General features: G+C 71.7%; 47 protein-coding genes and 1 pseudogene. 35 read left to right on the forward strand and 13 right to left on the reverse strand.

Annotated features, from left to right (window positions below):
• Both ACFHW1_RS26205 and ACFHW1_RS26210 read left to right on the forward strand, forming a co-directional pair.
• Positions 1-2,246 (forward strand): ATP-binding protein (locus tag ACFHW1_RS26205; protein WP_416616343.1); only part of this gene is annotated, 2,246 nt, incomplete at its 5' end.
• Positions 2,243-2,791 (forward strand): response regulator, encoded by a 549-nt coding sequence (locus tag ACFHW1_RS26210; protein WP_416550664.1) that lies wholly within the window; start codon positions 2,243-2,245, stop codon positions 2,789-2,791. The genes ACFHW1_RS26205 and ACFHW1_RS26210, both read left to right, overlap by 4 nt.
• Before the next feature lie 58 nt (positions 2,792-2,849).
• On the opposite strand, the gene ACFHW1_RS26215 is transcribed toward ACFHW1_RS26210, so the two are convergent.
• A complete protein-coding gene (locus ACFHW1_RS26215) occupies positions 2,850-3,179 on the reverse strand; it encodes an STAS domain-containing protein (RefSeq protein ID WP_281552162.1) in 330 nt (109 codons plus the stop codon).
• 117 nt (positions 3,180-3,296) lie between these two features.
• Between ACFHW1_RS26215 and hemL the strand changes: the two genes are divergently transcribed.
• The 8 genes from hemL to mqnP all read left to right on the forward strand — a co-directional run bounded on the left by hemL (position 3,297) and on the right by mqnP (position 11,843).
• Positions 3,297-4,664 (forward strand): glutamate-1-semialdehyde 2,1-aminomutase, encoded by a 1,368-nt coding sequence (gene hemL, locus ACFHW1_RS26220; RefSeq protein ID WP_416616344.1) that lies wholly within the window; start codon positions 3,297-3,299, stop codon positions 4,662-4,664.
• Complete coding sequence (locus ACFHW1_RS26225; RefSeq protein ID WP_123607031.1) at positions 4,661-5,308, forward strand: histidine phosphatase family protein; 648 nt, start codon at positions 4,661-4,663, stop codon at positions 5,306-5,308. The genes hemL and ACFHW1_RS26225 overlap by 4 nt, the downstream gene beginning before the upstream one ends.
• 1 nt (position 5,309) lies before the next feature.
• Positions 5,310-5,999, forward strand: coding sequence for a TlpA family protein disulfide reductase (locus tag ACFHW1_RS26230; protein ID WP_416616347.1), 690 nt, complete (start codon positions 5,310-5,312; stop codon positions 5,997-5,999).
• Complete coding sequence (locus tag ACFHW1_RS26235; RefSeq protein WP_416616349.1) at positions 5,992-6,783, forward strand: cytochrome c biogenesis CcdA family protein; 792 nt, start codon at positions 5,992-5,994, stop codon at positions 6,781-6,783. Before ACFHW1_RS26230 ends, ACFHW1_RS26235 begins: the two co-directional genes overlap by 8 nt.
• Positions 6,783-8,372 (forward strand): cytochrome c biogenesis protein ResB, encoded by a 1,590-nt coding sequence (resB, locus tag ACFHW1_RS26240; RefSeq protein WP_416550671.1) that lies wholly within the window; start codon positions 6,783-6,785, stop codon positions 8,370-8,372. The genes ACFHW1_RS26235 and resB overlap by 1 nt, the downstream gene beginning before the upstream one ends.
• Positions 8,372-9,373, forward strand: a complete 1,002-nt coding sequence (gene ccsB, locus ACFHW1_RS26245) for a c-type cytochrome biogenesis protein CcsB (protein WP_416616350.1) — start codon at positions 8,372-8,374, stop codon at positions 9,371-9,373. The genes resB and ccsB overlap by 1 nt, the downstream gene beginning before the upstream one ends.
• Positions 9,374-9,456: 83 nt before the next feature.
• Positions 9,457-10,920 carry a menaquinone biosynthesis decarboxylase gene (locus ACFHW1_RS26250; protein WP_416550675.1) on the forward strand — a complete coding sequence of 488 codons (1,464 nt, stop codon included), beginning with the start codon at positions 9,457-9,459 and terminating at the stop codon, positions 10,918-10,920.
• Positions 10,917-11,843 (forward strand): menaquinone biosynthesis prenyltransferase MqnP, encoded by a 927-nt coding sequence (gene mqnP, locus ACFHW1_RS26255; RefSeq protein WP_416550677.1) that lies wholly within the window; start codon positions 10,917-10,919, stop codon positions 11,841-11,843. The genes ACFHW1_RS26250 and mqnP overlap by 4 nt, the downstream gene beginning before the upstream one ends.
• A gap of 19 nt (positions 11,844-11,862) precedes the next feature.
• On the opposite strand, the gene ACFHW1_RS26260 is transcribed toward mqnP, so the two are convergent.
• The gene (locus ACFHW1_RS26260) at positions 11,863-12,927 is read right to left on the reverse strand and encodes a terpene synthase family protein (protein ID WP_416550679.1); all 1,065 of its coding nucleotides are present in this window, start codon (positions 12,925-12,927) and stop codon (positions 11,863-11,865) included.
• 111 nt (positions 12,928-13,038) lie between these two features.
• On the opposite strand from ACFHW1_RS26260, the gene ACFHW1_RS26265 reads away from it, so the two are divergent.
• Entirely contained in the window at positions 13,039-13,668 is a 630-nt protein-coding gene (locus tag ACFHW1_RS26265; RefSeq protein ID WP_416550681.1) for a UbiX family flavin prenyltransferase, read from the forward strand.
• A gap of 23 nt (positions 13,669-13,691) precedes the next feature.
• Here the strand turns inward: ACFHW1_RS26265 and ACFHW1_RS26270 are convergent, their stop codons facing one another.
• The gene (locus ACFHW1_RS26270) at positions 13,692-13,952 is read right to left on the reverse strand and encodes a BldC family transcriptional regulator (protein WP_347403703.1); all 261 of its coding nucleotides are present in this window, start codon (positions 13,950-13,952) and stop codon (positions 13,692-13,694) included.
• A 247-nt stretch (positions 13,953-14,199) separates the two neighbouring features.
• On the opposite strand from ACFHW1_RS26270, the gene ACFHW1_RS26275 reads away from it, so the two are divergent.
• The gene (locus ACFHW1_RS26275; RefSeq protein WP_416550684.1) at positions 14,200-14,649 is read left to right on the forward strand and encodes an Lrp/AsnC family transcriptional regulator; all 450 of its coding nucleotides are present in this window, start codon (positions 14,200-14,202) and stop codon (positions 14,647-14,649) included.
• A gap of 30 nt (positions 14,650-14,679) precedes the next feature.
• Complete coding sequence (locus ACFHW1_RS26280) at positions 14,680-15,780, forward strand: PLP-dependent cysteine synthase family protein (protein ID WP_416550686.1); 1,101 nt, start codon at positions 14,680-14,682, stop codon at positions 15,778-15,780.
• Between the two features lie 6 nt (positions 15,781-15,786).
• On the opposite strand, the gene ACFHW1_RS26285 is transcribed toward ACFHW1_RS26280, so the two are convergent.
• The 3 genes from ACFHW1_RS26285 to ACFHW1_RS26295 all read right to left on the reverse strand — a co-directional run bounded on the left by ACFHW1_RS26285 (position 15,787) and on the right by ACFHW1_RS26295 (position 18,487).
• Positions 15,787-16,407, reverse strand: a complete 621-nt coding sequence (locus tag ACFHW1_RS26285; protein ID WP_416550688.1) for a putative glycolipid-binding domain-containing protein — start codon at positions 16,405-16,407, stop codon at positions 15,787-15,789.
• 67 nt (positions 16,408-16,474) lie between these two features.
• The gene (locus ACFHW1_RS26290; RefSeq protein ID WP_416551080.1) at positions 16,475-17,911 is read right to left on the reverse strand and encodes a DEAD/DEAH box helicase; all 1,437 of its coding nucleotides are present in this window, start codon (positions 17,909-17,911) and stop codon (positions 16,475-16,477) included.
• 306 nt (positions 17,912-18,217) lie between these two features.
• Positions 18,218-18,487 carry a hypothetical protein gene (locus ACFHW1_RS26295; protein WP_416616352.1) on the reverse strand — a complete coding sequence of 90 codons (270 nt, stop codon included), beginning with the start codon at positions 18,485-18,487 and terminating at the stop codon, positions 18,218-18,220.
• Between the two features lie 79 nt (positions 18,488-18,566).
• Between ACFHW1_RS26295 and ACFHW1_RS26300 the strand changes: the two genes are divergently transcribed.
• Both ACFHW1_RS26300 and ACFHW1_RS26305 read left to right on the forward strand, forming a co-directional pair.
• Positions 18,567-18,758: a hypothetical protein gene (locus ACFHW1_RS26300; RefSeq protein WP_416616354.1), complete on the forward strand. Its 192-nt coding sequence runs from the start codon at positions 18,567-18,569 to the stop codon at positions 18,756-18,758.
• Positions 18,759-19,112: 354 nt separating this feature from the next.
• Positions 19,113-19,562 carry a hypothetical protein gene (locus ACFHW1_RS26305; RefSeq protein WP_416616357.1) on the forward strand — a complete coding sequence of 150 codons (450 nt, stop codon included), beginning with the start codon at positions 19,113-19,115 and terminating at the stop codon, positions 19,560-19,562.
• Between the two features lie 209 nt (positions 19,563-19,771).
• Here the strand turns inward: ACFHW1_RS26305 and ACFHW1_RS26310 are convergent, their stop codons facing one another.
• Positions 19,772-21,412: a C40 family peptidase gene (locus ACFHW1_RS26310; protein WP_416616360.1), complete on the reverse strand. Its 1,641-nt coding sequence runs from the start codon at positions 21,410-21,412 to the stop codon at positions 19,772-19,774.
• Positions 21,413-21,709: 297 nt separating this feature from the next.
• On the opposite strand from ACFHW1_RS26310, the gene mqnE reads away from it, so the two are divergent.
• The 3 genes from mqnE to ACFHW1_RS26325 all read left to right on the forward strand — a co-directional run bounded on the left by mqnE (position 21,710) and on the right by ACFHW1_RS26325 (position 24,043).
• Positions 21,710-22,879, forward strand: coding sequence for an aminofutalosine synthase MqnE (mqnE, locus tag ACFHW1_RS26315; RefSeq protein WP_416551081.1), 1,170 nt, complete (start codon positions 21,710-21,712; stop codon positions 22,877-22,879).
• A gap of 91 nt (positions 22,880-22,970) precedes the next feature.
• Positions 22,971-23,594, forward strand: coding sequence for a DUF2254 family protein (locus ACFHW1_RS26320; protein ID WP_416616362.1), 624 nt, complete (start codon positions 22,971-22,973; stop codon positions 23,592-23,594).
• The gene (locus ACFHW1_RS26325; RefSeq protein WP_416616363.1) at positions 23,591-24,043 is read left to right on the forward strand and encodes a DUF2254 family protein; all 453 of its coding nucleotides are present in this window, start codon (positions 23,591-23,593) and stop codon (positions 24,041-24,043) included. The genes ACFHW1_RS26320 and ACFHW1_RS26325 overlap by 4 nt, the downstream gene beginning before the upstream one ends.
• 100 nt (positions 24,044-24,143) lie before the next feature.
• Here the strand turns inward: ACFHW1_RS26325 and ACFHW1_RS26330 are convergent, their stop codons facing one another.
• Complete coding sequence (locus ACFHW1_RS26330; RefSeq protein ID WP_416550698.1) at positions 24,144-24,476, reverse strand: hypothetical protein; 333 nt, start codon at positions 24,474-24,476, stop codon at positions 24,144-24,146.
• Between the two features lie 529 nt (positions 24,477-25,005).
• Here ACFHW1_RS26330 and ACFHW1_RS26335 point away from each other — a divergent pair.
• Together ACFHW1_RS26335 and ACFHW1_RS26340 are read left to right on the forward strand one after the other, a co-directional pair.
• Entirely contained in the window at positions 25,006-25,422 is a 417-nt protein-coding gene (locus ACFHW1_RS26335) for a hypothetical protein (protein WP_416551082.1), read from the forward strand.
• A gap of 8 nt (positions 25,423-25,430) precedes the next feature.
• Positions 25,431-25,715 (forward strand): DUF4229 domain-containing protein, encoded by a 285-nt coding sequence (locus ACFHW1_RS26340; protein WP_416550702.1) that lies wholly within the window; start codon positions 25,431-25,433, stop codon positions 25,713-25,715.
• Positions 25,716-25,843: 128 nt separating this feature from the next.
• On the opposite strand, the gene ACFHW1_RS26345 is transcribed toward ACFHW1_RS26340, so the two are convergent.
• The 4 genes and pseudogenes from ACFHW1_RS26345 to ACFHW1_RS26360 form a co-directional block, all read right to left on the reverse strand.
• Positions 25,844-26,332 (reverse strand): glutathione peroxidase, encoded by a 489-nt coding sequence (locus ACFHW1_RS26345; RefSeq protein WP_416550704.1) that lies wholly within the window; start codon positions 26,330-26,332, stop codon positions 25,844-25,846.
• Positions 26,333-26,538: 206 nt separating this feature from the next.
• Positions 26,539-27,773: pseudogene (locus ACFHW1_RS26350) on the reverse strand (ricin-type beta-trefoil lectin domain protein); the annotation flags it as partial.
• A 297-nt stretch (positions 27,774-28,070) separates the two neighbouring features.
• Positions 28,071-28,340: a hypothetical protein gene (locus ACFHW1_RS26355; protein ID WP_416550706.1), complete on the reverse strand. Its 270-nt coding sequence runs from the start codon at positions 28,338-28,340 to the stop codon at positions 28,071-28,073.
• A 13-nt stretch (positions 28,341-28,353) separates the two neighbouring features.
• Positions 28,354-28,581 carry a hypothetical protein gene (locus tag ACFHW1_RS26360; RefSeq protein ID WP_416616366.1) on the reverse strand — a complete coding sequence of 76 codons (228 nt, stop codon included), beginning with the start codon at positions 28,579-28,581 and terminating at the stop codon, positions 28,354-28,356.
• 614 nt (positions 28,582-29,195) lie between these two features.
• Here ACFHW1_RS26360 and ACFHW1_RS26365 point away from each other — a divergent pair.
• The 14 genes from ACFHW1_RS26365 to ACFHW1_RS26430 all read left to right on the forward strand — a co-directional run bounded on the left by ACFHW1_RS26365 (position 29,196) and on the right by ACFHW1_RS26430 (position 43,116).
• Positions 29,196-30,035: a helix-turn-helix domain-containing protein gene (locus ACFHW1_RS26365; RefSeq protein WP_416616368.1), complete on the forward strand. Its 840-nt coding sequence runs from the start codon at positions 29,196-29,198 to the stop codon at positions 30,033-30,035.
• A complete protein-coding gene (locus ACFHW1_RS26370; RefSeq protein WP_416550714.1) occupies positions 30,032-30,226 on the forward strand; it encodes a DUF397 domain-containing protein in 195 nt (64 codons plus the stop codon). Before ACFHW1_RS26365 ends, ACFHW1_RS26370 begins: the two co-directional genes overlap by 4 nt.
• Positions 30,227-30,324: 98 nt before the next feature.
• Complete coding sequence (locus ACFHW1_RS26375; protein ID WP_416550716.1) at positions 30,325-31,089, forward strand: hypothetical protein; 765 nt, start codon at positions 30,325-30,327, stop codon at positions 31,087-31,089.
• A 118-nt stretch (positions 31,090-31,207) separates the two neighbouring features.
• Complete coding sequence (locus ACFHW1_RS26380) at positions 31,208-32,518, forward strand: ATP-grasp domain-containing protein (RefSeq protein WP_416550718.1); 1,311 nt, start codon at positions 31,208-31,210, stop codon at positions 32,516-32,518.
• Entirely contained in the window at positions 32,515-33,396 is an 882-nt protein-coding gene (locus ACFHW1_RS26385) for a Rossmann-like domain-containing protein (RefSeq protein WP_416550720.1), read from the forward strand. Before ACFHW1_RS26380 ends, ACFHW1_RS26385 begins: the two co-directional genes overlap by 4 nt.
• On the forward strand, positions 33,393-34,445 hold the full coding sequence (locus ACFHW1_RS26390; RefSeq protein ID WP_416550722.1) for a PLP-dependent cysteine synthase family protein: 1,053 nt from the start codon (positions 33,393-33,395) through the stop codon (positions 34,443-34,445). Before ACFHW1_RS26385 ends, ACFHW1_RS26390 begins: the two co-directional genes overlap by 4 nt.
• Positions 34,442-35,461, forward strand: coding sequence for a dipeptide epimerase (locus ACFHW1_RS26395; RefSeq protein WP_416591856.1), 1,020 nt, complete (start codon positions 34,442-34,444; stop codon positions 35,459-35,461). The genes ACFHW1_RS26390 and ACFHW1_RS26395 overlap by 4 nt, the downstream gene beginning before the upstream one ends.
• Positions 35,458-36,720 (forward strand): MFS transporter, encoded by a 1,263-nt coding sequence (locus ACFHW1_RS26400; protein WP_416550726.1) that lies wholly within the window; start codon positions 35,458-35,460, stop codon positions 36,718-36,720. The genes ACFHW1_RS26395 and ACFHW1_RS26400 overlap by 4 nt, the downstream gene beginning before the upstream one ends.
• Positions 36,721-36,749: 29 nt before the next feature.
• Complete coding sequence (locus ACFHW1_RS26405) at positions 36,750-37,586, forward strand: class I SAM-dependent methyltransferase (protein ID WP_416550728.1); 837 nt, start codon at positions 36,750-36,752, stop codon at positions 37,584-37,586.
• Positions 37,587-37,624: 38 nt separating this feature from the next.
• Positions 37,625-39,187, forward strand: a complete 1,563-nt coding sequence (locus ACFHW1_RS26410; RefSeq protein WP_416550730.1) for an ABC transporter substrate-binding protein — start codon at positions 37,625-37,627, stop codon at positions 39,185-39,187.
• Positions 39,184-40,134, forward strand: a complete 951-nt coding sequence (locus ACFHW1_RS26415; RefSeq protein ID WP_416550732.1) for an ABC transporter permease — start codon at positions 39,184-39,186, stop codon at positions 40,132-40,134. Before ACFHW1_RS26410 ends, ACFHW1_RS26415 begins: the two co-directional genes overlap by 4 nt.
• Entirely contained in the window at positions 40,131-40,976 is an 846-nt protein-coding gene (locus tag ACFHW1_RS26420) for an ABC transporter permease subunit (protein WP_416616370.1), read from the forward strand. Before ACFHW1_RS26415 ends, ACFHW1_RS26420 begins: the two co-directional genes overlap by 4 nt.
• The gene (locus ACFHW1_RS26425) at positions 40,973-42,556 is read left to right on the forward strand and encodes an ABC transporter ATP-binding protein (RefSeq protein ID WP_416550736.1); all 1,584 of its coding nucleotides are present in this window, start codon (positions 40,973-40,975) and stop codon (positions 42,554-42,556) included. The genes ACFHW1_RS26420 and ACFHW1_RS26425 overlap by 4 nt, the downstream gene beginning before the upstream one ends.
• Positions 42,553-43,116 carry a GNAT family N-acetyltransferase gene (locus ACFHW1_RS26430; protein WP_416550738.1) on the forward strand — a complete coding sequence of 188 codons (564 nt, stop codon included), beginning with the start codon at positions 42,553-42,555 and terminating at the stop codon, positions 43,114-43,116. The genes ACFHW1_RS26425 and ACFHW1_RS26430 overlap by 4 nt, the downstream gene beginning before the upstream one ends.
• Before the next feature lie 302 nt (positions 43,117-43,418).
• Here the strand turns inward: ACFHW1_RS26430 and ACFHW1_RS26435 are convergent, their stop codons facing one another.
• Positions 43,419-43,799 (reverse strand): ADP-dependent glucokinase/phosphofructokinase, encoded by a 381-nt coding sequence (locus ACFHW1_RS26435; protein WP_416550740.1) that lies wholly within the window; start codon positions 43,797-43,799, stop codon positions 43,419-43,421.
• Positions 43,800-44,118: 319 nt separating this feature from the next.
• Here ACFHW1_RS26435 and ACFHW1_RS26440 point away from each other — a divergent pair, with 319 nt between their 5' ends.
• Entirely contained in the window at positions 44,119-44,925 is an 807-nt protein-coding gene (locus ACFHW1_RS26440; protein WP_416550742.1) for an SAM-dependent methyltransferase, read from the forward strand.
• Positions 44,926-45,000 lie beyond the last annotated feature (75 nt).

Here is a 45,000-nt window from a genome sequence, read left to right on the forward strand (position 1 = left end):
TCGACCAGCTCTCCTCCTTCGCCGACGAGGTCACCCGGGTCGCCCGCGAAGTCGGCACCGAGGGGGAGCTCGGCGGTCAGGCACAGGTCAAGGGCGTCTCCGGCACCTGGCGCGACCTCACCGAGAACGTCAACCAGCTGGCGTCCACCCTGACCACCCAGCTGCGGGCGATCGCGCAGGTCTCCACCTCGGTGACCCGTGGCGACATGACCCAGCACATCACCGTGCAGGCGCAGGGCGAGGTCGCCGAGCTGAAGGACAACATCAACCAGATGATCGTCACCCTGCGGGACACCACCAAGAAGAACGCCGAGCAGGGCTGGCTGGACTCGAACCTGGCGCGGATCGGTGGTCTGCTGCAGGGGCAGCGGGACCTCGGCGAGGTCTGTCGCATGATCATGAATGAGGTGACGCCGCTGGTCGACGCGCAGCTCGGCGCGTTCTTCCTCGCCGACGCCGACGACGGGGTGACCCGCCTCGGGCTCACCGCCGCGTACGGCTACGTGGCCCGGGACCACAAGATCATCTTTGGGCCGGGTGAAGGGCTGGTCGGCCAGGCCGCCGTCTCCCGCCGGACCATCCGGGTGGGCGCCGGCGCCACCGGCGCGCTCACCCTGCGGTCCGGGCTGCTCAGCATCCCGCCCCGGGACCATGTGGTGCTGCCAGTGCTGTTCGAAGGCGAGATGCTGGGGGTGATCGAGTTCGCCTCCGTCGCCGCCTTCTCCGAGCTGCACCTGGCGTTCCTGGAGCGGCTGGTCGCCACGATCGGCATCGCGGTCAACACCATCCAGGCGAACAAGCGCACCGAGGAGCTGCTCGCCCAGTCGCAGCGGCTGGCCAACGAGATGCAGGCCCAGTCGGCCGAACTGCAGCGCACCAACGCCGAACTGGAGGACAAGGCCCGCCTGCTGTCCGAACAGAAGGGCAACATCGAGACCAAGAACCGGGAGATCGAACTGGCCCGGATCGGTCTGGAGGAGAAGGCCCAGCAGCTGTCCCGGGCCTCGGCGTACAAGTCGGAGTTCCTGGCCAACATGAGCCACGAGCTGCGTACCCCGCTGAACTCGCTGCTCCTGCTGGCCCGGTTGCTGGCCGACAATCCGGACGACAACCTCACCGGCAAGCAGATCGAGTTCGCCAAGACCATCCACAGTGCCGGCTCCGATCTGCTGTCACTCATCGACGACATCCTCGACCTGTCGAAGATCGAGGCCGGCCGGATGGACGTGCAGCCGGCCGAGGTGCCGTTCGGCGAGATCCGGTCGTACGTCGAGCAGGCGTTCGCGCCGCAGGTCGACGAGAAAGGGCTGGAACTGCGCGTCGAGGTGGCACCGGACCTGCCGCCGGCGGTCGTCACCGACGCGCAGCGGCTGCAGCAGATCCTGCGCAACCTGCTCTCCAACGCGGTGAAGTTCACCGATGCCGGGTCGGTGACGCTGCAGATCGCCTCCGCCCCGCCGGACCTGACCTTCGAACAACCCGCACTGTCCACCGCCGACCAGGTAGTCGCCTTCACGGTGATCGACACCGGAATCGGCATCTCCGACGACAAGCTCTCGCTGATCTTCGAGGCGTTCCAGCAGGCGGACGGAACGACCAGCAGACGCTACGGCGGCACCGGCCTCGGCCTGTCGATCAGTCGCGACCTGGCCCGGCTGATCGGCGGCGCGATCTCCGTCTCGTCGGTGCCGGGCGAAGGATCCACCTTCACGCTGTACGTTCCCGACGTGCTCAACACCGACGCGGTGCTGCCGCCGGCACCGTTGCCGGCCGCGGCGCCGATCCGCACCGCGCTGCCACCGCTGACCCGGCCGATCGAGGTGGACCGCCCCGAACCGCCGACCACCCGGCGGCTGGACGGGGCCACCGTACTGATCATCGACGACGACGTTCGCAACGTCTTCGCGCTGACCAGCGCGCTGGAGCTGCACGGGATGACCGTGATCTACGCGGACAACGGGGTCGACGGCGTACGTAAACTCGCCGAACGCCCCGAAGTGAACATCGTGCTGATGGACGCGATGATGCCGGACCAGGACGGTTACGAGACGACCCGGATCATCCGCCGCAATGAACGCTTCGCGGACCTGCCGGTGGTCTTCCTGACCGCCAAGGCGATGCCGGGTGACCGGGAGTCCGCGCTGCAGGCCGGGGCGACGGACTACATCACCAAACCGGTCGACCTGGACGAACTGATCACCCTGATGGTGACCTGGATCAACGCGGCTGAGGAGTTGAACTCGTGACTGCCGGATCGGCGAAGGTACTGCTGGTGGACGACCGGCGGGACAACCTGCTCGCCCTGGAGGCGATCCTGCAGGGGATGCCGGTGCAGGCCGTGGCTGTGGAGAGCGGCGAGGACGCGCTGAAGAAGCTGCTGGTGGACGACTTCGCGGTGATCCTGCTGGACGCGCAGATGCCGGAGATGGACGGATTCGAGACGGCCAACCACATCAAGCGTCGCGAACGCACCCGGCACGTACCGATCCTGTTCCTGACCGCCGCGGACCGCGATGCCCAACTCGCCCTGCGCGGGTACGCCGTCGGCGCGGTCGACTACCTGATCAAGCCCTTCGACCCATGGGTGCTGCGGGCCAAGGTCGGCGTCTTCGTCGACCTCTGGGTGAAGAACCGCCAACTCGCCACCCAGGCGGACCTGGTCCGGCAGCGGGACGAACAGGTACGGCAACTGCGTGCGGCGATCGACCGGGCAGCCGCCCGGCTGCGCGACGACGAGGTGAATCCGGCCGAGGTCGCCGACGAGTTGGAGACGGCCCGCTGGGGCGGCTGACCGCAGCGCCGGGCTGGCCGCCCCCGGCTGACCGCGACGCCGGGTCAGCCGGCCCGAGTCAGCCGGCGCCGTTACGGATGGTGAGCGCCGACCGCAGCCCGGTGATGTTCAACACCCGGTGCAGGAACTCGCCGACGTTGGTGAGCAGCAGCAGACTCTGCGCGTGGCTGGCCTTGCGGGTGAGCACCACCAGGGTGCCCAGCCCCTGCGAGTCGCAGAAGGTGACACCGGCCATGTCCAGCACGATCCGGGCCGGCGCGTCACCGAGCAGATCGTTGACGGTGGTGGACAACTGGGCGGCGGTGAGCATGTCGATCTCACCGACGAGGCGTAGTACAGCCTCGTCGGGAGTGCGCCGCAACGCGATCGACAACTCCGCCCGTTCCACCCGGCCAGCGTATCGCGACAGCGCGAACCCGGCCCTGGTACGGCGGTCGCCGCAACCCGGCCGCTGGGCAGGGTCGGATGTGCGGTCGCCTGGTGACGCTGCCACAATGGCAGGGCCGTGACTGCCACCGAAACTGCCGACGCCTGCCCGTACCCGGCGCACGCGCCCGCATCCCAGGCCCTGTTCGACCGCGCCACCAAGATCATCCCTGGCGGGGTCAACTCGCCCGTGCGCGCCTTCCGGGCGGTCGGCGGGACACCCAGATTCATGGCCCGGGGGTCCGGCCCGTGGCTGTTCGACGCCGACGACCGACGTTACCTCGACCTGGTCTGCTCCTGGGGACCGCTGATCCTCGGCCACGCCCACCCCGAGGTGGTCGCCGCGCTCAGCGCAGCCGCCGCGCACGGCACCAGCTTCGGTACGCCGACGCCCGGCGAGGTGGAGCTGGCCGCCGAGATCGTCGACCGTACCCCGGTCGACCAGCTCCGGCTGGTCAACTCCGGCACCGAGGCGACGATGTCGACGATCCGGCTGGCCCGGGGGCACACCGGTCGGCCCCGGATCGTCAAGTTCGCCGGCTGCTACCACGGCCACGTCGACGCACTGCTCGCCGCCGCCGGTAGCGGGGTGGCCACCCTCGGGCTGCCCGACTCGCCCGGGGTGACCGGTGCCGCCGCCAGCGAGACGATCGTGCTGCCCTACAACGACGTGGCGGCGGTGGAGGCGACCTTCGCCGAGCACGGCGACCAGATCGCCGCGATCATCACCGAAGCGGCCGCCGGCAACATGGGTGTGGTGCCGCCGGCCCCCGGCTTCAACGCCGCGCTGGCCCGGATCGCCCACGCGCACGGCGCGCTACTGATCGTCGACGAGGTGATGACCGGGTTCCGGGTCGCCCGGGGCGGCTGGGCCGAGCTGGAGCCGGTCGACGCCGACCTCTACACGTACGGCAAGGTGATGGGTGGCGGTCTGCCGGCCGCAGCGTTCGGTGGCCGGGCCGAGATCATGCGGCAGTTGGCCCCGGCCGGCCCGGTCTACCAGGCCGGCACGCTCTCCGGGAACCCACTGGCCTGCGCCGCCGGGCTGGCCACGCTCCGGCTGGCCGACACCGACCTGTACCGGCGGCTGGCCGACACCGCGACCCGGGTCGCCGAGCTGGCCACCGGGGCGCTCACCGCCGCCGGAGTGCCGCACCGGCTCTCCACCGCCGGCACCATGTTCTCCATCTTCTTCACCGACGCCGAGGTCACCGACTACGCTGGCGCCCGCCGGCAGGACGTCGACGCGTACCGCGCCTTCTTCCACGCGATGCTCGCGCACGGCGTCTACCTGCCCCCCAGTGCGTTCGAGGCATGGTTCGTCTCGGCGGCGATCGACGACGCCGCCCTGGAGCAGCTCGCGGCGGCGCTGCCGGCCGGGGCCGCAGCAGCGGCTGCGGCGGAGGACGGCGCGCTGCGGGCACCGACGCTGGGGGACAACGGATGAAACGGACGGTCGTCCACGTACTGCGGCACGGCGAGGTCCACAACCCGGAGAAGATTCTGTACGGCCGACTGCCCGGTTTCCGGCTCTCCGAACTCGGCGTGCAGATGGCCAAGGCGGCCAGCCAGGCCCTCGCCGACCGGGACGTGGTGCACGTGGTCGCCAGTCCGTTGGAACGCGCCCAGGAGACCGCCGAGCCGATCGCGGCCCAGTTCCGGTTGCCGGTCTCGGTCGACGAACGGCTGATCGAGTCGGCAAACTGGTTCGAGGGCCGGCGGGTCTCCCCCGGCGACGGGTCGTTCCGTGACCCGCGTAACTGGTGGGTGCTGCGCGATCCGGTCACCCCGTCGTGGGGCGAGGCCTACACCGCTATCGCCGAGCGGATGTTCGCTGCGGTGCACGCCGCCCGGGTCGCCGCCGAGGGCCACGAGGCGGTCTGCGTCTCCCACCAGCTGCCGATCTGGACGCTGCGCCGCTACCTGGAACGCAAGCGGCTCTGGCACGACCCGCGCCGCCGGCAGTGCGGCCTGGCCAGCCTGACCGCGATCCACTTCGAGGACGCGAAGGTGGTCGGCATCGGCTACTCCGAGCCGGCCGCCCACCTGATCGCCATGTCGCCGTCGGCGCGGACGGCCAAGGGGGCCTGAGATGCGGTCGGCACGTCGTGGGCTGATCGCGCCTGGCTGTCGGCCTGCCGCCCGGCTCGCCCGGTCTGCCGTGCTTCTCGCCGGTACGCTGGCCGCCGCGCTCGTTCTGACCGGCTGTGCGGCCAGCGACTGGGCGACCGACTGCGAGACCGACCCGCAGGGCGTGATCCGGTGCACCGGTGACGACCGGCCGGCAGCGCCGGAGCTGGACGCCGAGCTGCTCGACGGCTCCGCGTTCGATCCGGCGGCGTACCGGGGCCAGGTCGTGGTGGTCAACTTCTGGGGCTCCTGGTGCCCGCCCTGCCGGGCCGAGGCCGCCGACCTGGAGGCCACCTACCAGGCGACCCGGGACCGGGGGGTGCGGTTCCTCGGCATCAACGTCCGCGACGAACGGGACAAGGCCCGCGCCTTCGAGGCGGGCCGGGTGACGTACCCGAGCCTGTTCGACCCGGCCAGCCGGCTCGCCCTGGACTTCAACATCCCGCCGAACAGCATCCCCGCGACGATGATCATCGACCGGAGCGGCCGGATCGCCACCGTCGTCCGCGCCGAGATCCGCCAGGACAACCTGCAGCCGCTGGTCGAACAGGTCGCCGCCGAGGCGACCGGCGACGATGCCGAGGCGACCGGCGACGATGCCGAGGCGACCGGCGGCGGCGCCGGCGCCGAGCCGGACCCGGCCGATGGGTGAGACGTTCGCCGAGATCGCCCGGGGCGGTCCGGTGCTGCTGGCTCTCGGCCTGGCCGCGCTGGCCGGGCTGGTCAGTTTCCTCTCCCCGTGCATCCTGCCGCTTGCCCCCGGCTACCTGTCGTACGTCACCGGACTGGCCGGCTCCGACCTCGACGCCACCGGCGGCCGCAGCGGCAGCGCTGCCAGCGCGAGTGCTGGCAGTTCCTTCGGCGGCCGGGTGCTGGCCGGGACCCTGCTGTTCATCAGTGGCTTCACCGTGGTCTTCACCCTCACCGCGATCCTGATGGCCAGCGTCGGCCGCCACCTGTTCGTCTACCAGCGGCCGGTGGAGATCGGCGTCGGGCTGCTGATCGTCCTGTTCGGGCTGGCCTTCCTCGGTCTGGTGCCCGGCCTGCAACGCGAGGTGCGGGTACGCCGGCTGCCGGAGGCCGGCCTGGTCGGCGCCCCGGTGTTCGGCGCGGTCTTCGCGCTGTCCTGGACGCCGTGCGTCGGCCCCACCCTCGGCGCGGTGATGGGGATGGCGACGGTCAGTGGCCAGACCGATCGGGCGGTCGCGCTCGCCGTGGCGTACTGCCTCGGGCTCGGTCTGCCGTTCGTCGTCTTCGGTCTGGCGTTCCGCCGGCTGCTCGGCGTGTTCACGGTGATCCGGCGCAACAGCCGCTGGGTCACCCGGGTCGGCGGGGCGATGCTGATCCTGGTCGGGTCGGCGCTGGTCACCGGCGCCTGGACCGACTTCGTCATCTGGTTCCAGGCCACCGTGGGGGCCGGCGAGGTCGGCATCTGATGTCCCGGCCGAATCCGGCGCTGGCCCTGCTGCGCAACTCGTGGCGGCAGCTGACCAGCATGCGGACCGCGTTGATCCTGCTCTTCCTGCTGGCGGTGGCGGCGATCCCCGGCTCGCTGCTGCCGCAACGCGACGTCAACATCGAAAACGTCGACGCGTACTTCGCGGCGAACCCGCGGCTGGCCCCGGTGCTGGACCGGCTCGGCATGTTCGACGTGTTCGCCTCGACCTGGTTCGCGGCGATCTACCTGCTGCTGTTCACCTCCCTGGTCGGCTGCATCGTGCCCCGGCTGCGCGAGCATGTACGGGCGTTGCGGGCCGCGCCGCCGGCCGCCCCGCGCCGGCTCGACCGGTTACCGCAGCACGCCCGCTGGACCACCGCCGGCGACACCACGGCCGGCGACGCACCCGCCGCCGCGCGGGACGCGATCGCCACCGAACTGCGCCGCCGCCGCTGGCGGGTCACCGTCACCGACGACAGTGTCGCCGCCGAGAAGGGCCACCTGAAGGAAACCGGCAACCTGGTCTTCCACCTGTCGCTGATCGGCATCCTGCTCGGGGTCGCCGTCGGGAGCTGGTTCGGCTGGAACGGCAACCGGCTGCTGGTCGCCGGGCCGGACACCGCGTTCTGCAACACCGTGCAGCAGTACGACGAGTACCGACTCGGCCCCCGGATCTCCGACGGTGACCTGCCCCGGTTCTGTCTGGAGCTGACCGACTTCACCGCCACCTTCCTGGAGACCGGACAGCCGGACAGCTACTCCGCCGAGGTAGAGGTCGACGCCGACGGCGGGGCCGCCCGGACCGAGGCGTTCTCGGTGAACTCCCCGCTGCGCCTCGACGGCGCCAACGTCTACCTGCTCGGGCACGGCTACGTGCCGGTGCTGCGCTACACCGACCGCTACGGACAATCGCAGACCGTCTCCGCGCCGTTCCTGGCCGTCGACGGGATGCTGACCAGCGAAGGCGTCGCCAGCTTCCCGGACGCCAACGTCGACCCGGCGAACGGCGAACGGGATCCGCAGCTGCAGGTGGCCTTCGAAGGGCTCTTCCTGCCGTCCGCCCCGCAGCAGCCGCCGTACGTCCGCTCCACTCACCCGGAGCTGCGCGACCCGGCGGTGATGCTGTGGGCGTACCGGGGCAACCTCGGCCTGGACGCCGGCATCCCCGGCTCGGTCTACCAGATCGACCAGCGGCAGGTGGAGGCCGGCAGGCTGCTACCGGTCGGTGATCCGCAGCTGCTGCGGGTCGGCGAGACCATGACCCTGGACGACGGCACCACCATCGAGTTTCTCGACATTTCGCAGTACGTGACCCTGTCGGTCCGGCACGATCCCGGCAGCGGCCTGCTGCTGGCCAGCTCGACGGCGCTGCTGCTCGGGCTGATGCCGGCACTGTTCGGCCGGCGACGCCGGGTGTGGTTCCGGGTCACACCGACCGGCCCCGACGCAGCGTCAACGACGCCCGGTAGTAGCTTGATCGAGGCCGGTGGGCTGCCGCGCACCGACCACCCCGGGTTCGGCGACGAGTTCCGGGAGCTCATCCGGGCACTCGGCGGCGACGCCGGGCCACGGGAAGGACGGCACTGATGTCAGCACTGTCGGATCAACTCCTGGTGGTGGCGATCTTCGCGTATCTGCTCGCGATGATCTGCCACGCGGTCGAAGCCGGGTTCGGCACCCGGCGTACCGCCGCCGCGACGGTGCCCGACCGCGAGCTCGCCGCCGTCGCGGCCGCCGGGACCGGCGGCGGACCCACTCAGCCGACGCCTGGATCCGACCTGACCGGTCCGGCCGTCTACAAGACCACGGGTACGGGCGGCGAGCGGACCGGCTGGCCGGCGGTCGGACTCGCCGGCTGGTTCGCCGTCGGCGCCACCGTGCTGGGTGCCCTGTTCCACCTGGCCTGTCTGGTCACCCGGGGGGTCGCCGCCGAGCGGCTGCCGTGGGGCAACATGTACGAGTACGTGCTGGCGATCACCTTCGTCGGGGTGGCCGCCTGGCTGGTGCTGGTCCACCGCCGGCCGTCGCTGCGGCTGCTCGGCCTGTTCGTCGCGCTCGTCATGGTCGCCCTGCTCGGCCTGGCCGGCCTGGTGTTCTACACCCCGATCACACCGCTGGTGCCGGCCCTGCAGTCCTACTGGTACGCCATCCACGTCTCCACGATCATGGCGTCGTCCGGACTGCTGCTGCTCGGGTCGATCCCGGCCGCCATGTTCCTGCTCCGGTCCGGCTACGAGCAGGGGCGGCGAGGCTTCCCCTACCTGCTGGCCAAGCGGGTGCCGGCGGCGGTGTCGCTGGAACGGCTCACCTTCGGGCTGCACGCCATCGGCTTCCCAGTGTTCACCTTCGCGGTGATCGCCGGGGCGATCTGGGCCGAACACGCCTGGAGCCGGGCCTGGGCCTGGGACCCGAAGGAAACCTGGGCGTTCATCTCCTGGGTGATCTACGCCGGCTACCTGCACGCCCGGGCGACCCCGAGCGTACAGCGGACCACGGTCACCTGGATCGCGATCCTCGGCTTCCTCACCATGCTGATGAACCTGTTCGGGGTCAACTACTTCTTCGAGAGCCTGCACTCCTACGCCTGACCGGCACCGGCCGAGTCCGGACGCGGCGCGAATCACCGCCCCGGGTGGTGGCAGCGGCCACCGGGTAGGCCAGACTTGGCGGCATGGCGGCTCCAGGTTTCCCGTACCAGGATCTGAAGGACTTCGTCGCGGCGCTGGAGACGGCCGGCGAGCTGCGGCGGGTCGACGTACCGGTGGATCCGACGCTGGAGATCAGCGAAGTCGTCACCCGGACCGTGCGGGCCGGCGGCCCGGCGCTGCTGTTCGACCGGCCCACCCGGGGCGAGATGCCGGTGGCGATCAACCTGTTCGGCACCGAACGGCGCACCGCGATGGCGCTCGGCGTCGAGAACCTGAACGAGATCGGCGACCGGATCGGTGCGATGATCAAGCCCGACCTACCGGTCGGCTGGTCGGGCATCCGCGACGGACTCGGCAAGGTCATGCAGCTCACCTCGCTGCCGCCGCGCAAGGTCAGGACCGCGCCCTGCCAGGAGGTCGTCTACACCGGCGCGGACGTCGACCTGAACCGGCTGCCCGGGCTGCAGGTCTGGCCCGGCGACGGCGGCATCTTCCACAACTACGGGCTGACCCACACCAAGCACCCGGAGACCGGCAAGCGCAACCTGGGCCTCTACCGGCTGCAGCAGCACTCGCCGACCACGCTCGGCATGCACTGGCAGATCCACAAGGACTCCACCGCCCATCACGCGGTCGCCGAGCGGCGCGGCGAGCGGCTTCCGGTGGCGGTGGCGATCGGCTGCGACCCGGTGGTCAGCTACTCGGCGTCAGCGCCACTGCCCGGCGACATCGACGAATACCTGTTCGCCGGATTCCTGCGCGGCCAGCGGGTCGAGATGGTCGACTGCAGGACCGTACCGTTGCAGGTGCCGGCGCACGCCCAGATCGTGCTGGAGGGCTACCTGGAGCCGGGCGAGCGGCTGCCGGAGGGCCCGTTCGGCGACCACACCGGCTTCTACACCCCGGTCGAACCGTTCCCGGTGCTGCACATCGAATGCATGACCACCCAGCGGGACCCGCTCTACCACTCGATCATCACCTCGAAGCCGCCGCAGGAGGACCACGGGCTCGGCAAGGCCACCGAACGGATCTTCCTGCCGCTGCTGCGGATGCTGATCCCGGACATCGTCGACTACGACCTGCCGGCCGCCGGGGTGTTCCACAACTGCGTGATCGTGTCGATCCGCAAGCGCTACCCGAAGCACGCCCAGAAGATCATGTCGGCGATCTGGGGGGCCCACCTGCTGTCGCTGTCGAAGCTGATCGTCGTGGTCGACGACGACTGCGACGTGCACGACTACCACGAGGTCGCGTTCCGCGCCTTCGGCAACGTCGACTACGCCCGCGACCTGCTGCTCACCGAAGGTCCGGTGGACCACCTCGACCACTCGTCGTACCAGCAGTTCTGGGGTGGCAAGGCCGGCGTCGACGCGACCCGCAAACTGCCCACTGAGGGCTACACCCGGGGCTGGCCGCAGGAGATGACCATGTCACCGGAGATCGTCTCGCTGGTGGACAAGCGCTGGCGGGAGTACGGGATCTCGTGAGCGCCGCAGCCACCGCCGGGCCGACCGGCGCGCCCGCCGCCCCGGTCGGCAAGATCCGAGCCTTCCTGCGGCTCGTCGCGATCGAGCACTCCGTCTTCGCGCTGCCGTTCGCGTACCTGTCCGCGCTGACCGTGATGGCCCGCCTGGACGGCGGCGTCCGCTGGCTCGACCTGCTGCTGATCACCGTCGCGATGGTCGGGGCCCGGACGTTCGCCATGGCCGCGAACCGGATCATCGACCGGCACATCGACGCGCGCAATCCGCGTACCGCGGGGCGGGAACTGGTGAGCGGGGCGGTGAGCGTCCGGACGGCCTGGACCGGCGCGGTGGTCGCGCTGGTGGTCTTCCTCGGCGCCGCCGCCGCGCTGAACCCGCTCTGCCTCGCGCTCGCCCCGCTGGCGGCGGTCCCACTGGTGGTCTACCCGTACGCCAAGCGGTTCACCGACTGGCCGCACGCGGTGCTCGGGCTGGCCCAGCTGATCGGCCCGGTCGGTGCCTGGCTGGCGGTCACCGGCACCTTCGCCGGTGCCGGGCCGGCGATCCTGCTCGGCGCGGCGGTCGGGCTGTGGATCGGCGGGTTCGACCTGATCTACGCCTGCCAGGACGCCGAGGTCGACCGTGAGATCGGGGTACGCAGCGTGCCCGCCCGGTACGGTCGACGCTTCGCGCTGCACGCCTCGACGGTGGCGCACCTGGTGACGTTCGCCCTGTTCGGGTGGTTCGGCGTGCTGGTCGGCTTCGGCTGGCCGTGGTGGATCGGGCTGGCGTTGACCGCGGTGGCGTTCGGCTACCAGCATCTGGTGGTGACGCCGACCGACCTGTCCCGGGTCAACCGGGCGTTCTTCACCGCCAACGGCTTCGTCGGCATCGCGTTGTTCGCGTTCGCCCTGGTCGACCTGGTGGTACGGCTCGGCCTGCGCTGACCGTTGACCGCCCCGGCCGTCAGCGCCGCTGCCGGTAGCGGGCGCTCTCGAACGACCAGTCGATGGTGCCGCGCACGGCGTACCCGACCCCGGCCAGCAGGCCGTGCGCCGCCCGGTCGTGGTCCGGCCCGAACGGCGGCACCTCGGCTTGGCGTGCGCCGAACGCCGCCATCTCGGCCCGCCACCGGTGCGCGACGATGACCAGCGCGTCGCCGATCGGCACCCGCCGCGTCTCGGCGACCGCCACCACCAGGTTGTGACCGCCGGCGGTGGTCAGGTCGCGGGACAGTGAGAAGAGGTCGTTGTACCAGGAGAGCAAATCGTTGCCGGCGACTCGGACATCGCGCACCCGGGGGTGGTGGAAGACGGCGTCCGGCACCAGGTCGCCGGTCGCGTACTCGATCAAGGTGTACGCCACGTGCGCCGCCGATGTCGCCCGACGCAGCTCGATGTACTCGTCCAGGCCGGGCCGGTGACCAGTTGCCTTGTTCACCGCCTCGCGTACCGCTCCGTCGAGGTGCTCCGCCACCGCCTCGATGAACCGCCGGCACCACCAGTCGGGCATCGACTGACGCACGACCCGCCATGGACCGACCAGCATTCGGCGCAGCGGCCCGGCAAACGCCTGATCGGGACGCGGCTCGGGGTCGAGACGCGGCTCGGGGTTCGCGCCCAGCACCGCCAGCACCTCGTCGGCGAGTCGGCGCAACCTCCCCTCCTGCGGCTCCGCGACCCCGTCGAACTCGTCGTCGAGCAGGAAGAACCAGGCGAACATGGCGGCCAGCACACGCAGCCGGCCCACCGGCACGCTCGGATAGAGCCGGGCGGCGTACCGCCCGATTCGGGCCCCGGCGAGCCGACGATGGGTGGCGGTGCCCGGCGGCAGGCCGCACCGCTGCAGCCAGCCGGGCAGCCAGGAGTCGGCCTGCGCCGCGTACGGGGACAGCACTGTGGGCAGCGGGCACGCGGCGCGCAGCTCCACGAGCAGCTCGCCGAGCAGTTCGGCGGCCGGCTCGTCGAGGCAGGAAGAGCCGTACGGGATGTCGGGGCGGGGCGGCGACGGGGTGAATTTGCGGGAGTCCATGGGCTGCCTGCGAAGTTGCTGCCAATGTGTCCGTAAGGCGGGTCGTCTTACCCTATGGGGTGACCGGGCACCGGCGACAGCCCGCGACCAGCCACGCGAACAGGGATCTCGATGAGAAGACCATGGGTGATCGGCGTCTCCGGGGCGTCCGGTACGCCGTACCCGGCCGCGGTGCTCCGCGCACTGCTCGACGCCGGCCATCCGGTCGACCTGGTGGTGTCCCGCGCGGCCCGGCTCACCCTGCTCGACGAGACGGGCGCGCCGCTGCGGGACAGCCACTGGCGCGCCGACCTGGCCCGCTGGCTCGGCCGTGGGCTGGACGACGCGGACGTACGGTTCTGGCCGGCGGGTGATCTCGCCGCCGGGCCGAGCAGCGGCTCGTACCAGGCGCGCGGCATGGTGGTCGTGCCGGCCAGCACGGCGGCCTGCGCCGGCATCGCCATCGGGCTGTCAAAGGATCTGTTGCAGCGGGCCGCCGAGGTCAACCTCAAGGAACGGCGGCCGGTCGTGCTGGTCCCCCGGGAGACCCCGGTGACCCGCAGTCACCTGGAGCACCTGCTCGCCCTGCATGATGCGGGGGCGGTGGTGCTGCCGGCCAGTCCCGGCTTCTATGGTGCGGGTGCCGACGCCACCGCCGCCCAGTTGGTCGATTTCGTCGCCGGCAAGGTGCTGGACGCGCTCGGCGTACCGCATGACCTGTTCCGGCGGTGGTCCGGCGAGTTGGGCGCGGACCGGCCGTGACCACCGGCTCAGTACGGCCGGCGTCAGTACGGCCCGGCTGCTCCTGATCCGTTCTCGGTGTGCCGGGGCCGAGTGGTCTCCGCGCTTTCCGCCTGCATCTCCTCCAGCACGCCTTCGCCTTCGAGTAGCGCACGCACCTCGGACTCCCGGAACCGACGATGGCCTCCGGGAGTTCGGATACTGCCGATCCGGCCGGCCGCTGCCCATCGTGTGACGGTCTTCGGGTCGACACGGAACAGCGCGGCCACCTCGCCCGGCGTCAGCAGACGATCTCCAGTGTCCACGGTCCCCTCCTCGCGTCCACGACGGCTCTGGCGTGGCCAGTCAGCCCCCCGATGGACCGTGTGCCAGATGCCGTAGTGCCAGACGTACGGCCATTAGAGCACCGGCCGACCGCCGTGTCCGGGAAATGAGCAGAGCTACCCGACTGGGCAGTTGCCCGGTAGGATTAGCGCCCTATATTGTAATTCACCCCAGCTCGTCGACCAGCGGGCCACCCGGGCGGGCGACAGGCACTAGGGTCTACATCCCGTGGACGCCATCGACCTCCGGCTCGTCGATTTGCTGCGCGGCAACGCGCGGCTCTCCTACGCCGAACTCGCCCGCCAGGTCGGACTCTCCGCCCCCGCCGTACACGAACGGATCGGCAAGCTCGAAACCTCCGGCGTGCTGCGCGGCTACCGGGCCGACGCACAGCCGGAATCGGTCGGGCTCGGCGTCACCGCCCTGATCGGACTGGTCGAAGACTCAGGTGCCGACACCGAGGCGGTGCTCGACGCGCTGCGCAACATGCCGGAGATCGAATCCTGCTACTTCATGGCCGGCACCGAGTCGTTTCTCTGCCTCGCCCGGGTCGGCACCATCGCCGAGCTGGAACAGCTCATCATGCGGCTGAACCGGACACCGGGCATCGCCAACACCCGGACCAGCGTCACGCTGTCCACCAAATGGGAGAACCGGCCCCGCCCCCTGACCGGGTGATTCGACAACATCACTTGTTACCGTCTGCGAATGAACGAACTGGACCGGTACGACGACGCCGGCCGGGCCTGGGTGACCGACGCGATCGCCAAGGTCGAGGCGGACGCCAACCGGTCCGCCGACACCCACCTGCTGCCGTTCCCACTCCCCCCGTCCTGGGGCATCGACCTCTACCTCAAGGACGAGTCGGTGCACCCGACCGGCTCGCTCAAGCACCGGCTGGCCCGCTCGTTGTTCCTCTACGGCCTGTGCAACGGGTGGATCGGTCCGCAGACCACGATCGTCGAGGCGTCGTCCGGCTCCACCGCCATCTCCGAGGCGTACTTCGCCCGGATGCTCGGCCTGCCGTTCGTCGCGGTGATGCCCGCCGGCACCTCGGCCGAGAAGATCGCCCAGATCGAGTTCCACGGTGCCCGCCCCCACCTGGTCCGCGACCCGGCCGCTGTAGTGATCGAGGCACGGTGGCTCGCCGAAGACCTCGGCGGGCACTTCATGGACCAGTTCACCTACGCCGAACGGGCCACCGACTGGCGGGGCAACAACAACATCGCCGAGTCGATCTTCGCCCAGCTCGCGCTGGAACGGCACCCGGTCCCGCACTGGATCGTGGTCGGTGCCGGCACCGGCGGCACCAGCGCCACCGTCGGCCGGTACGTCCGCTACCAGCGGCACCGCACCAAGATCTGCGTCGTCGACCCGGAAAACTCCGCTTTCTACCCGGCATGGTGCAGCGGTGACTGGTCGACCTCGACCGGCCGGGGGTCGATGATCGAGGGGATCGGTCGGCCGACCGTCGAAGCGTCCTTCCAGCCGTCCGTGGTGGACCGGATGATCCAGGTCCCGGACGCCGCCTCACTGGCCGCCATGCGTATCGCCAGCGACCTGCTGGGTCGGCGGGTCGGCGGGTCGACCGGCACCAACCTGTGGGGCGCGTTCGCGCTGATCGCGCAGATGCGGGCCGCCGGCGAGCAGGGCTCGGTGGTGACGCTGCTGTGCGACAGCGGCGAACGGTACGCCGCAAGCTACTACTCGGCCGACTGGCTGACCCGGCACGGGCTCGATCTGACCCCGTACCAAGCCGTGGCCGAACACTTCCTGCGTACCGGCGAATGGCCGACCGACGTGTGTTGATCGGGATCAGGCGCGCTGCGCGAGCCCCGGGTAGTGCAGCACGAACCCGTCCGGATCCACCGTCACGTCGGCAGTGAAGCTGTCGCTGCGGTACCGGACCCGGTCAGCGCCGAGCACCGTGTAGGTCTGCTCCATCGGCATCACCTCCAGGCTCGGCACCCGGACCCAGGCCGCGACCAGCCGGTGCTCCTGCCCGGCCGGCTGCTCCGACAACCGCAACCGGCGGATCGGCAGGGTGTTGAACAGCGGCGCCGCGTCCAGATCGACGTCGAGGGCCGCGTCGAGCCGGCCCGGTTCCTCGGTGCCGGGCAGGCCGACCGGGCTGCGCCCGGCCGCCCGCAAAGCACGGTCCAGGTCACCCTGTTCGGCGGTGCTCACCCGCCACCGGCCAAGCGCCCGTTCCATCCGTACGGTCCGCAGCCAGCCGGCACCCTCGACAGTGACGGTGAGCCGGACGGCGGCCCACTGTTCGTCGGTGGCGAGTTCGTAGTGGCAGCTGTACGGCAGCGGCGCCGCCGCCACCGCCACCCCGCGAGCGGTCAGCCCGCGCTGGTCGTCGAAGAGGACCTGATCGGCACCGCCGGTGTCCGTCCGCGTCCAGACGATCGATTTCGGCAACGTCGGCATGTTCCCGACCGTACCGGCCCGACGAGCCGCTGCGGAGCGGGTCGCCGGCGCCGGTCACGCACGCGGGTCAGTAGCTGCGGCTCGGCCGCCGGTCGGTGAAGCGCCGGTCACCACCGCCGCGCCGTCGGTCACCACCGGCCCGGTCGGCACCGCCCCGGGCACCCCGCTCGCCGTCGCCTCGGAAGCGGTCAGCCCCGTCCGCCCGGGAGCGGTCGCCCCGCCCCCGGAAGCGGTCGGGGCGGTCCGGCCGGAACCGGTCCCCCCGCGCGCGAGACTGCCGGGGCGGCTCCGGCTCGTTCACGATCGGTACGCCGCTCGGCTCGGTTGCTCCGGTCAGCTCGGACAACGCGGCGTCGCCGCGGCGTACCCGGGTCTGGGCCGGCTCCACCCCGGCCTTTTCCAGCATGGCCAGGGTGCTGCGCCGCTGCTTCGGCAGCACCAGGGTGGCGACCGCGCCGGACTCGCCGGCCCGCGCGGTCCGCCCCGCCCGGTGCAGGTAGTCCTTGGGGTCCTTCGGCGGGTCGACGTGCACCACCAGCGAGACCCCGTCGACGTGGATGCCCCGGGCAGCCACGTCCGTGGCGACCAGGACGTTCGTCCGCCCTTCCTTGAACTCGGCGAGGGTACGGGTGCGTACCCGCTGGGTCTTGCCGCCGTGCAGGGCACCGGCCCGCACCCCAACCGACGCCAGCTGGTCCACCAGCCGGTCCACGCCCAGCTGGGTACGGGCGAACATCATGGTCCGTCCGGAGCGCGCGGCGATCGAAGCGGCCACGGCGAACTTGTCGCTCGGCGGGATCAGCAGCAGATGATGGTCCATGGTGGTCACGGCGGCGGTGGCCGGCGCGGTGGAATGGGTGACCGGATCGGTCATGAACCGCTGGACCAGTGTGTCGACGTCGTTGTCCAAGGTGGCCGAGAAGAGCAGCCGCTGAGCATCCGCCGGAGTCTTGGCCAACAGCTCGGTGACCTCCGGCAGGAAGCCCATGTCGGCCATCTGGTCCGCCTCGTCCAGGACGGTGATCTCGATGTCGTCCAGCTGGCAGACGCCGCGCTGGATCAGGTCACCGAGCCGCCCCGGGGTGGCCACGATGATCTCCACACCGCGACGCAGCGAATCGATCTGCCGGTCGTACGGGACGCCGCCGACCGCCGTCTTGAGGAAGACCCCGACCGCCCGGCCCAGCGGGAACAACGCGTCGTTGACCTGCATCGCCAGCTCGCGGGTGGGGACCAGAATCAGGGCTCGGGGCCGCAGTGGGCGGGCCCGGCGGCCGTCGGCGATCCGAGCCAGCAACGGCAGGCCGAACGCGAGGGTCTTGCCGGAGCCGGTCTGGCCCCGGCCGAGCACGTCCCGGCCGGCCAACGCGTCGGGCACGGTGGCGCGCTGGATCTCGAACGGAGTGGTGATGCCCTCCCGGGCGAGTGTCCGGACCAGTTGCCGGGGCAGCCCGAGCGCCGCGAAGTCAGGCTCCTCGGCCGCCGGCCCGGCGGCCGTGACCACGACGACCGGATCAGCGGTCTGGCTGGTCGCCGGCTCCGCCGGCAGGCCAGCGGCTTCGGGCACGGTGTCGAGAACGGAGGGGAACGTGCTGGGATCAGCGAAGGTGGTCAAGAAAACCTCTCAGAGCGGGGCGGATCTTCGCGAATGGCCCGTTCCGGTGTGCACCGTTGAATCGCCCGCAAGATCGCCCATGAGCACGCGGTAGCGCGCCGGGTTGATGATCGAGTGACAAGTGTACGGGTTTGCCGCGCTGCTGCCACCTGACCCGTCCGACCGGTGGGCCGACTCACCTCAGCCGATCCGGCGTCAACCGCCCAGCAGCCCGTCGAAGATGTTGGTGAAGATGTTACCCACGACGAGCACCGCGATGATGCCGATCACCACCATCACGGTCAGACCGACCACCATGGCCAGCACCACCTTGGTGGTACTGCGGTCCTCCCGCTCGGGCAGGTCCGCCCAGCCCTGGGCCAGGATGTGGCCGGTCAGCGAGCCGGAGTTCTCCACGGCGGGGTTGAACACCACGCCGCCGGGTGCGCCGGACATGCCGCCGGGTGCCCCCATCGGCAGACCCATCGTCGGATTGGCCGCTGGCCGGTTGGCAGCACCGGGTTGGGAAGGTACGCCGGGAGCACCGGCCGGGGGAGGTCCGGGCGTGTCGCTGTCGGGCCGGCGGGCCCCGTACACCCGCCCGGCGGTCGGGGCCGGGGTGCTGCGTGCCCACTGCCCGTATGCCGGCGGAGGCTCCGGCGGCGCCACCGGTTCCGGCGGCACCGGTGGCTGGTGCCAGGGCGTCGGCGGTGACTCACGCCACGGCGTCGGTGGAACCGCCGGTGGGATCGTGTAACCGCCGGCCGCCTGGGTCATCTGGTACGCGGTCCTGGCTGGCGGCGGGAACGGCGGCGGAGTCGGGCCCGGTGGGTTCGGACCCGGGCCCGGTGGGTACGGGCCTGGCACCGGATCGGGTGAGGTCGGCCGTGGCGGCAACGGCGGAGCCGGGGCCGGGGCGGGTTCCGGCTCGGGTGAGGTCGACCCGGACGGCGGTTCCGCAGGTGCGGGCGGCTGCACTGGGTCGGGGGGTAGGGCCGGATCGCTGGGCGAGGGCTCCTCGGTACGACGCGCACCGTAGACCCGGGTCCCGCCGGTCGGCACCCGGAGCGCCCCGACGTCGCTGGCGGAGAACCGTTGCGCTCCGGCCACCGTGGCGCGGGCACGGGCCGACGCAGCCTCCCCGCCGGCCGCCGGAGGCGACGACACCGCGGCGGGTGGCTCGGTCGCGGCGGCTGCGGACGCCGACGCGGCATGGTCGGCCGGCGGCTGGTCAGTTGCGGCCGGCGGCTGGTCGGTCGTGGCCGGCGGCTGGTCGGTCGTGGCCGGCGGCTGGTCAGTCGTGGCCGGCGGCTGCCAGGGCAAGGCAAACGCCGACCATGCGGACGCCGGCGACGCGGACGCGGACGGCCCGGCCGCCGACGACGACGGGGAAGACGTACCAGGCACGACCGGGACGTCGGCACTGGAGCCGGTGCCGACCGACGACGCCCACAGCGCCCCGGCCGGTGGTGGCGGTGGCGGACTGAACGGAGCCGGCAACTCCTCTGCCGGTGGCGGCGCCGATCCGGACCGGTCGACCTGGTCGGGCACCCGCCGCTGACCACCGTCGACCTGGTCCACCGACGACCAGGGCCGAGCTTCGTCCATCACTGCCTCCCGTGCCAGCTCACCGGAACACCTCCGGCCGGTGAGGAGTCCGCCGGTTTACCGTGCCATACCGATGCACCTCGGCGCAGCCGGAGTATCGGCGTACCGACCGTGGCCGTCTGTCCGGTCCTGGGCGCAACGGTCCGACCGGAGGACGTACGGTCAGCCTTCCAGCGGGCCTGCGCTCGGCGTGCCGGCCGACGTAGCCGACGCGCTCGGGCCGGCCGAAGCGGGACTCGACTCGCTCGGGGTACTGGTCGGCGTCCCGGAGCCGCTCGCGTCCGGATCCGGGGTTCCGGAGCCGCTCGCGTCCGGATCCGGAGTCCCAGAGCCGGTCGGCGACGGGCTGGGGTCACTCGGCGTCGGCATCGGACCGGGCGTGGACGGGCTGGTCGACGGTGACGGGGAAGGCGACGGCGAATCCGTGGGGTCCGGCGACGGCGAATCCGTGGGGTCCGGCGACGGCGAGTCGGACGGGTCGGGCGACGGGTCCGGCGATGGCGTGGGCGTCGGAGTCGGGGTGGGCGACGGGTCCGGCGATGGCGTGGGCGTCGGAGTCGGGGTGGGCGACGGGGTCGGTGCGACCTCGCGGATCACCCGGGTCGCGGCGTAGAACCGGGACCACCAGACGGTGGAGACCTTGACCACGTCTCCGGTGGTCGGCGCGTGCACCATCTTGCCGTTGCCGACGTACATCCCGACGTGGTGCACCGTCGTCCAACTGGACCCGGAGGCGAAGAAAATCAGGTCACCGGGTAGCAGTGCCGACCGGTCCACCTTGTTGTGCCGGGTCGCGTAGTACTGGTCCTTGGCCACCCGGGGCAGGCTGAAGTAGTCGGCGCCGGGCGACCGGTACGCCGCCCACATCAGGCCGGAACAGTCGTAGCGGTGCGGCCCCTCGGCCCCCCACAGGTACGGCTTGCCGAGCTGCTTGAGGGCGAACTCCAGGGCGGCGACGGCACGGGGGTGGGCGGCGGCACCGTCGATCCCGTCGATGCCCTGCCCGATCTCCTGCTCGGCGGCCTCCCGCTGGCGTTCGATCGCCACCAGCTGCTCGGTGTTCTGCTCTTTCAACGCGAGCAGCGCGGTCTCCCGTTGCTTGAACGTGCCCTCGGTGCTGCCGAACTCGCTGCGCAGCGCGTCGACCAGGGCCAGCGCCGCCGTGTAGGTCTGGTACGCCTCCTGCTCGGCGGCTGCGGCGAGCGAGACGTCCCGGTTGGCGGCGTCGGTGCCGACGCCGGGCTGCTGGCCCCGTTGCAGCCGGGACAGGGCACCGAGTCCGTGCAGGTCACCGCGGTACTCGCCGGGCGGCATCGCGGCGGCGTCCTTCAGCGCGTACGACGCCGCGATGTCCGCGTCCCGCTGCGCCTCGATCAGCGCGGTTCGCGCCTCGCGCAGCGACTGCTCGGCGGCGGCCAGTGCGGTCTCCGCCGCGGTCTGCTCCTGTTCGAGCTCGAGCAACTGCTGACCGAGCAGCGCGACCTCGGTCTCACCGGCGTAGATCTGCGCGGCGAGCGGGCCCTCCACCGGGGTGGGTGTGATGGCCGGCGCGTTGGTCGTCGGGCCGGTGCCGGGCAGCTGCAGGCCGCCGGCGGGCACCGGCCGGCTGCCGGTGTCCGGCACGGTCGCCGGCTGGGCGTACACCGGGGAGGCGAGGGCGACTGCGGTGACGGCACCGAGCAGGCCGGCCCACAGGGCCGGACTCAGCCGGACCGGAACGGCACCGACCATCACGAACCGGCGTTGCCGTCGTGCTCCGTCGCGCCGCTGGCCCACCGCCGCGCCCCTGCTTCTTCGTGCCATGCCTGCCCGCTCGCTCCCGTACGGCGCGTTTGTCCGGTGCTGATGCGCCGGAACCGAGTCGCGTCGCCTGGTGTCGCCTGTCCCACATCGGTCTTACCGCACGGGGCTGCTGATGTCGATGAGTCGTGAGGTAACGAGAAGCTGAGAGGTTGCCGGCCTGGGCATGACGCAGGTCGCTGTGCCGCCGGGCGACGAGCCGACCGACGGTCCCGGGACGTACCCTCGAACGCGGATCACGACTGATGGTCGTCGACGGCGGGTCGTCGGCGTGGCCGGCCGGGAAGGGGCGTGGCGGACGTGGACGCTGGTCGCAAGCGTGAGCTCGAAGAGAAGGTGTACGCCGGGGAGCGGCTGGACCACACCGACGGGGTGGACCTGTACGCCAGCGACGACCTGGCCTGGCTGGGCCGGCTGGCGCACCACCGGCGGACCGAGCTCAACGGCGACCGGGTGATGTTCAACGTCAACCGGCACCTCAACCTGACCAACGTGTGCAGCGCCTCCTGCGCATACTGCTCGTTCCAGCGCAAGCCGGGCGAGAAGGACGCGTACACGATGCGCATCGACGAGGCCGTTCGTAAGGCCAAGGAGATGGAGGACGAGCAGCTCACCGAGCTGCACATCGTCAACGGCCTGCACCCGACCCTGCCCTGGCGGTACTACCCGAAGGTGCTGCGCGAGCTGAAGGCGGCGTTGCCGAACGTCAAGCTCAAGGCGTTCACCGCGACCGAGGTGCAGTGGTTTGAAAAGATCAGCGGGCTGCCGGCGGACGAGATCCTCGACGAGCTGATGGACGCCGGTCTGGAGTCGCTGACCGGTGGCGGCGCGGAGATCTTCGACTGGGAGGTCCGCCAGCACATCGTCGACCACGCCTGCCACTGGGAGGACTGGTCACGGATTCACCGGCTGGCGCACAGCAAGGGGCTGCGGACGCCGTCAACGATGTTGTACGGGCACATCGAGGAACCCCGGCACCGGGTGGACCACGTGCTGCGGCTGCGCGAGTTGCAGGACGAGACCGGCGGTTTCACCGTCTTCATCCCGCTGCGCTACCAGCACGACTTTGTCGACTCGGCGGACGGCAAGATCCGGAACCGGATCCAGGAGCGCACCACGATGGCGGCACCGGCCGAGTCGTTGAAGACCTTTGCGGTGTCCCGGCTGCTGTTCGACAACGTGCCGCACGTCAAGTGTTTTTGGGTGATGCACGGGCTGTCCGTGGCGCAGTTGTCGCTCAACTTCGGCGTCGACGACCTGGACGGGTCGGTGGTCGAGTACAAGATCACCCACGACGCGGACTCCTACGGCACACCGAACACCATGCACCGCGAGGACCTGCTGCACCTGATCTGGGACGCCGGCTTCCAGCCGGTCGAGCGGGACACCCGCTACCAGGTGGTACGCGAGTACGACCGGCCGCCGGCGCTGGCCGAACGGCGGGCCGAGCCGCAGCAGATCTGGGCCTGACTGGACTCGTTCAGCAAGGCGCGGAGGCAGCCGGACCGGTCTGACTCCGCCGACAGGTGTCGACCCGCCCCGGCGCGGGTAGGACACTGCGGTGAGTCAGCCGCGTGGCATCCTGCCCCGCCTCCGTGGCGTGTGGGGCAGCTTCTGGGCGGTGCCGGCGGCGATCGCGACCGGCGCGGTGCTCGGCGCGATCCTGCTCACCGCCCTGGATCTGCGGCTGCGGCTGGACGGCTTTCTGCCGAGCGGGCCGGAGGGCGCGAGATCGCTGCTGTCCTCGGTGATCACCGCGATGATCTCGTTCACCGCGCTGGTGTTCTCCATCACGGTGGTCGCGGTCCAGCTGGCTTCCAGCCAGTACTCACCCCGGGTGCTGCGGACGTTCCTGCGCGACCGGGTCACCCAGGCCACCCTCGGCACCTTCGTCGCGACGTTCCTGTTCGCGATGGTGGTCCTCGCCGCGCTACCGGGCCGTTCCGAGGCCCGGTTGCCGGCGCTGTCGCTGGCCGTGTCGATGGCCCTGGTGCTGGGCAGCACCGGGATGTTCATCTACTACCTGCACCACATGACCGCGCTGATGCGGGTCTCGCACATGATGCGGCGATCGGGGTACAGAGCAGGCGCAGCATCGACCGGTGGGCGCCCCGGCCGACCGATCCGGACGGTTCCCCGGACGGACCGATCGTCGACGTGCTGGCGGCACCGGATACCGGGGTGATCGTCGAAGTCGACACCACAATGCTGGCGCGGCTCGCCCGCCGATACGGCTGCGCTTTCACGGTCGAGCGGATCCCCGGTGACTTCGTCGTGGCCGGCATGCCGCTGGTCGCCGTACACGCCGTCGGTGACACCCCGCCGGGCCCGGTCGACGCGAAGCTGGCCGAGCAGGCCGTCGAGGTCGGCGTCGAACGGATCCCCGGCCAGGACGTCGGCTTCGGGCTCCGGCAGCTCGCCGACATCGCCGAACGAGCGCTCTCGCCCGGCATCAACGACGCCACCACCGCCGTCCGGGCCCTGCAGGAGGCGCACGACCTGCTGCGCCGGCTGGCCGACCGGCCGGACCGGCCGAGGATCGTCCAGGACGACGACGGGACGGTCCGGGTCCACGTCCGCCGGCAGTCGTTCGCCAGCCACCTCGATCACCGACGTCCGACAGGCAGCCACTGACCAGCCGAGGGTCATCGAGCTGATCGACAGCATTCTCGCCGACCTGACCACGGCGGCCCGGCCCGAACACCGGCCGGACATCCAGCGGTGCCAGGCGGCGTCACCGGCCGCCGACGCCCCGGGAAGTCGCTGAGGAGTACCAGCGGCGACCGGCGGTGGCGGTCACCCCGTGCACCAGGGTGCTGGCCGCGATTACCAGCGTCCCGGCCGTCCACAGCCGGAAATCCGTCGCCCCCTCGGCGAAGCTGTAGGTCAGGTAGAACAACGCGGACACGCCGATCGGGCCGAACCAGCCGAGAAACACCGTGTCCCGCCACGACACGCCCAGCGCCCAGCGCCGGGCGCAGGGCCAGCACCACCGGCAGCCGGCGAGGCAGCCGACCGCCACGCCGACCAGGACCGCACCGCCGACGCCCCAGGCCGCCTCGGCCACCTGCTGTCCGGCCGGCCGGCGGCGGCCAGGCCAGACCGGCGCTGACCACCGCCATCCCGGCCATGCCCAGGGTCAGCAGCACCCCGACCGGGCGGGTCACCGTCAGGTACCCGGTGGCGGGAAACCGCAGCGCCACCGCCATTAGCGACACGGCCAGCAGGATCCGGCTGGCCTCCCGGAGCAGGCCGATGGTGTCGTGGTGGGACGGATCGATCAGCCCGGACACCGGGCCGACCAGGACGCCGAGCAGCAACGCGAGCAGCGGTTCGCTGACCGGTGCGCGGCGGATGGCGCTCGACCAGAAGGCCAGCAGTACGGCGAGCACGCCGACCAGGGCATAGCTCAGGTGCAGCGGATGCATCCGGACACCTTCACCGCAGCGGTAGGCGGCTCAAACCTGGCGGCGTCGACCCTTGGTGCCCCGTACCACCGGGGGTCGGCTGCCATCTTGGCCGGCTATCCGGGTGGCGGCCCGGCAAACCTGGTCCGGGTGCGGCACCGGCCCAGGCGTACCCTCGTCCTGGTCATGATGGAATCGAAGAGCGACAGTCTTCCGCGCCGGGACGCCGCGGGTCGGGTGGTCGCGTTGCCGGATCTGCTCGGCGTGGTCGGCGCCGGCCTGGTGATCGGCCTGGTCGTGCTGCTGCTGTTCGACGGCGTGTTCACGCTGATCGGCGACGGTCGGCTCGGCCAGTCGAACGGCTGGTTGGCGGTGATCCTGCCGGCGTGGCTGTTCGCCGACGACTTTCGGGCCTGGGCCGGCGGCTCCGTCCGGTTCGTCGCCGCCGCCGTGGCGACCGGGGTCGGGGTCGCCTCCGGGCTGCTCGCCGCCGGGATCGCGGCCGACCTGCCGCCGACGGCCGGCGGCGGGATCGGGGCAGCGGTCTTCGCCCTGGTGTACGCGGCGGTCTGGTTCCATGGCGTCCGGTGGCTGGACGGCCGGTGAGGAGAGGCATGAGCCCTGCGGTGAAGTACACGCTCGGCCGGATCGGGCTGTTCGTGATCGTCGTGCTGGCCCTCTGGCCGGTCGACATCAACGTCTTTCTGAAACTTATGATCGCGGTCATTTTCTCGGCCGCGTTGTCCTGGTTTCTGATGCGCGGTTGGCGGGACGAGATGGCGCAGCAGATCGCCGAGTCCGCCGAGCGTCGCCGGTCTGAGAAGGAACGGCTGCGGTCCGCTCTGGCCGGCGAGGACCAGACCGACGGTACGGCCGGCAAGCCCCAGGAGGATTCCTAGCATTCGCCCACCGGCCCCGGTAGATCTGGCACTGCGTGGGTCACTCAAAGCAGACCTTCAACCAACGGGTGACCGTACGGCCGGCCCCAGCCCAGGGCCGGTCGCCCGCGAGACAGTCGGGTAGCTCCCTAGCCGGGCAGTTGTGCTTCGATCGCGGCGACCACCGCGTCGTCGGTCGGCTCGACCCGGGGCCGGAACCGGCCGACCACCCGGCCGACCGGCGCGATCAGGAACTTCTCGAAGTTCCACTGGATGTCACCGGCCGCACCGTCGGCATCGGCGGTTTCGGTCAACTCGGCGTAGACCGGGTGCCGGCCGGGCCCGTTGACCTCGATTTTGGCGAACATCGGGAACGTCACCCCGTACGTCGCCGAGCAGAACTCCTGGATCTCCTCGGCGCTGCCCGGCTCCTGGCCACCGAACTGGTTGCACGGGAAGCCGACCACCGAGAAGCCCCGGTCGGCGTACCGCTCGTGCAGTTGTTCCAGGCCGGCGTACTGCGGGGTCAGCCCGCACTTCGACGCCACGTTGACCACCAACAGTGCCTTGCCGGCGAAGTCCCGCAACGAGCCGGGCTGCCCGGCCAGGGTGGTGAGCGGAATGTCGTAGATCCCCACGTCTCGATCCTCTCTCCCGCCCAGTGCGCTCGCACCGGCCGGCCGTCGTACAGGTAGGCGACGTGTCCGTGATCGGCCGCCGCGAGTGCACACCGCACCCGCCTGCCAACATAAGCTGCGGCCGCCCTCCGACCGCCTCGGGGCAGACGAGCCCGCGCCCGGTTCCGGCGCGGTGGACTGCCGGGAAATCGGCAGCGACGCGACGGTCAGCCGCGCCGCCACTTCTGGTTGGCCCCGCCGTGGCACTCGTAGATGATCAGGCGAGCACCGTCGGCGGTGTTCCAGTCGACCACGTCGACGCACTTGTTGGCCTGCGGGTTGACCAGGTCACCGGCGCTGGAGAGCACCCACTGCTGGGCCGGGTTGCCGCTGCAGGTCGCGAGCTGCACCACGGCACCGTTGGCGGTCGAGCCCCAGGCGACGTCCATGCAGAGGCCCAGTGCCCGGATGGTGCCGTCGCCGGGGAAGGTCCAGTTCTGCGCGTTGGTGCCGTTGCACCGGTACAACTGCAGGTGCTGGCCGTCGACTCCGTTGGAGTTCGGTACGTCGATGCACTTGCCGGCGAGCCCGATGATCCGGCTGGTCTGGCCGCCACCGGTGGTGGTCAACGACAGCCGTAGCGGGACAGGATCTCGTTGACCGGCTGGTAGACGGTGGTGCCGCCGGAGCTGCAGGTGCCACCGGCGCCGGAGGTGACGCCCTGCGCCTGGGTGCCGGCGAGGAACGAGCCGCCGGAGTCACCGGGCTGCGCGCAGGCGCTGCTGGAGACCAGTCCGTAGACGAGCTGGCCCGAGTAGTTGACGGTGACGTTCTTGGCGGTGATGGTGCCGCACCGCCAGCCGGTGGTCCGGCCGGACCGGCAGACGGCGGCACCGACGGCCGCCTCCTGGGAGCCGGTGACGTTGACCGTGCCGCCGCCGTAGTTGTTCACCCACGGCCGGGGCACCCAGTTGGCGTTGGTCTGCACCCAGGCCAGGTCGTCGCCGGGGAACGACGACCCCCGGAAGGTGCCCTGCGCGACCCCGCTGCCGGCGGTGGAGGCACCGACGCCGCCGCAGTGGCTGGCGGTGACGAATCCACCGGCGACGGCGAAGCCGACCGAGCAGAGCACGCTGTTGTTGATCACGTACTGGTCACCGCCCCGGATGTCGTACACCGGGCGGTAGGCGTCGTCGCTGCCTACCACTGAGGTGGCGGTGGTGGGCAGCCCGGCGGCGTGGGCGAAGCTGGCGGCCGCCGCGACGTCGGCGGCCTCGATAGTCACCGTATTGGTGACCGGGTCGACGTACCAGGAGTGCACCGCGGAGTCGGCGCTGGCGGCCCGCCGGTCGAGTCCGGCGGCGAGCCGGTCCAGCTCGGCGAGGCTGCGGGTGACGGTCCGAGGCTCGGCACCGGCCGCGCGGACCCGGGCGGCCTGCGCCGGATCGGCGGCGTGCACCAGGGCAACCACGGCCGGGCACGCGCTACACGCTGCCGGGCACCCCGTGCTGCGCCGGCCCGACTCCGGTCGTCGCGGTCAGCCACGCGGTCGTCGACGCACTCGGGAACGCGCTAGCTAGCTGGGAAATGTGCGCCAGTGAGGTGTTACGGAGCCGACGGCACAGATCCTCCTCCCCGGCAAGTGGATCACCGACGCCACGATGTGAGGCTGAGATACCTCATCCGCCGGCCGAAAGGTATCTCAGCCTCACATGATCTTGATGATCCCCGGCTTGGTGGGTGTAGGGGGCGGGGCCGGTCAGGGTGAGCCGTGCGGGACGACCCGGTAGCCGAGTTGCTGGCCGTAGGTCATCAGTGGGCGCAGGGTCGGGACCAGTTCGGTGGCCTGCGTGGACCAGTGGTGTCCCCGGTTGCTGTCGAGTCGGCGGTGACGGGCAGATGTCGGCGTCGTCTGCCGTTGTCGCCGCGACTCGCGGCGCAGGTGGTACAGCCGCTTGGACGCCGTGGACCGGCCGGAGCGCCAGTCGAGCCAGCGCAGCCACCAGTCACGGATCATCTCGGTGATCATTTCTCTCCCTTGATCAATTGGTCGATGGTCGGGTTTCTATGCGCCGTGGCAGTCGGTGAAGTCCGTGGCGCTGGACGAAGATCTCCCGCCGGTCGGCGGCGTTGCCGTGGCGGTCGATGACGTACCCGGTGAGCCAGATCCACCCGTCGTAGGTCCACTTCCGGTCGACGGCGATGACCCGGAGTCGGATGGCGCGGTCGTCGGCGAACTGGACGCTGGCTTCCCGGCCGATGATCAGCACGTCGCCGGGCTTCGGCTCCGGCGTGGCGAGTTACCGGCTACCCACCAGGCCGATCCGCCATCGGGTACGTCGTACGCCCGCAGTCCGGGCATCACCTGGACTTGACCTTGAACGACCACAACCCGGCACAGAAGCCGAGTAGCGCCGCGCTGAACAACGCTCCCACTTCCATCATCGACATCCCCTCCTGTGGGATCGACACGGCATCAGCGCCACCACCCAATGAACCGCCAGTACAGGTACCCGGACCTGTGCAGCGGCAGGTCGGTCATGGCGTCTATCAGGCACGTGGCCATGTAGACCGACAGCGACACCCGTGCGCCGGTGTACTCGGCGAGGAGCTCCTGGCGGCGCGCGTCGCACGGCCATGGAAGTCCGCACTTCGCACACATCCAGTGGGGACGATCCGGAGTGTGCGTGCTCACCGGGATTCCTTCGGCCAGTGCCCCCGGTTGACAGGGACGTGTTGAGACATGCCCGCCCCCCGCATCTGCGCGGTGTGGCTCGTGCGTACAGTTTGCGCGCGCACTTTTGTGGAGTCAAGGATTGGCAGCCATCCAGGATTGACGAAATATGGATGGCCGAGATCGAGGCGTCAGGAGCAGAATGTGGGCATGACGAGCCCGACCTTCGTACGGTTCCAGCTCGGCGTGCAGCTCCGCCGAGCACGCGAGGAAGCCAACGTGACCACCGAGAAGGCAGCTGACACCATCGAAGTCTCGGCAAGCACCCTGCGCCGCATCGAGCAGGGCAGGGTCGGGCTGAAGGGTCCGGCGCTGAACGCCCTACTGGACCTGTACGGCGTGGCCGACGCCGAGCTGCGCGAGACCCTGCTGTCGATGGCGCGGAGCGGCAAGCAACGCGGCTGGTGGGCGAAGTACGGAGACCTGCCGAACTCGTACCGGCAGTACATCGGACTGGAGTCCGCCGCGACGACGATCCAGAACTTCGAGACGCTCGTGGTGCCTGGCCTGCTGCAGACCGTCGACTACACCCGTGCGATCGCCGCCGCCGCCGTTGAGCAGCCCACGCCGCAGGCCGTAGAGGAACGGGTCGCGGTCCGCGTGGAGCGACAGAAGCTACTCACCGAGGAGAGGCTTCGTTTGGTCGCGGTCATCGACGAGGCAGTGCTGCACCGCCGGATCGGCGGACCGGAGATCATGACCAACCAGCTGACAGCGCTGCTCGAAGCCCAGGACCGGTGGAACGTGATCATTCAGGTCATCCCGTTCGGCGAGGGCGCATACGCCTCGATGCTGTCGAGCTTCCACATCCTCAGCTTCGACGAAGGGCCAGGGGTGGTCTACATCGAAGGGCTGACCGGAGACCTCTACGCTGAAGGTGAGGATGTGCAGAGGTGCGCCAAGGTCTTCGACGACCTGCGGGCATCTGCCCTGTCACCCGCAGCATCGACCGAGATGATCAAGGACCTCCGGGATAGGGAGACACCATGAAGGCACTCGACAACCAGTGGCGCACGAGCAGCCGCAGCGGCCACAACGGTGCCTGCGTGGAGGCGAGGTACGTCGACCAGGCCACCGAGGTGCGTGACAGCACGGACCAGGCTGGGCCGGTGCTGTCCTTCACCCCGACCCAGTGGACCGGCTTCGTCCAGGACATCAAGACCGGCAGGTTCGAAGCCTGACACCCGTCCGACCGATTCTCCTGACCGCCGCAGGCGGGTGCACCCTGGTCCATGCCGTCGGCATCCTGACGGACAGTCCGGTCTGGCGCTATGCCGAGGTGCTGGCGATCGGTCTGCTCGTCGCCTACGCCGTGGTCAGCGGGCTGCCGACGCCGCGCTGGACGGTGCCGGCGGCGCTCGCCGTACTGATGCTGGACGCCGCCCGGACGATGCCTGCCGACCAGGCCGCAGGCTACGGCTGGCAGGTGCTGCGGCCGGATACCGCCGGCGTCGACCGGTTCGCTGGCGTCGAGGCGGGCCTCGCCATCTGCTGGGCGTCGCTGACCGCGGTGGCGATACTGCTCGCGGTGTGGCACCGCCACCCCCGGCGGCGCCGGACAGCGGTCGCCACAGCACTGGCAGCCGCGGTGATCACCGGGTACACGGTGATCCGGATCTCTGCCATCTGGCTGACCTTGGCGGCGGACCACCGTGACCACCCGACCGGGGCGGACCTGGCCGGCTCGGTGATCGCCGTGAGCCTGGCGGTGCTGCCGCCGTTGGGGCTCGGGTTGGCCGCGCTGGCGCTCGCCACGGCGCTGGCCGGGCACCGCCGGTGGCTGGCCTCGGCCGGCGCGGCGCTACTCGCCGTCACCGCGCTGCCCCAGGTGGACGCGGCCATCCGAGCTGTGCCGCTGCCCCTGTACGCGGGCGACCAGCTCGCCTGGTCCGCCGCCTACGCCGTCGGGTCCACCTGGTGGACGCCATCGGCTGTCCCGGCACTCACCGCGTTGCTGGAGCTGACCGCGTACCTGCTGCTTGTGACGGGCTTGACCGGTCTCCACCCGCCGACATCCGCTCCACGGGCCGAGGCAGGCCAGTAGCGGCGGTGAGCCCTCGGGGCCACTGCCGCACTGACCGCCGGCCGGATGGCGGGCACCTATGCTCCACAAACGAAAACCGTTATCATCGCCATGCCGGTTCCCGAGCGAGGAGGCGTCGATGGCGCATGTGTTGCTGGTGGAGAGCTGGGTCGGTGCGATGGCCCACCTGCTGCCCAGGGCCGTGCTGGAGGCCGGGCACCGGTTCTCCTTCCTGACCCGCGACCTGCACCACTACCTGCGCGGCGCGCCGGCCGGAGGTGCGCATCCGCTGCTCGCCGCCCACAATGTGCTGACCGCTGAGACCAACGACCTGCCCGGACTGCTGGAGCACGCGGAACAGCTGCACCGGGCGCTGCGCTTCGACGGCGTACTTACCTCCTGCGACTACTACCTCGACACCGCCGCCCAACTTGCCGCCCACCTGCGGCTGCCGGGCGCGGACCCGGCCGCGGTACGGCGGGCGTACCGCAAGGACCTCGCCCGGGCGGCGATGGACGCCGTCGACGTGCCGCAACCCCGGTACGCGCTCGGGCAGAGCTGGTCCGATGTCGCACGGGCCGCCCGGGAGCTGGGCTTCCCGCTGGTGGTCAAACCGGTCGACCTCTGCGCCGGCATGTACGTGCGCGAAGTCGCCGACGAGGCCGGGCTGCGGACGGCGTTCGACGCCCTCACCGGTTTCCCGGTCAACGCCCGGCACCAGCCCCGGGTGCCGACGGTGCTGCTGGAGCAGCTGCTGTCCGGCCCGGAGGTGAGCGTGGAGACGGTCACCGTGGACGGGGACACGACAGTCGTCGGGGTGACCGACAAGAGCCTCGGTGGCGCCTCGGGGTTCGTCGAGACCGGACACATGTTCCCGGCGCCGCTCGACCCGGCGACCACCCGCCGGGCCGGTGCGGTGGCGGTGGCTGCGCTGGCGGCGGTCGGGCTGGACCGCGGGGTCGCCCACACCGAACTGCGGTTGACCCCGGCCGGGCCCCGGGTGGTCGAGGTCAACCCCCGGCCGGCCGGCAACCAGATCACCGAACTGGTGCGCCGGGTCACCGGCATCGACCTGCCCATGGTGTACGCGCAACTGGCGCTCGGCGAGACCCCCGACCTCACACCCGCCGACACCGGCGTACGCAGCGCGGCGATCGCGTTCGTCCTACCGCCGCGCCCCGGCGTCGTCGCCCGGGTCGACGGTACCGGGGCCTGGCAGGCGGACCCACGGGTGGTCGACTGGTCGGTGAAGCCCGCCGGCCACCGGGCCGGTGACAGCGGCAGCAACAACGACTACCTGGGCCACGTGATGGTGGTCGACACGGCCGGGGCCGACGCGCGCACCATCGCCGACGGCCTGGCCGCACAGGTACGCGTCGGGTACGTCGACGACGACGGCAACACCGACCGGCACCGGTCCGCCGCCGCGCCGGCCGGAGCGGCGGTATGACGGCGTCCACCGACGGCAGTCCGGCGACGTCCGTGTCGCCGACCCGACCGGCCGTGTCCCGATCGCCGACCCGGCCGGCGTACCGGTCCCTCGCCGCGCTGATCAACGCGGTACGGGCCGGACGCCACGGTGTGGACCCGACCCGCTGCCAGGTCAGTGTGGGGTTCGTGACCAGGCAGGGCGCGCGGCACTCGAACCGGCTGCGCAGCTACCGCAACCAGGTGCTGAGCCTGCGGGTCGACGCGGCGGTCGGCTCCTGCGCGGTCGAGCACGGCGAGCTGCCCGACGAGGTCGTCTACGACTGTGTCGGCGCCACGGTCGCCGACCTGCTCGCGCATCCGTTGCTCCCGGTGCGGGTGGCCGCACTCGACGCGTACCTGATGGCGCAGCGCCCGCACGCGGAGGCAGCCGACACGGTGGTCACCGTGCCCGCCGGCGGCTCGCTGGCCAAGTCGCAGGCCCGGGCCGCCGCCGTGGTCGACCTGCTGCCGCCGACCGGCGGCCCGGTCCTGGTCGTCGGGGTGGTGAACTCGCTGCTGGCCCGGCTCCGGGCCGCCGGCCGACAGTACCTGCCGTGCGACCTGGCCGGCGGCCGCACCGAATGGGACGAGCCGTGCCTGCCCGACGCGGCGGCGCTGCTGGACCGCTGCGACGCGATCCTCGCCTCGGGAATGACGCTCGGCAACGGCACCTTCGAGCCGCTGCTGGGCCACGCCGCCGCCGAGGGCAAGCCGTTCGTGGTGTTCGCGCAGACCGGTAGCGCGGTGCTGCCGTGGTTCCGCGGCGCCGGGCTGACGGCGGTGTCGGCCGAGCCGTACCCGTTCTTCTGGCTCGACGGCGGCCCGACGACCATCTACCGGTACGGGGTGTCCGGGTGAGCGCGCCGCAGCTGCTGAACCTGGTGGGGCACACCCCGCTGATCTACGTCGACGCGCCGCTGCCGCACCCGCACGGCGGCTTCTGGGCGAAGGCCGAGTCCGTCGCGCCGGGCGGGATGAAGTCCCGCGCGGCAGTGGCGATGCTGGCCGGCGCGCGGCGACGCGGCGAACTCCGCGACGGCGCGCCGGTGGTGGAGTCGACCAGCGGCACCCTCGGTATCGGGCTGGTCTTCGCCGGGCAGGCTCTCGGCCACCCGGTGGTGCTGGTCGTCGACCGGGAGCTGGAGCCGTCGATGCGGGCGCTGCTGCGCGCGTACGGGGCCCGGCTGGAGGTGGTTGAGCGGCCCCACCCGACCGGTGGCTGGCAGCAGGCCCGCCGGGAACGGCTGACGCAGGTGCTGGCGACGCTGCCCGGCGCGTACTGGCCGGACCAGTACCACAACCCGGACAACGCCGCCGGGTACGTGAGCCTCGGTGACGAGATCGCCGCCCAGGTCGACGCGGTCGACGTGCTGGTGTGCAGCGTCGGCACCGGCGGGCACAGCGCCGGGCTGACCCGGGCGCTGCGCCGGCACTGGCCGCGGCTGCGGCTGATCGGCGTGGACACGATCGGTTCGACGATCTTCGGCCAGCCGGCCCGGCGGCGGGTGATGCGCGGGCTGGGCAGCAGCATCTATCCGAACAACGTGGACTATCCGGCGTTCGACGAGGTGCACTGGCTGGGCCCGGCGGAGGCGGTTGACACCTGCCGCCGGCTGGCCCGGACGGCGTTCGTCACCGGCGGATGGTCCACCGGCGCGGTCGCCAGAGTCGCCGCCTGGGTGGCCCGCACCCAGCCGGACACCCGGGTGCTGACGGTCTTTCCGGACGGACCGCACCGCTACCTTGACTCCATCTTCGACGACGGCTGGTGCGGCCGGCACGGGCTACTCGGCCCCACCCCCGGCCATCCGGTCGAGATACCGCACCCCGGTGCGGTGGAGGTCACCCGGTGGAGCCGCTGCCGGGTGGTCAGCGACCCGCTGCGCCACGAGCGGGTGCCGGCATGAAACTGTCCTGGCACCCGTACCGGCTGGTGCTGCGCGAACCGCTGCGGATCTCCCGGTCGGTGATGGCGCACCGCGAAGCGGTCCGGCTGACCGTCACGCACGACGGGCTCACCGGTCACGGCGAGGTCGTCACCAGCCGCTACTACGGACTCGACCGAGCCGCGGTCGAACGTACCTGTGCCGGCTGGACCGACCGGCTCGCCGGCTGCGTCGATCCGGCGATGCTGCGCGACGAGCTGAGCACGTTCGACGGACCCGCCGGGGTGCTCGCGGCACTGGACACCGCCGTGCACGACCTGCTCGGCCAGGCCCGGGGGCTGCCGGTGCACCGGCTGCTGGCAGCGCCGGCGCCGACGCCGGTCGCCACGGCGTACACGATCGGGCTGGTGCCGGTCGCGGACGCGGCGGCGACCGCGCGGCGGCTGGTCGCCGCCGGGTTCGCGGTGCTGAAGGTAAAGGCCGGTGACGACGCCGACGTGGCCCGGGTGGCGGCGGTACGCGCCGAGGCGCCGACGGCCCGGCTGCTGCTCGACCCCAACGGCGGCTGGTCCGCCGAGCAGGCGGTACGGCGGCTCGACGCGCTCACCCCGTACCGGATCGACGCCGTCGAGCAGCCGACCCCGCCGGGGCGACCCGACCTGCTGGCCCGGGTGGCCGCCCGCACCGCGATCCCGGTCGTCGCCGACGAGGACGCCGAGCGCCTCGCCGACCTGGACCGGCTCACCGGCGCGGTCGCCGGGGTGAATGTCAAGCTGGCCAAGTGCGGTGGGATCGCCGCCGCCACCCGGATCGTCGAGGCGGCCCGGGAACGCGGCCTGGACATCATGCTCGGCTGCCTGGTCGCCAGCACGCTCGGCGTCGCACCGGCCGTGCACCTGGCCGGCCTCGCCCGCTGGGTCGACCTGGACGGGCACCTGCTGATCGCCGATGACCCGTGGACCGGGATCGGCGGCCACGACGGCGTGCTGCGCCTGGCGGAGACCCCCGGCCTCGGCGTGACGGAGGCGGTGCGGTGAGGGCGACCTGGACGACGCTGACCAGCTTTCCACCGGCGATCCGGCTGCTGGTGGTCAACCAGCTCGGGGTCAACGTCGGCTTCTACCTGCTGCTGCCCTACCTGGCCGGTTACCTGCGCGACGACATCGGCCTGTCGGCCACCCTGGTCGGCCTGGTCCTCGGGGTACGCAACCTGAGCCAGCAGGGACTGTTCCTGGTCGGCGGGTCGGCCGCCGACCGGCTCGGCGCACGCGGCGTGATCATCGCGGGCTGCGGGCTGCGGGCGGTCGGCTTCGCGGTGTTCGCGGTCGGCGGGTCGCTGCCCGCACTGCTGGCCGCCTCGGTGCTGACCGGGCTGGCCGGGGCGCTGTTCAACCCGGCGGTACGCGCCTACCTCGCCGAGGCCGCTCCCGAGCGCCGGGCCGAGGCGTTCGCCCTGTTCAACGTCTTCGCCAGCGCCGGTGCGCTACTCGGGCCGCTGCTCGGCAGCGCGCTGCTGCTGGTCGACTTCCGGGCCGCCGCGATCGGCGCGACGGCGGTGTTCGCCGCGCTGACCGTGGCGCAACTGCTGGTGCTGCCACCGCACCCGGTGACCCGAAGCGGGCAGAGCGTCGGCCGGGACTGGCGGGAGGCGCTGACCGACGGCCGGTTCCTGGCGTTCACGGTGGCGTTGAGCGCGCTGTTCGCCCTGCAGACCCAGCTGTACCTGGTGCTGCCGGTGCAGGCCGAGGCCGCCGCCGGCACCCCGCTGGCGGTGGCGGCACTCTTCGTCGTGTCCACGGTGGCCACCCTCGCCTGGCAGGTCCGGCTGACCGGGTGGCTGCGCCAGCGGAGCAGCCGTGGGGTGTCCATCGCGGCCGGGATGGCGGTGGCCGGCCTCAGCTTCCTGCTGCCGCTGCTGCCGGTGACCGGCCCGCCTCCGGTGCGGGCACTGCCGACGCTGGTCGCCGCGCTGGCGCTGGCGGTCGGGGTGATGATGGCGCAGCCGTTCGTGTTGGAGCTGGTGCCCGGCTTTGCCCGCGACGGGCTGACCGGCACCTACTTCGGGGTGTTCTACCTGGCCTCCGGGGTTGTGGCGGCGCTGGCCACCACCGCCGTCGGCCGGTTCATGCAGACCGGTGGCCAGCCGGACGGGGCGGCACCGGCCGTACCCGCCGGAGCGTGGCTGCTCTGCGTGGGGCTGGGCCTGGCCTGCGGCGCCGCCGTGTGGACGCTGCACCGCCGCGGCCTGCTCGCCCCACGTACGGTGCCGGCCGCCGCTGAGAAGGCGGCCCGGTGAGCGGGCCGGTGGTCGGGGGCGGACCTGTCGTGACGGGCGGCCCGGTGGTGGCGGGCGGGCCGGTGGTGGCGGGCGGCAACCTGCTCACCGACAACCCGCAGCTGTACGAGGCCCAGTTTCCCGACCCGGAGCACCGGGCGGCCAGGTTCGTGGCCGACCTGGTCGACCGGTTCGCGCCCGGCCCGCCCGGCCGGCGGCTGCTCGACCTCGGCTGCGGCACCGGCCGCGACGCCGGGTACCTCGCCGACGCCGGCTTCGACGTCACCGGGTTGGACCTGTCCACCCGGATGCTGGCCTACGCCCGCCGCCGCCACCAGCGGGTCCGGTTCGTCGAAGGTGACCTGCGTACGTTCGACCTCGACCTGCGCTTCGACGTGATTACCTGCCTGGACAGTGCGCTGCTGTACTGCCACGGCAACGCCGACCTGACCGCCGCGCTGGCCAGCTGCCGCCGGCAGCTGGCCCCCGGCGGGCTGCTCATCGCCGAGATGCGCAACGGCGCGTACTTCCTCGGCAACACCGACCTGGTCGACGGGCCCAGCATCCGGTCGGTGCGCTGGCAGGGCGTCACCTACACGTCCCGTACCACCTTGTGGATCGACGCCGCGGCGCAGCTGCTGCGCCGCCGTCGGATGTGGACCTGGCCGGGTGCTGAGCAGGAACTCGTGCAGAACTCCGCGTGGCGGCTGCTCTTCCCGCAGGAACTGCGCCATTTGCTGGAGGGCGCCGGGTTCGACATCCTCGCCCTGTTCGACGCCCCCGGCCCGCGTACCGAACCGCCCTGGCGTCCCGGCGCCGAGCTGGCGACCGGCCTACGCGGCGACCGCCTGCACCTGGTCGCCCGCCGCCGCGACGACGCGGCCTGAAATCCCCGCTGAAATCCCCTCGGAAGGAAAGAACTGACATGTCGACTGTTGCCCGACTACGCCGCCGAACATTGCTCGGCGGCGGTGCCGCCGTGACCGCCGCGCTCCTCGCCGGCTGCGGCGCCGACGCCCCCGCTGGTTCCGACACCGCCGTCAACAGCGGCACGCCGAAGCGGGGTGGCCGGCTGCGGGTCGCGTTCGCCGGTGGCGGCGCCACCGAAAGCCTCGACCCGCACCTGGCGAACCTGTTCAACGAGGCGTCCCGGGCCAAGGCGATCTTCGACAAGCTCGCCGACTACGGCCCGGACGTGTCGATCCAGCCCCGGCTCGCACTGGGCTGGGAGCCCAACGCCGATCTCACCCGCTGGCGGGTGCCGCTGCGCGAGGCCACCTTCCACGACGGACGGCCGGTGCGGGCCGCCGACGTGCTGGCCAGTTACGCCCGGATCACCGACCCGGACCGGGCCTTCCGCGCCAAGGCCAGCCTGTCCCTGATCGATCTGCGGGCGAGCCGGGCCGTCGACGACCGTACGGTGGAATTCGCGCTGACCCGTCCGTTCGCCGAATTCGGCAACGTGCTCGCCGCGTTCGGCGCGTACATCGTGCCCGAGGGCAGCGAATCGTTCGACCGGCCAATCGGCTCCGGACCGTTCACGTTCAGCAGCTTCACCCCCGGTACGTCGCTGCTGCTGGCCCGGTACCCGGACTACTGGGACGGCGCCGCGCACCTCGACGAGCTGGAGTACGTGATCGCCAACGAGGAGTCGGCGCGGGTCAACGCCCTGCTCGCCGGGCAGGTCGAGTACGCGCACGACATCAGCCCCACCACGGCCCGCAGCTACGCCGCCGACGACCGGATCGCCATCACCCGGATGGCCAACAGCGGCCTGCAGGGCTTCACCATGAAGCTGGACCGGCCCCCGTTCGACAACCGGGACCTACGGGAGGCGATGTTCCTGCTCACCGACCGGCAGCAGCTGGTCGAGACGGTCCTGTCCGGCTCCGGGCAGATCGGCAACGACCTGTTCGGCAAGGGCTACCAGTACTACGCCGACGACATCCCGCAGCGCGAACCCGACCTCGACCGGGCCCGCACGCTCATCGACCGGGCCGGCGCGCGAGGGCTGCGAATCCCGCTGGACACCGCGCCGGTGGCCGCCGGGTTCGTCGAGGCGGCCAGTGTCTTCGCCGACCAGGCCCGCGCGGTCGGGCTGAACGTCGAACCGGTGCAACGCAACAAGGACACGTACTGGCGAGAGGTGCTCGACAACGGAGTGATGGCCTGCTTCCGCTCCGGTGCCATGCCGATCGAGACCCACATCTCGCAGCGGTTGCTGAGCACCTCGACGACGAACGCCACCAAGTGGACGCGGCCCGAGTTCGACGACCTCTACGCCACCGCCGTCTCCACCGCCGACGAAGCGGGCCGGCGGCAGGCGTACGGCGAGATGCAGCGGATGCTGCACGCCGAGGGCGGGCTGCTGGTGTGGGGCTTCGCCGACTTCCTCGTCGCCACCGCGCCCCGGGTCGGCGGCGTGTCCGCCGAGGCACCCGCCAACACCCTCGACTGGGCCCGGTTCGACAAGGTGTGGCTGGCTTGAGCCTGACCCGCTACACGGTTCGGCGGCTGCTGCTCGGCGTCGGGCAGGTCGCCGGCATCACCACCATCGTGTTCGTGCTCACCGAGGCGCTGCCCGGCGACGCGGCGGTGGTGATCGCCGGTGACCAGCCCGACCCGGAGCGGATTGCGCTGATCCGCGAACAGCTCGACCTCGACCAGCCACCCTGGCAGCGGTACCTCGATTGGCTCGCCGGGCTGCTGCACGGAGACTTCGGCGTATCGCTGATCTCCCAACGGCCGGTCCTGGACATGATCGTCGGCAGCGCCGCAGCGACCGTACTGCTGGCCGCCGCGACGCTGCTCGTCCTCGTCCCGCTCGCGATCGGCCTCGGCATGCTCGCCGCCCGGCGCGAAGGCGGCCGGCTCGACCGCGCCATCAGCGCCGTCGCCGTCGGTCTCTACGCGGTACCGGAGTTCGCCCTGGCCATCCTGCTGGTCGCGGTCTTCGGCGTACGGCTGGGCTGGTTTCCGCCGACCGCCGTCGGCACCGGCCCCAACCTGCTCGCCCAGCCTGCCGTGCTGGTCCTGCCGCTGCTGGTGCTGCTGGCCCGACCGATCTGCTCACTCAGCCGGCTCACCCGCGCCGGCATGGTCGACGCGCTGCGCTCCGAGTACGTGGCCCACGCCCGACGCCTCGGCCTCGGTGCCCGTCGCCGGTGGCTGGCCCATGCGCTGCCCACCGCCGCCGCGCCGGTCGTGCAGCAGCTCGCCCGGACCACCGACTGGCTGCTCGGCGGCGTCATCGTCGTCGAGGCGGTCTTCGTCATCCCCGGTCTGGGCACCGCCCTGGTCGACGCGGTCGCCGCCCGGGACGTCCCCACCGTCCAGGGGCTGTGCGTGATCGTGGCGGTCACCACCGTGGTCGTCAACCTGGCCGCCGACCTGATCGCGTTCCGGCTCGCCCCGCGTATGGCCGGTGCCCGATGACCGGCCGGGCTCCAATTATCAGCCGGGCTCGGCGGACCGGCCGGGTTCCGCGCCTGCTCACCGGGGTCGTCCTGCTCGCCGTACCGCTGCTGCTCGCTCTCGCCGGTCCGGCCCTGGTCGATCTGGCCCTGGTCGGCACCGGCGCGGACCGGACCCGGCCGTTCGCCCAGGCAGGGCTGCTCGGCACCGACTTCGTCGGCCGGGACGTCACCGGGCAGCTCCTGCTCGGCGGCCGGTCCGTCGTCGCGGTCGCCGCCGCCGCGACCGCCCTGGCCTACCTGATCGGCGTACCCGTCGGTCTGGTCGCCGCGCTCACCCGCCGCCGCTGGCTCGACGAGGTGCTGATGCGCCCGCTGGACCTGCTCCTCGCCGTCCCGTCGCTGCTGCTGCTCATCCTGCTCGCCGCCACCGCACCCCGGGGGCCGGTGACGCTGGTGGTAGTCGTCGCCGTCATCGCCCTGCCGGAGATCGCCCGGATCACCCGCGCCGCGGCCCTGCCGCTGGCCCACGGACCCGCGATGGAAGCGATGCGGCTCTACCGGGAGACGTGGTGGCGGCGGGCGGTCGGGTACGTCGCCCGGGGCATCCGCCGGGTCCTGCTCGCCGACGCCGGGATCCGGTTCATCGGCGCCGTCTACCTCGTCGCCACCGCCAGTTTCCTGGGCATCGGCGTCGCCCCGGACGCCGCCGACTGGGCCGTCATGGTCGACCGCAACCGCGCCGGGATCTTCCTGCAGCCGTGGGCGGTCGTGGTGCCCGCCGCGCTGCTCGTCGCGCTCGCCGTCGGGGTCAACCTGGTCACCGATCAGCTGCTGGCCGCCCGGCCGGAGGTCGCGAAGTGATCCGGGTCGACGGGCTGTGCGCCGACGCCGCTGGACAGCGGCTGTTGCGCGACGTGTCGTTCACCGTGCCGGCCGGCGACGTCCTCGCCGTCGTCGGTCCGTCCGGCAGCGGCAAGACCACGCTCGGGCGGGCGCTGCTCGGCGAAGCCGGCCCCGGCGTCCGGCTGACCGGCGGCATCGAGATCGACGGTCGCCCGGTCACCCCCGACACACCGCCGACCGGCGGCACCGTCGGCTACGTTCCGCAGCAGCCAGCGGCGGCGCTGACCCCGGTACGCCGGATCGGTCCGGTGCTGCGTGAGATCGCCCGCCGGCACACCCCGGCGCCGTCGCGCCGAACGCGGCGCGCGGCCATCCGGCAGGCGGTCCGGGCGGTGCTGGCCCGGGTCGGTTTGCCGGACGACCGCGACCTGCTGCGGCGCTACCCGCACCAGCTCTCCGGCGGCCAGCAGCAGCGGCTGGTCATCGCGCACGCCCTGCTGGCCGGTGCCCGCGTCCTGGTCGCCGACGAACCGACCACCGGGCAGGACAGCCTCAACCGCCGCGACGTCGCCGCCGAACTGCGCAGTCTCGCCGGCTCCGGCGTCGCGGTCGTCCTGCTCACCCACGACCTGCACCTGGTCCGGGCGGTCGCCGACGGCGTCCTCATGCTCGACCGGGGCACCGTCGTCGCCTCCGGTCCACCGGACGCGGTCCTCCATGACACCCCAGCTCGACCAGCGCGGACCCCCGCCGCTGACCCGCCGGGCGGTGTCGGTCAGCTGCTGCGGGTCACCGGGCTCACCGCAGCGCACCACGGCAGCACCGTCCTGCACGACATCGACATGGTCATCGGCCCCGGACAGCGCCTCGCCCTGGTCGGCCGCTCCGGCAGCGGCAAGACCACCGTCGCCCGCTGCCTGGCCGGCCTGCACCCACCGAGCGGCGGCAGTATCGAACTCGACGGCCGCCGGCTCGCCGGCTCGATCGACCGCCGGCAGCGGGGCGACCTCACCACCGTGCAGTACGTCTTCCAGGATCCGCGGGCCAGTTTCCAGCCGTCCGCCGCCCTGCTCGACCAGGTCGCCCGCCCCGCCGTACGGCTGCACCGCCAACCGACCGTCGACGCGCTGCGGACCGCCCACGACCTGCTGCGTCAGGTCGGGATCGACGATGCTCTCGCCGCCCGCCGCCCCGACCGGCTCTCCGGCGGTGAACTGCAACGCGCCGCTCTGGCCCGCGCCCTGGTGGCCCGACCCCGGCTGCTGGTCTGCGACGAGATCACGTCAGGTCTCGACCGCGTCAACCAGGACCGGATCCTCGACCTGCTCGACGAAGTGTGCCGCGCCCACCGGCTCGCGCTGCTGGTCATCACGCACGACCCGGACGTGGTCGACCGGCTCGCCGACCACGTCACCGTGCTCGACCACGGCCGGGTCGTGGAACACGGTCCCGCCGCCACCGTGCTGCGCGCCGGCCGGCAGCCGCTGACCCGCGCCCTGCTCGACCCTGACCTGCCGCGACCGCGCGACCCCGACCTGCCGCGACATCTGCCGCGACCCGCAACCACGTCCAGTACCGGAGAGATGAGCACCACGTGAACGACCAGAACATCGGTCCGTACGACATCCGTACCGCCACGCCGCAGCACCTCGACGGTGCCCGCAGCGTCATGCTCGACACCTTTTACCAGGTGTTCGGCTACGGCTACCAGCCGCGGTGGCACGCCGACGTCATCGACCTCGCCGGCACCTACCTACGGCCGGAGCGGCATGCGCTGTTCGTCGCGGTCAAGGGCGACGAGGTGGTCGCCACCACCGCCGTCCGCGCCGCCGCGCCGAACAGCCCGCCGCATCCCCGCTGGCTCGTCGACCGCTACCCGGCGGCGAGCACCGCCCAACTGTTCCGGGTCTACGTACGCCCGGAACACCGCCGCAACGGGCTGGCCCGCGCACTGGTCCGACGGGCCGTCGCGTTCGCCGCCGGACACCCCGGCTACCGGGCGGTCTACCTGCACACCGACACCGGGGTCCCCGGGGCGGAGGCGTTCTGGCGGAGCGTGGCCGAGGTGGTGCACGACCCCCGCGACGGCAGCCCGCACGCCTCCCGGGTGGTGCACTTCGAGATCCCGATGCCCGTGCTGACCGCCGCGTCCCGGTAGCGATCGTTCGGCAGGTCGGAGCCGTTGGTCGAGGTCACCGTGTTCGGAGAGCCCGTCTGCCAAGGTCACGAAGGCAGCGGCCCAGTACTTCGTGTGCAGGACCAGCATCGGTACGGACACGAGCGCGTGCATGGCCGGCAGCGCGTCGGCGACCTCCGCCGCCGACAGCAGGTCGACCGGGTGCCCGAGACAGGACTGCGTCTCGTCCTCGTTCAGTCCGTACACGTCGATCGCGTCGCGCAGCGCGGCCAGAACCCGGCGGTTGAGCGCGGGCTCGTGGTAGGCGGCGTCCTCGAAGTAGGTCACCGCCCGGGTGGCAACCGCCGCATGTGCACGCGCAGCTCGGCGAGTCGGCGGTCGAGCTTCTCGGCGGAGCGCATGGCGTTGAATCCGGAGATCAGCAACACGTCGGCCCGGCTGAGCCGGTCGCCGAACTCGCCGCTGAGCAGCATCGTGCTGTTGGCCGGGTCGTTGAGGTAGATCAGCCGGTTCGGGAACGGCGCGGTGATGTCGATCTCTCCGGCGCGGATCCGCAGACCCTGGTCGTACTGGACGATCAGGTGCGGGTGCAAGGTGTCCTCGACGCCGCTGGACAGGTACGCGCCGTCCGGTGGCAGCAGCCGACGTACGGTGTCGTCGACGCTGACCAGGTGCAAGGTCGACGGCACGCCGAGGCGGCTCATCAGGATCCCGGCCCGTACCGGTGGGTGCCGCCCAGCGCCACCGGTGCGGGAACCGGCCGGCGAAGAGCTCCAGCGCCGGGGCGGAGGCGACGTCATGTTCGCCGCCCCGAGCGACATACCCGAGGATCGACACCACGAGATCCCGCTCGCTGGTCACCGTGATCGGCGAGGTCAGCTCCGCAGCGGCGATACCGTAGTCGGCGACCAGCTGTGCCAGGACATCGGCGGTGAGCTTCAGCTCGTAGTCCGGAGCTCGGCCGGGCCGTCGAACCGCCGCCCCAGTTGCGTCATCACCCCGCCGGTGCGAAAGAATCGTTCCATGACCGAGGACTGGGAGCTCCCCTCAGGCTCTAAGATGGACACCGCCGTTCCGCACTCGGCGCGGATCTGGAACTACTGGCTCGGCGGCAAGGACCACTTCGCGGTCGACCGGGCCGCCGGCGATGAGGTCATCGCGCACATCCCGGACATCCCCATCGGAGCCAAGTCCGAGCGTGCGTTCCTCCAGCGCGTGGTCAGGTTCCTCGTCAGGGACGTCGGTATCCGCCAGTTCCTCGACGTCGGCACCGGTCTGCCCTCGGCGGACAACACCCACGAGGTCGCACAGTCCCTCGAGCCGCGCTGCCGGGTGGTCTACATCGACAACGACCCGCTCGTCATGGCACATGCGCGTGCGCTGCTGACCAGCACGCCGGAAGGCAGTTGCGACTACGTCGAAGCCGATTTGCGGCAGCCGGACGCGATCCTCGCGTCCGCGCGGCGGACGCTCGACTTCACGCAGCCGATCGGGCTCATGCTCCTCGGCGTCGTCAACCACATCCTGGACGACGACGTGGCGTACGGCTCCGTCGCGCAACTGGTGCAGGCGCTGCCCGCCGGCAGCCACCTGGTGCTCACCCATTCCACGGCGGAGATCCACGGCGAGCCGATGCTGCGCGTGATGCGGGAGACCACCGAACGCGGCGGCACGCCGATCCGCGCCAGGACCAAGGTGGAGCTCGAACGCTTCTTCGACGGGTTGGACCTGCTGGAACCCGGCGTCGTCACCTGCTCACGCTGGCGCCCTGACCCGGAGTCCGACGAGCCCGAGGTCTACCTGTTCGGCGGTGTCGGCCGCATCGGCTGAGCCACCACAGGAGGACGCGCCAGTGGTGCGCGCGACGTTCGACGATCCGAATCTGGTGTCGTGTGCCGGTCTCGT

The organism is Micromonospora sp. LOL_014 (genome assembly GCF_048060245.1).
In the GTDB taxonomy this organism is placed as follows: Bacteria; Actinomycetota; Actinomycetes; order Mycobacteriales; family Micromonosporaceae; genus Micromonospora_E.

What these genes read in the sequence shown, in the direction of transcription:
- ACFHW1_RS26420 (WP_416616370.1), top strand. Translation starts at nt 40,131, where the DNA reads ATGACCGGCCGGGCTCCAATTATCAGCCGGGCTCGGCGGACCGGCCGG.
- ACFHW1_RS26380 (WP_416550718.1), top strand. Translation starts at nt 31,208, where the DNA reads ATGGCGCATGTGTTGCTGGTGGAGAGCTGGGTCGGTGCGATGGCCCAC.
- ACFHW1_RS26265 (WP_416550681.1), top strand. Translation starts at nt 13,039, where the DNA reads ATGAGAAGACCATGGGTGATCGGCGTCTCCGGGGCGTCCGGTACGCCG.
- ACFHW1_RS26370 (WP_416550714.1), top strand. Translation starts at nt 30,032, where the DNA reads ATGAAGGCACTCGACAACCAGTGGCGCACGAGCAGCCGCAGCGGCCAC.
- ACFHW1_RS26435 (WP_416550740.1), bottom strand. Translation starts at nt 43,799, where the DNA reads ATGAGCCGCCTCGGCGTGCCGTCGACCTTGCACCTGGTCAGCGTCGAC.
- ACFHW1_RS26280 (WP_416550686.1), top strand. Translation starts at nt 14,680, where the DNA reads ATGAACGAACTGGACCGGTACGACGACGCCGGCCGGGCCTGGGTGACC.
- ACFHW1_RS26250 (WP_416550675.1), top strand. Translation starts at nt 9,457, where the DNA reads ATGGCGGCTCCAGGTTTCCCGTACCAGGATCTGAAGGACTTCGTCGCG.
- ACFHW1_RS26285 (WP_416550688.1), bottom strand. Translation starts at nt 16,407, where the DNA reads ATGCCGACGTTGCCGAAATCGATCGTCTGGACGCGGACGGACACCGGC.
- ACFHW1_RS26335 (WP_416551082.1), top strand. Translation starts at nt 25,006, where the DNA reads ATGGAATCGAAGAGCGACAGTCTTCCGCGCCGGGACGCCGCGGGTCGG.
- ACFHW1_RS26310 (WP_416616360.1), bottom strand. Translation starts at nt 21,412, where the DNA reads ATGGCACGAAGAAGCAGGGGCGCGGCGGTGGGCCAGCGGCGCGACGGA.
- resB (WP_416550671.1), top strand. Translation starts at nt 6,783, where the DNA reads ATGTCCCGGCCGAATCCGGCGCTGGCCCTGCTGCGCAACTCGTGGCGG.
- ACFHW1_RS26365 (WP_416616368.1), top strand. Translation starts at nt 29,196, where the DNA reads ATGACGAGCCCGACCTTCGTACGGTTCCAGCTCGGCGTGCAGCTCCGC.
- ACFHW1_RS26225 (WP_123607031.1), top strand. Translation starts at nt 4,661, where the DNA reads ATGAAACGGACGGTCGTCCACGTACTGCGGCACGGCGAGGTCCACAAC.
- ACFHW1_RS26230 (WP_416616347.1), top strand. Translation starts at nt 5,310, where the DNA reads ATGCGGTCGGCACGTCGTGGGCTGATCGCGCCTGGCTGTCGGCCTGCC.
- ccsB (WP_416616350.1), top strand. Translation starts at nt 8,372, where the DNA reads ATGTCAGCACTGTCGGATCAACTCCTGGTGGTGGCGATCTTCGCGTAT.
- ACFHW1_RS26410 (WP_416550730.1), top strand. Translation starts at nt 37,625, where the DNA reads ATGTCGACTGTTGCCCGACTACGCCGCCGAACATTGCTCGGCGGCGGT.
- ACFHW1_RS26235 (WP_416616349.1), top strand. Translation starts at nt 5,992, where the DNA reads ATGGGTGAGACGTTCGCCGAGATCGCCCGGGGCGGTCCGGTGCTGCTG.
- ACFHW1_RS26260 (WP_416550679.1), bottom strand. Translation starts at nt 12,927, where the DNA reads ATGGACTCCCGCAAATTCACCCCGTCGCCGCCCCGCCCCGACATCCCG.
- ACFHW1_RS26340 (WP_416550702.1), top strand. Translation starts at nt 25,431, where the DNA reads ATGAGCCCTGCGGTGAAGTACACGCTCGGCCGGATCGGGCTGTTCGTG.
- ACFHW1_RS26355 (WP_416550706.1), bottom strand. Translation starts at nt 28,340, where the DNA reads ATGATCACCGAGATGATCCGTGACTGGTGGCTGCGCTGGCTCGACTGG.
- ACFHW1_RS26440 (WP_416550742.1), top strand. Translation starts at nt 44,119, where the DNA reads ATGACCGAGGACTGGGAGCTCCCCTCAGGCTCTAAGATGGACACCGCC.
- ACFHW1_RS26295 (WP_416616352.1), bottom strand. Translation starts at nt 18,487, where the DNA reads ATGGGTCTGCCGATGGGGGCACCCGGCGGCATGTCCGGCGCACCCGGC.
- ACFHW1_RS26395 (WP_416591856.1), top strand. Translation starts at nt 34,442, where the DNA reads ATGAAACTGTCCTGGCACCCGTACCGGCTGGTGCTGCGCGAACCGCTG.
- ACFHW1_RS26385 (WP_416550720.1), top strand. Translation starts at nt 32,515, where the DNA reads ATGACGGCGTCCACCGACGGCAGTCCGGCGACGTCCGTGTCGCCGACC.